Here is a 57,671-nt window from a genome sequence, read left to right on the forward strand (position 1 = left end):
GATAGCATGAACACTAAGCGTGAATCGGATGCGGATCAGAGCAATAGTCTAGATGGCAGCATCTCGGCAAACGTGATGCAAGTGCTAAACAACGGCAGTTTAGTGATCCGTGGTGAAAAATGGATTTCAATTAATAATGGTGATGAGTTTATTCGTGTCACTGGTCTCGTTCGCTCGCAGGACATTAAACCCGATAACACTGTCGATTCAACGCGAATGGCTAATGCCCGTATCCAATACAGTGGCACAGGCACTTTCGCAGATGCTCAAAAAGTGGGCTGGTTAAGCCAGTTCTTTATGAGCGACTGGTGGCCCTTCTAAGGAGTCGTATCATGAAATATAAACTGGTGTTAGCCGTTGCCATGCTAGTGTTTTCTCTACCTAGTCAGGCTGAACGAATTAAAGATATTGCCAATGTGCAAGGTGTGCGTAGTAACCAGTTGATTGGTTATGGCTTAGTGGTCGGTTTGCCGGGAACTGGGGAAAAAACCAGTTATACCGAGCAGACCTTTATGACTATGCTCAAAAACTTTGGGATTAATCTTCCTGACAACGTCAAACCGAAAATTAAAAACGTTGCAGTGGTAGCCGTACACGCGGATATGCCTGCCTTTATCAAACCTGGTCAAGATCTTGACGTGACAGTATCTAGCTTAGGCGAAGCCAAAAGCTTACGCGGTGGCACCTTATTACAGACCTTTTTGAAAGGGGTAGACGGTAATGTGTATGCCATAGCCCAAGGTAGTTTAGTGGTGAGTGGTTTTAGTGCCGATGGTTTAGATGGTTCAAAGGTGATTCAAAATACGCCAACTGTAGGTCGTATACCGAATGGCGCGATTGTTGAGCGTAGTGTAGCAACCCCATTTTCAACTGGCGATTATTTGACGTTTAACCTACGTCGTTCGGATTTCTCTACTGCGCAGAGAATGGCCGATGCGATCAATGATCTATTAGGTCCTGATATGGCGCGTCCTTTAGATGCGACGTCTGTTCAGGTAACTGCTCCACGTGATGTATCACAACGGGTCTCCTTTTTAGCAACGCTTGAAAACCTTGATGTTGTTCCCGCAGAGGAATCTGCCAAAGTGATCGTTAATTCACGTACTGGAACCATAGTGGTTGGGCAAAACGTACGCTTACTCCCTGCGGCGATTACCCATGGCGGCATGACTGTCACGATTGCGGAGGCGACACAGGTTTCGCAGCCAAATGCCTTGGCTAATGGTCAAACAACCGTCACGAGTAATAGTACGATCACAGCGACAGAAAGTGACCGTCGTATGTTTATGTTTAATCCAGGCACTACGCTGGATGAGCTGGTTAGAGCGGTTAACTTAGTCGGTGCAGCCCCTTCAGATGTGTTAGCAATACTTGAAGCATTAAAAGTGGCAGGAGCTTTGCATGGTGAACTTATCATCATCTAATTTCTGTCGGGAAAATCATGGAAAAGCTTTCAAGTTCATCACATTTTCTTGACCTGGGCGGGCTAGATTCACTCCGCGCCCAGGCTCAGAAAGATGAGAAGGGCGCCTTGAAAAAGGTCGCCCAACAATTTGAAGGTATTTTCGTGCAAATGCTGATGAAAAGTATGCGCGATGCCAATGCGGTTTTTCAGTCTGATAGTCCACTCAATAGCCAATACACTCAGTTTTACGAGCAGATGCGCGATCAGCAGTTATCGGTCGATTTATCTGACAAAGGTGTATTGGGCCTTGCCGATATGATGGTGCAGCAACTCTCTCCCGAAACAAGTCATTTCACGCCTGCATCGGTATTGCGTGACGATGGTGGCATGAAAATGCTCCACGACGATAAAGCGCTTAATGTGCCTATGCAGAGTTCAGCCGCTCCTGTGGTTGAACCCACAGTTGTAAATCATGGTGTGCCGGCTGCTATCGCTCGGCCTGTATTTGAACCGGATAGAGCTGAAGATGCCAATTCATCAATGGACATTGATGCGCCTAATCGTTCACTGGCTATCGATACGCCTAAGCCGAGCTGGAGTGAACAATCACTTTCAGTGGTAGAACCTGTGATTAGCGGCCAAGTTTTGCCGACGGCAGCATTTAGGGAAACCCAAAAGATTGTCAGGTTTGGTAGTCGAGAAGAATTTTTAGCGACCTTATATCCACATGCTGAAAAAGCCGCAAAAACATTAGGTACCCAACCAGAAGTATTATTGGCGCAATCAGCACTGGAAACTGGCTGGGGACAAAAAATCGTCCGCGGCAATAACGGTGCGCCGAGTCATAACCTATTCAACATTAAAGCTGATCGTCGTTGGTTAGGCGATAAGGCTAACGTCAGTACCCTAGAATTTGAGCACGGTGTTGCTGTTCAGCAAAAAGCTGACTTCCGAGTTTATAGTGATTTCGAGCATAGCTTTAACGATTTTGTGTCCTTCATTGCCGAAGGTGAACGTTATCAAGATGCGAAAAAAGTGGCCGCTTCCCCTACCCAATTCATCCGAGCTTTGCAGGATGCGGGTTATGCCACTGATCCTCGATACGCTGAAAAAGTGATTAAAGTGATGCAGTCGATCAGTGAAGAACTGAAATCAATTCTGCCAGGAGAAGACAAATGATGAATCTTACAACCCTGTTTGTTCATAGGAGTGTCAACTAATGGCCGTTGATCTACTGAATATAGCGCGAACTGGGGTGCTTGCCTCCCAGTCGCAACTGGGTGTTACCAGTAATAACATAGCTAACGCCAATACCGCTGGTTACCACAGACAAGTGGCAACCCAGTCGACTCTTGAATCGCAGCGTTTTGGTAGTAGTTTTTATGGCACAGGAACTTACGTTAATGACGTTAAGCGTATCTACAATGACTATGCCGCAAGAGAGTTACGCATTGGCCAAACAACGTTAAGTGCCGCCGAAGCCAGCTACGGTAAATTGAGTGAGCTAGATCAGCTGTTTTCACAGGTAGGTAAAGTTGTGCCACAAAGCTTGAATGACCTGTTTTCGGGGCTGAATAGTGTGGCTGATTTGCCTGCAGATTTGGGTATTCGGAGTTCGACCCTAACAAACGCACAGCAAGTTGCCAGCAGTCTTAATCAGATGCAGTCGTATTTGAATGGCCAGCTTAATCAGACCAATGACCAGATCACTGGTATGACTAAGCGTATCAATGAGATCAGTACAGAACTGGCAAATTTAAACCTAGAGTTAATGAAGTCGCCGAATCAGGATGCGCAGTTGCTTGATAAGCAAGATGCACTTGTTCAAGAGTTAAGCCAGTACGCTCAAGTGAATGTTATTCCATTAGAAAATGGTGCTAAGAGCGTAATGCTCGGTGGCTCAGTGATGTTGGTTTCTGGTGAAATTGCTATGACGATGGGAATCCAAGCGGGTGATCCATTTCCGAATGAGCTCCAATTGACTTCAAGTATTGGTTCGCAAAGTGTCACTGTTGATCCGAGTAAACTTGGCGGTCAGTTAGGGGCCATTTTTGATTATCGTGATCAAACGTTAATTCCCGCGGGTCATGAGCTCGATCAATTAGCCTTGGGCGTGGCTGATAACTTCAATAAAATGCAAGCACAAGGTATTGACCTCAATGGGCAAGTTGGTGCCAATATCTTCAAAGATATCAACGATCCTATGATGTCTTTGGGCCGTGCAGCAGGTTTTTCTGGTAATACAGGTAATGCAACGTTAGGCGTCACCATAGATGACACCAGTTTATTAACTGGTGGTGACTACGAACTGTCATTTACCGCGCCTGCAACTTATGAGCTGAGAGATTCGAAAACGGGGGCAATTACGCCACTGACGTTAACTGGCTCGACTTTATCGGGTGGATCTGGATTTTCAATTGATATAAAAGCGGGCGCTATGGCGTCTGGCGATCGTTTTGCCATTCGCCCGACAGCAGGTGCTTCAAATGGCATTGAAGTGGTCATGAAAGACCCTAAAGGCATTGCCGCCGCATCACCAAAGATTACTGCAGATGCCGCTAACTCGGGCAATACCCAAGTGAAGTTGACTCAAATTAGCAATCGTAATGCCGCAAATTTCCCTGTAACGGGCAGTGAGTTGACGATAAAGCTCGATACCACAGTTGTGCCTCCAACCTATGAAGCATTCGACGCCGCGGGAACATCCCTTGGGGCTGCAGCCCCTTATACGCCTCCGAGTATTAGCGCTTTTGGTTTTACCTTTGAAGTTGACAGCAAAGCGGCTGCAGGCAATGACAGATTTACCTTCGATTTATCCTTCGCAGAGGGGGATAACTCTAATGCTGTCGCTATGGCTAAGTTGAGCGAAAGTAAGGTGATGAATGGGGGAAAGTCGACCCTAGCTGATGTGTTCGAGAACACTAAGCTCGAGGTAGGCAGTAAAACGAAAGCGGCTGAAGTGCGTGTTGGTTCGGCAGAGGCCGTGTATCAACAAGCTTATGCGCGAGTTGAGAGTGAGTCGGGCGTGAACTTAGATGAAGAAGCGGCAAATTTAATGCGTTTTCAGCAAGCCTATCAAGCCTCTGCGCGGATCATGACGACTGCACAGCAGATTTTTGACACCTTATTATCCTCAGTGCGTTAGGAGATTTAACTATGCGATTATCATCCGCGCAGATTTTTAATCAAAGCATTACCAGTGTGCTGCAAAAGCAAACGGCGACCAGCAAAATTCTTGACCAATTGAGCAGTGGTAAGAAAGTCAATACTGCTGGTGATGATCCTGTGGCGTCACAGGGTATTGATAATCTGAATCAGAAAAATGCGCTAGTCGATCAGTTTATGAAAAATATTGACTATGCGACAAATCGTCTTGCTGTGGCAGAAAGTAAACTCGGTAGTGCTGAAGATTTAACTGGCTCTATGCGTGAGCAAGTTATGCGAGCGATAAACGGCACACTATCAGGAACTGAGCGGCAAATGATTGCCGAAGAGATGAAAGGCAGCTTAGAAGAATTGCTCTCTATTGCCAATAGTAAGGATGAATCTGGCAATTATATGTTCTCTGGTTTCAGTACCGATAAAGAACCTTTTGCTTTTGATAACTCGACGCCGCCTAAAATAGTGTATAGCGGCGACTCTGGCGTCAAAAATAGTTTAGTACAAACGGGTGTTGCCATGGGGACAAACATCCCTGGCGATAGCGCGTTTATGAAAGCACCCAATGGACTTGGTGATTATAGCGTCAATTATTTGGCCAGCCAGCAGGGGGAGTTTAGCGTTAAAACAGCAAAAATTGCTGATGCTGCAACTTATGTTGCTGATACATATACATTTAACTTCACTGACAATGGTGCCGGCGGTACTAACTTGCAAGTGCTCGATTCTGCAAGTAATCCTGTCGCAAACGTAGCTAACTTCGATGCCACTAATCCCATTAGTTTTAATGGTATAGAAGTTAAAATTGATGGAAAACCCAGCGCTGGCGATAGTTTCACCATGGAGCCGCAGGCCGAAGTCAGTATTTTCGATACGATCAGTAATGCGATTGCATTAATTGAAGACCCTAATTCTGCCAACACTCCCCAAGGTCGAGCTCAGTTGGCACAGATATTGAATAACATCGATAGTGGCGTCAATCAAATTAGTTCTGCCAGAAGTGTGGCGGGGAATAATCTGAAAGTTGTCGAGAGTTACAAAGAGACTCATACCGAGGAGAAAGTGGTGAACTCATCAGCGCTATCACTCTTGGAAGATCTCGATTATGCATCAGCGATTACGGAATTTGAAAAGCAACAGCTTGCATTGAACGCAGTCTCTAGCGTGTTTAGTAAGGTGGGTTCTGTTTCCCTGTTCGACTTTATTTAACAGAAAGCAAGTACCTATCCATCTGTAAGATAAATTGTTAAAAATTTAGCCAAGCTCCAAGCCTTGGCGGTATAACTAGGAAGAGGAACTCAACATGGCTATTACAGTAAATACCAACGTGACTTCAATGAAGGCACAAAAGAATTTAAATACTTCCAGTAGCGGTTTAGCGACCTCAATGGAACGTTTATCCAGTGGTCTACGCATTAACAGTGCGAAAGATGACGCCGCTGGTCTAGCCATTTCTAACCGCTTGAACAGCCAAGTGCGCGGTTTAGATGTGGGTATGCGTAACGCAAATGATGCGATTTCAATTGCTCAAATTGCCGAAGGTGCGATGCAAGAGCAAACCAATATGTTGCAGCGTATGCGTGATTTGACTGTTCAAGCAGAAAACGGTGCGAATAGCACTGATGACTTAACTGCATTGCAAAAAGAGATGGATCAATTAGCAGAAGAAATTACTGCTATAGGTGATAGTACGGCGTTTGGTAATACCAAATTAATGACTGGTGGATTTTCTGCGGGTAAAACCTTCCAAGTAGGGCACCAAGAAGCTGAGGATGTCATTATTTCGGTAGGGACAACCAATGCTGCAAGTTTATCTGTCAATTCGCTATCCGTAGCGACTTCTGCTGGTCGTTCAACTGCACTTGCGAATATTGATGCTGCCATTAAAACAATTGACAATCAACGAGCCAATTTAGGTGCGAAGCAAAACCGTTTGGCCTATAACATTAGTAACAGTGCTAATACTCAAGCCAACGTTGCTGATGCTAAGAGTCGTATCGTGGATGTCGATTTTGCGAAGGAAACTTCAGTTATGACTAAGAACCAAGTGTTACAACAAACGGGTTCTGCAATGCTTGCACAGGCTAACCAGTTACCTCAAGTTGCATTATCTCTTCTTGGTTAATGTTATTTGCGTGATGTTATATGAAGCACTTTTGCCTACTTGTTCTAGAATTATCTAGAAAAGTAGGCAAAGTTTTATAGGAGTTGATATTTATGTTTATGATAATTAGAGTTATTTTTTAAAATCAAGATATTTTAAAAAATAACTCTAAAGTTAAAAAAGATGCTGCCGTTAAATATACTGTAACCACTAAGACCCGCCTGGCTTAAGTAGACAGGCAAGTTCACAAGCCAGGTATAAAGAGGAAACGATCATGGCCATTACAGTAAACACAAACGTCACTTCATTAAAAGCTCAAAAGAATTTAAATACTTCCGCAGGCGGTTTGGCCACATCTATGGAACGTTTATCCAGTGGTCTGCGTATTAACAGTGCCAAAGATGACGCTGCTGGTTTAGCGATATCGAACCGACTAAACAGCCAAGTGCGTGGCCTTGATGTTGGTATGCGCAATGCTAACGATGCCATTTCAATCGCCCAGATTTCTGAAGGTGCGATGCAAGAACAGACTAACATGCTTCAACGTATGCGTGATTTGACAGTACAAGCAGAGAACGGTTCTAACAGTACTGACGATTTGACAGCATTGCAAAGCGAAATTGATGAACTGGCATTAGAAATTACAGCAATCGGTGATACAACTGCATTTGGTAGCACAAAATTACTGAATGGTGATTTCTCCGCAGGTAAGACCTTCCAAGTCGGACACCAAGAAGGCGAAGACATTACGATTTCAGTAAAAGCAACGAATGCTGGTGCGTTATCTGTTAATAGTTTGTCGGTTGCAAGTTCAGCTGGCCGTTCAACTGCACTCGCTGCGATTGATGCTGCCATTAAAACGATTGATAGTCAGCGTGCTAACTTAGGTGCTAAACAAAACCGTCTAGCATACAACATTAGTAACAGTGCTAATACTCAAGCCAACGTTGCTGATGCGAAGAGTCGAATTGTGGATGTGGATTTCGCGAAAGAAACATCACAAATGACCAAGAACCAAGTGTTGCAACAAACGGGTTCTGCAATGTTGGCCCAAGCCAACCAGTTACCTCAAGTGGCCTTGTCACTGCTGTAGTTTTAAGCAGAATAGTGAGAAAGTGATAAGGGAGGTTCGGTAACGGATCTCCCTTTGCCACTTTAAAAGGTTAATGTAGTTTTATAGGGTAATTTTAATGTAACCATTTAAAGTTATTACTAAATTTGCTGAGGTATGGCTATGGATATCAATATAGCAAGTTCACCTTCTATGCTTCACAGTAAGGTTGATTTAGCTCAAACGCCGCTAAAAGCATCTGCTCCAGATGCTGAATTAAAGCGAAATACGGCTATTGAACAAGCTGTGGAACAAGATGTAACGAAAAATGAACAGAATCCAAGTAAGCTGGCTCAAGTTGCCACAGAGTTGTCTGATATGATGTCTATGATGCGTAAAGGTTTAGCATTTAAGGTTGATGAGAACTCTGGACAAGCTGTTGTGACTGTACTTGACCGAGATACTGGTGATGTGATTAGACAAATGCCGAGTGAAGAAGCATTAGCCTTGGCAGAAAAACTATCAGAAGTCACAGGGCTTTTGATGAAAACAGAAGCATAAATATTTGTAAGTACGTTTGATTGAGAGGTCTATATGGCATTAACAGCGACAGGCATGGGATCTGGCCTTAAAATTAGTGAAATTGTGCAAGTTTTAGTTGATGCCGAAAAAACACCGAAAGAAGCGATGTTTAATAAAACGGAAGACAGCATCAAAGCAAAAGTTTCAGCTATGGGAACCTTAAAAAGTGCGTTGTCTACGTTTCAAGATGCCTTAAAAAAACTTCAAACTGGCGATGCCCTCAATCTGCGTAAGGTTTCTGTTAGTAATCAAACTTATTTGTCAGCAACAACAGACAAAACCGCACAAGCGGGTAGCTATGGTATTAAAGTTGAGCAACTTGCGGTAAATCATAAAATTGCTGGAAAAAACGTTGCAGATCCTGGATTACCTGTAGGTGAAGGGAGCCTTGATTTTGGTATCAATGGTAAGAATTTCTCCATTGATGTTTCGGCTACCGATTCACTTGCTGCCATTGCTAAAAAAGTTAATGAATCCCCAGATAATGCGGGCGTAACTGCAACTGTTATTACCAGTGATGCAGGCAGTCGATTGGTTTTTAGTTCAGATAAGTCAGGTGAAGACAATCAAATTAGTATTACAGCTAATGACACTACTGGAACTGGACTCAATGATATGTTCGGTGCTGGAAATATCTCCACGCTTCAAGATGCTAAAAATGCAGTTGTTTATATCGATAATCAGAAAGTTACCTCACAAACTAATGAAGTTAAAAATGCTATTGCAGGGGTGACGTTAAACTTAACTGATGCCGATGTTTCTAAGACGACTACGTTAAAAATTGAACAAGATGATGATGCAGTAAAGGCAAATGTAAAAGCTTTTGTCGATGCCTATAATAGTTTAGCGACTGCAGTTGATAAAATGTCATCCTATGATAAAGAGAAAAAAACAGCAGCTGCATTACAGGGCGACTCTATGATCCGTTCTATAGAATCGCAACTCCGAAGTATATCGAGTGAACGAGTGCCAACTGATAGCGGCAGTTCGATAGCATTATATGATATTGGTATAAAAACAGATAGATATGGTAAGTTGTCTGTCGATGATACTAAACTTAATAAAGTCATCTCTGAAGATATGGCCAGTGTTGAGGCATTATTCTCGACACCAGATAAAGGGCTTGCTAATCGCTTTAATGATCTTGCAGATAGTTATGTCAAGTCTCGAGGATTAATTGCGTCACGTCAAACCGGATATACTAATCAACAAAGCCAGCTTACTGATAGAAGAGAAGCTTTCACGCTTAAGATGGATCAACTAACAGCCCGTTTAACAAAGCAATTTAATGCAATGGATCTAGTCGTTGGAAAACTAAATCAGCAGAGCAGTGGTCTTGTTGATCGTTTGAATTCGCTTCCTGGAGCTGTTAAAAAACGATAGTGAAATTATAAATGAGTAAGGGGAGTATAAGTGAAACAACTCGATGAGCTTAATGTCCTTTTGAGTGAAAATTTAAATAAACTGACTCAGCTTCCTGCTGAAGAGCCTCAATCTGACGAGTTGGTGTCGAACTTGCAAGTACTGGTTGGAGAGCGTCAAATTTTACTCAATGTATTAGTGGCTGATGCTAATATGACAGATGTTGATTATCTTCAACATCAGCTTGAACTTACTCAAGAGTACACAAGTAAAGCAAGTGTTGTTATGGCAGATAGGCAAGCATTATTACATGCAGGTAATAAGAATAAGCGCCAGATTAGTGTTTATGAGACTATAGATTTAAACAGGTAGGTGTTTATGAGAGGATCACTGCAATCGTATCGTAAGGTGTCTTTAGAGAGTGAAATTACTGTTGCGTCACCACATCGTATTATTCAGCTTATGTTTGCGGGGGCACTGCAACGTTTAGCACAAAGTCGTCTTGCGATTGAACAAAATGACTTGTCTAATAAAGGTATGTACATTGGCAAAGCTATTGGGATTATTACTGGTTTAAACAATAGCCTAGATATGGATGCTGGTGGCCAGATAGCCAGAAATTTGAGTGATTTATATGACTTTATGTTGCGTAGAATTTCTGAAGCTAACGTAAATAATGATGTGAAAGCGATTGATGATGTATGTGATATTTTACGTACTATCAAAGAAGGTTGGGATGCAATTCCTGCAGATAAACATAATATTTCTGCGCATTCTGAAGCGGGTTAATATCTTATTTCGTTATTAAAAATAGACGCACTGGTTGCGTCTTTTTTTTGGCTTAAAGTCAAAGTATTGACGTTTTAGACTAGAATCATGATGTAAATGAACTAAAATCAATTCAGTTTGGCATAAACCTCATCTGAGGCTTGCTTCTCGTCTGCTGATAATACAATATTCATCACAAGTAGTGATGGTGGCACAGATTGTTACATTGAATTTGTTAAGCTTTTACAGCAACTAATCATAAATAATTAATGCGAATTAATACATATTAGAGCTTTACGGCCTACTGAATGATGCAAACAGATCAACGAATTTTACTTATCGGCCCTCCATCAGAGCGATTAAATCGCCTGTGTTGTATTTTGGATTTTTTAGGTGAGCAATTTGTACAAATTGACACCGAAAAATTAAGTGCTAGCCTCCAAGATACCCGTTTTCGAGCTTTAGTTATCCTAACTGATGTTATGGATGCTGATGGGCTTAAAAACATCGCAGGTCAACATCCATGGCAACCTATGCTGTTGCTTGGCAATGTTGATGATCTGCAAGTGTCTAACATTCTTGGGCATATTGAAGAACCTTTAACGTATCCTCAGCTCACTGAATTATTACACTTTTGCCAAGTATTCGGTCAAGTTAAACGGCCTCAAGTCCCTACTAGTGCGAATCAAACAAAGTTATTCCGAAGCTTAGTGGGACGCAGTGATGGTATTGCGAATGTGAGGCACTTGATAAATCAAGTAGCAACATCTGAGGCAACCGTGCTTGTTCTGGGTCAATCGGGTACAGGTAAAGAAGTGGTCGCCCGTAATATCCATTATTTGTCTGAGCGCCGTGACGGTCCATTTATCCCTGTTAACTGTGGTGCTATACCGCCTGAGTTATTAGAGAGTGAGCTATTTGGTCACGAGAAAGGGTCATTTACTGGGGCAATCTGTTCTCGTAAAGGCCGTTTTGAATTAGCTGAAGGTGGAACACTATTTCTCGATGAAATAGGAGACATGCCACTACAAATGCAAGTTAAATTACTCCGTGTGCTGCAAGAGCGGGTATTTGAGCGCGTTGGTGGTACTAAGACTATTAATGCTGATGTACGCGTAGTTGCTGCAACACATAGAGATTTAGAAACTATGATCAGCGTTAATGAGTTCCGTGAGGATCTTTATTACCGCCTAAACGTATTCCCGATTGAAATGCCCGCGTTGTGTGATCGCAAGGACGATGTGCCTTTGCTATTACAAGAGTTAGTTAGCCGAGTCTATAACGAAGGCCGTGGTAAGGTGCGTTTTACGCAGCGTGCGATAGAGTCGCTGAAAGAACATGCTTGGTCGGGCAACGTGCGCGAGCTGTCTAATTTAGTCGAACGCCTCACCATTTTATATCCGGGTGGACTGGTTGATGTTAACGATTTACCTGTCAAATATCGCCATATCGATGTGCCCGAATATTGTGTAGAGATGAGTGAAGAGCAACAGGAACGTGATGCTTTAGCTTCTATCTTTAGCGATGAAGAGCCGGTTGAAATCCCTGAAACGCGTTTCCCTAGTGAGCTGCCGCCTGAAGGTGTGAACCTTAAGGATTTGTTAGCAGAACTAGAAATAGACATGATACGTCAGGCGCTAGAGCTACAAGATAATGTCGTAGCTCGCGCTGCTGAAATGCTTGGAATACGCCGTACAACGCTTGTAGAAAAAATGCGTAAGTACGGAATGACAAAAGATTAGTTTTCTATTTTATTGTTATATAAGTTGTTTTAACCTCTAAAGTTCAATTTCCAATTTGGCATAGATACTGCAGTCACCCCGTCATAAGCAATTTTTTGACGGAGTGACTATGTCAGCCAACCCACTAGCGCAAATTGAGTCATTCAAGCACACTAGCAAACAATGGAACCAACTGCGTGAGGCCGCGAATATGTCCAATCGAATGGAGCATATTTTACAGGCTATGCCATCCGGCGTGGTGATTATCAATGGCGACGGTATAGTCACGGATGCCAATCCGGTAGCAGTTGAATTACTTGAGCGCTCCTTATGTGGCGTTCGCTGGATTGATGTGATCCACAGTGCCTTTGCGCCGCAGGACGATGATGGCCACGAAGTGTCGCTGCGTAATGGCCGTCGCGTTAAATTAGCTATTACGCCATTGACGCCAGAGCCTGGTCAATTAATTGTGTTAACTGATCTGACTGAAACTCGGTTATTACAGAAAAATATCTCCCATTTACAACGTTTATCTGCACTGGGCAAGATGGTAGCAACTTTGGCTCATCAGGTGCGCACGCCTTTATCAGCCGCTTTGTTATATGCTTCAAATCTTGCGAGTCCTAAGTTATCCGATGCTGCTAAAGCGAAATTTCAACAAAAACTTGTTGATAGACTCAATGAACTCGAGCGGCAGGTTAACGACATGCTATTGATGGCTAAAGGTCGTCAGGATGAACTTGGAGATCTAATCTCATTGGCTGAGGTTATCGACAATGTTTTGGCAAATTGTGAGCCGATAGCGGCAAAGCAAGGCTGTGACTTGTCATTTGATGATGCATCAAGCAGCTCGATGTTAGCTAATTCCAATGCATTAAGCTCGGCGATTAATAATTTAGTCATGAACAGCATAGAAGCCGGAGCAACTGAAATTCGTATCCAAGCGAAGGAAGAGGGCGAACGGTTATTATTAGATGTAATCGATAATGGCAAAGGCTTAGACGCCACTATGCAGCAGAAGGTATTTGAACCTTTCTTTACGACTAAGTCGCAGGGAACTGGGCTTGGGTTAGCCGTTGTGCAATCTGTGGTGCGCAATCATGGAGGACAACTGCAACTCAGTTGTTTACCGAATAAAGGCTGTACTGTGTCTTTAGTATTCCCTCGGGCTAAATCCGCGGTGATATTACCTTTGGAGATTACCCATGTCTGAAGCAAAGTTATTGCTCGTTGAGGATGATGCTTCATTACGTGAAGCCTTGTTGGATACTTTAATGCTGGCTCAGTATGAGTGTGTTGATGTTGCCTCCGGTGAAGACGCTATTTTAGCCTTGAAACAACATCAGTTTGATTTAGTTATTAGCGATGTGCAGATGCAAGGTATTGGTGGTTTAGGTTTATTGAACTACCTGCAGCAGCATCATCCTAAGTTGCCAGTGCTGTTGATGACGGCCTACGCGACTATTGGTAGCGCGGTGAACGCTATAAAATTAGGCGCTGTTGATTATTTAGCCAAACCTTTTGCACCAGAAGTGTTACTCAATCAAGTCTCACGCTATTTGCCATTAAAACAAAATGTGGATCAGCCCGTCGTCGCTGATGAAAAAAGTTTAGCCTTATTAGCACTTGCTCAACGGGTTGCCGCCTCCGATGCCTCTGTCATGATCTTAGGTCCTAGCGGTTCGGGTAAAGAGGTTTTGGCCCGTTATATTCATCAACACAGTAGCCGTGCTAATCAAGCCTTTGTGGCCATTAACTGTGCCGCTATTCCTGAGAACATGCTCGAAGCCACCCTTTTTGGTTATGAAAAGGGTGCATTTACGGGGGCTTATCAAGCGTGTCCGGGGAAATTTGAGCAGGCTCAAGGTGGCACTTTGCTGCTCGATGAAATCTCTGAGATGGATTTAGGCTTACAAGCTAAGTTGTTGCGGGTTTTGCAAGAGCGTGAAGTTGAGCGTTTAGGTGGCCGTAAAACAATTAAATTGGATGTGCGCGTGCTTGCCACATCCAATCGTGATTTAAAGGCAGTGGTCGCAGCTGGCGGATTTAGGGAAGATCTCTACTATCGAATTAACGTATTTCCTTTAGCTTGGCCTGCGTTAAGTCAACGTCCTGCAGATATTTTACCTCTTGCGCGTCATTTACTGGCTAAACATGCTAAGGCATTGAATGTTGCCGATGTGCCTGAGTTGGATGAGAATGCGCGTCGACGTTTATTGAGTCATCGCTGGCCAGGGAACGTACGTGAACTCGACAATGTGATCCAGCGTGCTTTGATATTAAGAGCCGGTCAATTGATCACTGCCAATGACATTATTATCGATGCGCAGGATGTGATTTTAAGCGGTGAAGATCTAGACCCATTTTCTTCTGAGCCAGACGGTTTAGGTGAAGAGCTCAAAGCTCAAGAACATGTGATTATTTTAGAGACCCTTAATCAATGCCAAGGAAGTCGTAAGTTAGTCGCCGAAAAGCTAGGAATTAGCGCACGAACCCTAAGATACAAGATGGCAAGGATGCGTGATATGGGGATCCAACTGCCAAATTAGTCTATAAATTCAAGTTATCATCTCGCAGCCTCCACATTGAGTGTGAGGCTGTATTTATTAAAATACACAACCGTAAAAGTGGCTCATTTCATCCAAAATCCTTAGATATTGACATCTTCTTATCCCGTCAATTTATTATCAATCACGACCATCTGAAAACTTGGCCGTTATTTTGCATTGTCCCGTTATCGGTATTTTGATCGTCAAGAATTCGACGACTGGGAGCTCAGCATGCAAATAGGCGCAAATTCATTCCTGCAGGAAATGCAGAAACTCCAAGGCGAAATAACGCCGTCGTTTGGCGTTCAGCCAAATATCATGCAGCAAGTGAATAACACCAGTGGTGCAGACTTCGGTCAGTTGCTATCGCAAGCCGTCGGCAATGTCAGCGGCTTACAGTCTGCATCGTCAAACCTCGCGACACGTTTAGAGATGGGTGATACTACCGTTTCTTTATCGGACACTGTGATTGCCCGTGAGAAAGCGAGTGTTGCTTTCGAGGCGACAGTGCAAGTGCGTAATAAGCTTGTCGAAGCCTACAAAGAAATAATGAGCATGCCTGTCTAGGCCAGTGAATAACCCAATTAGCAGGTACGAATCGTGAGTACAGAAATGATTGTCGGATCCAATTCCGGTTTAGCTGACCAAGGTGTCCAGCAAGAACATAAGTCAGGAATGATGGGAAATCTTGGTGGTGTCGATATGATGCGCCAAGTGACTATGATTTTAGCCTTAGCGATTTGTTTAGCCTTGGCGGTATTTGTCATGCTGTGGGCGCAGGAGCCAGAGTATCGTCCATTGGGTAAAATGGAAACTCAGGAAATGGTTCAAGTGCTAGATGTACTTGATAAAAATAAAGTTAAGTACCAAATCGACGTGGACGTTATTAAAGTTCCTGAAGATAAATATCAAGAAGTCAAAATGATGTTGAGCCGTGCTGGTATCGACAGTCCTGCAGCCAACCAAGATTTTTTGAATAAAGACAGTGGCTTTGGTGTCAGCCAACGCATGGAACAAGCTCGTCTTAAGCATAGCCAAGAAGAAAACCTCGCCCGTGCGATTGAGCAACTACAAAGTGTCAGCCGTGCCAAAGTCATTCTTGCGTTACCTAAAGAAAACGTCTTCGCCCGCAATGCCTCTAAACCGAGTGCAACTGTGGTGATCAATACCCGTCGCGGTGGCTTAGGTCAAGGTGAAGTCGATGCTATCGTCGATATTGTTGCTTCTGCAGTACAAGGTTTAGAACCATCAAGGGTGACGGTAACTGACTCTAACGGCCGTTTATTGAACTCTGGCAGCCAAGATGGCGCGTCTGCGACGGCTCGCCGTGAACTTGAATTAGTACAGCAAAAAGAAGCTGAATATCGCACTAAGATTGAATCGATTCTGGTGCCAATTCTAGGTCCTGATAATTTTACCTCTCAAGTCGACGTCAGTATGGATTTTACTGCTGTTGAGCAAACATCAAAGCGTTTTAACCCTGATTTACCAGCACTGCGCAGTGAAATGACCGTTGAAAATAACACCACTGGCGGCTCTTCTGGTGGGATCCCTGGCGCGTTATCCAATCAACCGCCAATGGAGTCTAATATTCCAGAAGATGCAACAAAAGCAGCAGAGTCAGCAACGGCTGCAGCAGGTAATTCGCACCGCGAAGCGACCCGTAACTTTGAATTAGATACCACCATTAGCCATACCCGCCAGCAAGTTGGTGCAGTGCGCCGCATTAGTGTGTCAGTCGCGGTGGACTTTAAACCTGGTGCCGCTGGAGAAAATGGTCAAGTAGCCCGTGTTGCCCGTACCGAACAAGAACTGACCAATATCCGTCGTTTGCTTGAAGGCGCGGTTGGTTTTAGCTCACAACGGGGTGATGTGCTGGAAGTGGTAACTGTTCCCTTTATGGATCAATTGGTTGAAGATTTACCCGCACCTGAACTTTGGGAGCAACCTTGGTTTTGGCGTGCGATTAAGCTTGGGATTGGTGCGCTAGTGATTTTGGTGCTGATTCTAGCTGTGGTACGTCCTATGCTGAAACGCTTGATCTATCCTGACAGTGTGAATATGCCTGAGGATGGCAGATTAGGTAATGAATTAGCCGAAATTGAGGACCAATATGCGGCTGATACGCTAGGGATGCTCAATACTCAAGAGGCGGAATACAGTTATGCTGACGATGGCTCAATTCATATCCCTAATCTTCACAAAGATGATGATATGATTAAAGCTATCCGTGCGCTCGTGGCGAATGAGCCTGAGCTCTCTACTCAAGTCGTGAAAAACTGGTTACAAGACAATGGCTGAGAATAAAACGAAAGAAGTGGCTCCTGCGGCCGCACCTGCCTTTAATATCAAAGATATTAGTGGCGTTGAAAAGACCGCTATTTTACTCCTCAGTTTGAGTGAGGCTGATGCTGCATCCATTTTAAAACACTTAGAGCCGAAGCAAGTGCAAAAAGTGGGTATGGCCATGGCGGCAATGGATGAGTTTGGTCAGGAAAAAGTTATCGGGGTACATAAGCTGTTTCTTGATGATATTCAAAAGTATTCTTCAATTGGTTTCAACAGTGAAGAGTTCGTCCGTAAAGCCTTAACCGCCGCGCTGGGTGAAGATAAAGCGGGTAATCTGATTGAACAGATTATCATGGGCAGTGGCGCTAAAGGTTTGGACTCGTTGAAGTGGATGGATGCACGCCAAGTGGCGACCATTATTCAAAACGAACATCCCCAGATCCAAACGATTGTGTTGTCTTATCTAGAACCCGATCAAGCGGCGGAAATTTTTGGTCAATTCCCTGAGAATACCCGCTTAGACTTGATGATGCGTATTGCAAATCTTGAAGAAGTGCAGCCCGCTGCACTGCAAGAGCTGAATGACATCATGGAGAAACAGTTCGCCGGTCAAGGTGGCGCACAGGCCGCAAAAATGGGTGGCTTAAAAGCGGCTGCCAACATAATGAACTACTTAGACACGGGTATCGAAAGCCAGTTGATGGAAACCATGCGCGAGTCTGATGAAGAAATGGCGCAGCAAATCCAAGATTTGATGTTTGTATTTGAAAACTTAATCGATGTCGATGACCGCGGTATTCAAGCCCTGTTGCGTGAAGTGCAGCAAGATGTACTGATGAAGGCGCTCAAAGGCACAGATGATCAGCTGAAAGAAAAAATATTGGGTAACATGTCAAAACGTGCCGCTGAATTATTGCGTGATGATCTTGAAGCTATGGGCCCAATCCGTATCAGTGAAGTGGAAGTCGCACAAAAAGAAATCCTGTCTATTGCTCGTCGCTTAAGTGACAGCGGCGAAATCATGTTAGGCGGCGGTGGTGGCGATGAGTTCCTCTAATCCGAGCGACAATAAATTGTTGAATAAGGTCTTGAGCGAAGGAGATGTCGAATTTAGTCACTGGGCGCTGCCAGATGTGACTGAAGCCGATGATGATTCTATCTCAAATCTGTTCGGCCATTCGAATCATCAAGCCGCTAAGTCGACTACAGTGGAAAGTGTTTCTCCACCGACTATGGCTGAGATTGAAGACATTCGTGCCCAAGCCGAAGAAGAAGGCTTTAGCGAAGGTAAGCAGCAAGGGTATGAGCAAGGGCTAGAAAAAGGGCGTTTAGAAGGGTTAGAGCAGGGCCATACTGAAGGGCTCGCCCAAGGGCATGAGCAAGGATTAGAAACCGGTTTAGCCCAAGCAAAAATATTGCTCTCGCGTTTTGAAACCTTATTAGCCCAATTTGAAAAACCATTGCAATTGCTCGATGGCGATATTGAACTCTCTCTAATGAACCTGAGTATGACATTAGCGAAATCTGTCATTGGCCACGAATTAAAAACTCATCCAGAACAAGTGCTTTCGGCATTGCGTTTAGGTATTGAATCGCTGCCGATAAAAGAACAAACGATCACAATCCGCTTGCATCCTGACGATGTTATTTTAGTCGAACAACTTTATTCCACCGCCCAACTGACCCGCAGTAAGTGGGAACTTGAAGTTGACCCTTCCTTAAGCCCTGGTGACTGTATTCTCAGTAGTCATCGTTCTTTAGTCGATTTGACCCTCGCATCGCGCATCGATGCTGTGTTTGAGTCCTTACGGAACCAACATACTCACTTAAGTGATAAGCAGCGTCAACTGCAAGAGGCGATAGAGGTTGAAGATACCGCTAAACACGTTGCGGCTTCTGAGGCCGTGGGATCAGAGCTTGATGCTCAGGTTGTCGATACGGTTTCTCAACATGCTGAGGATATACAATTTGCCTCAAACACAGGTGAGCAATTAGAGGCAAAATCAGATGCAAAATCGCCAACATCAACTGCTGAATAGACTTAATCATCATCAGGGTAAGGTGCCACCATTTCGCGCAGTGGCCAGTGGTCAACTGGTGCGTGTTGTTGGCTTAACGTTAGAAGCAAGCGGTTGCCGTGCGCCTGTGGGCAGCTTATGTTCGATTGAAACCATGGCGGGCGAGTTAATCGCCGAAGTTGTAGGCTTTGATGGCGAACTCCTTTATTTAATGCCTATCGAAGAATTACGTGGGGTATTACCCGGTGCGCGGGTTGTGCCTTTAGGGGAACAAACTGGACTCAATGTTGGTTTATCCCTGCTAGGACGCGTACTCGATGGTAACGGTGTGCCTTTAGATGGTTTAGGCGCTTTGCAGACCGACCAACAAGCGCCAAGACATAGCGCTGCCATTAATCCTCTATCTCGCCGTGCCATTACTGAACCGCTGGACGTTGGTGTTCGCGCTATCAACGCTATGCTGACTGTGGGCAAAGGCCAACGTATGGGCTTGTTTGCGGGCTCAGGTGTAGGTAAGAGTGTGCTCTTAGGTATGATGACTCGCGGTACTACCGCCGACATTATTGTGGTTGGGCTAGTGGGTGAGCGTGGCCGGGAAGTGAAAGAGTTTATTGAGGAAATTCTTGGTGAGAAAGGTCGAGCGCGTTCAGTCGTTGTTGCTGCGCCTGCGGATACATCGCCTCTGATGCGTCTTCGCGCCTGTGAAACCTCGACTCGTATTGCCGAATATTTCCGCGATTTAGGCTATAACGTTTTATTGCTTATGGACAGTTTAACGCGCTACGCCCAAGCGCAGCGGGAAATTGCTTTGGCTGTGGGTGAACCGCCTGCGACTAAAGGTTATCCGCCTTCTGTGTTTGCAAAATTGCCACGTTTAGTTGAGCGCGCCGGAAACGGTGGCCCTGGACAAGGTTCAATTACGGCATTTTATACTGTGCTGACGGAAGGGGATGATCAACAGGATCCGATTGCCGATGCTTCGCGGGCGATCCTCGATGGCCACATAGTCTTGTCACGTTCGCTTGCGGATTCGGGGCACTATCCTGCGATTGATATTGAAGCTTCTATTAGCCGAGTCGCGCCTATGGTGATCTCCAATGAACATTTGGAAGCCATGCGCCGCGTGAAACAAACCTATTCCTTGTATCAGCAAAATCGAGATTTGATTTCTATTGGGGCCTATGCCCAAGGAAGCGATCCTCGCATTGATAATGCGATACGACTGCAGCCAGCAATGAATGCTTTTTTGCGCCAAACCATGCGTGATGCATTTAGCTTTGCCGATAGCCAAGTCATGCTTGGGCAACTTGCTGCACAGTGCAAATAATGGCGTCATCGAATTAATCGAGGTCTAGTATGGCTAACGCCGATCCCTTGCTGTTAGTGTTAAAGCTTGCCAATGATGCCGAAGAACAAGCGGCGTTATTGTTAAAATCTGCGCAGTTAGAGTGTCAAAAACGGTTGAATCAACTCAGTGCTCTGAATAACTATCGCTTAGAATACATGAAGCAAATGCAATCCCAGCAAGGTCAAGCCATCAGTGCTAGTCACTATCACCAGTTTCACCGTTTTATTCGTCAGATCGATGACGCTATTATCCAGCAAAATCACGTCGTAGCCGACGGTGAAAAGCAAAAAGAATATCGACAACAACATTGGTTGGAAAAGCAAAAAAAACGTAAGGCAGTAGAATTACTCTTAGCCAGTAAAGAGAAGAAGCGTCAAGTGGTTGAACAAAAAAGGGAGCAAAAAATGACCGATGAATTTGCTTCCCAGCAATTTTATCGCCGTCATCAACGTTAGTGAAATGATAGGCATCTTTACTGCTTGCTAGCCGGATAGGCTCTTTAGTTTTTTTGTATTGATGGCATAAGCATCAATTCGGCACCTCTCAGTGTTAATTCTTTTCGATATGCTGTCGTAAAATCTGATGTTTTGGCATCTTATTTGCTTTGATTTAGTCCATGACCCTGCAACCGCAGTGTTTAATTGACGTTTCTACCTAGCCATTTCTTTTTTTGCTGGGTGATGTTTGGGAGCACTTATGCAACAAATGACCAATATCCTGTTAAGTAAAACAGGCAACTCTGCGGCCAATTCCGCTAAGACATCTTCCCAAGAGTCTAATAATGAAGACTTTTCATCTACACTTGCGTCAGTCACCGCTAGCTCATTTTCTATTTCTGCGTCTAAAAAAACCATTGCTAACACTGATGATGCTGTGCAGGTTACCTCTGCTGATAAAGTAAAAGATGACGATATATCAACTGATGACGCCGACGTGAATCTCATTTTTGCCCAAATTAGCATGGCAAATGATATGAAGAAAACGGCATCAGATGGAGATAGTTTGCCGCTAGCATTTTTAAATGCTGAAGAAGATATAACTGGTGAAGAAAATATTGATACTTCATCAGCTTTATTAACCGGCTCAGCATTGGCATCTACTGTTTCTGCTGAGATTGAACTGGCATCAGATATAGATGCCGATGAAGCGGGTTTTTCTGCTGAATTACAAAAGTTAGTTTCTACTAGCCCAGATATGGCAGCAATTTCAATCGCAGATGACGTGAAACCATCTTCTTTGACTGATAAGTCACTCGTACATATTCTTCCCATAGACCCAAATATACTTGAAGCGTCAGCGGATAGTGATGCTGTGATTGATCCAAATTTGACCGATGACGCTTCAGAATTACCTTTAGAAGACACTGAGCTTGTCTCTGCCACTGAAGTCGGGGTGAGCATAGATGAGTCTTTAGTTGAGAATGATGTCACACTTAATGCTGTGATTAATCAAGCGGGCTTAGCGAACAGTGCAACGATAAAGTCGGCAACCAACACTGCGGCAAAAGCAACGACTAGCAGCTCGACAGTGAATAGTCCCAATACGGGTAATATCGCTACCTCGGGAAATACTTTCGACCTGAATACCTTAGGCTCTTCAATTTCATCTGAACCATTAGATACAACATCTGTAACAGAAAGTGATCTTGATGGGAGTCCCAATTCCGATTTGGCTGCTAACCTATTACTGAAAGATGCTAAATTGACGGTTGCAATGGATATTCCCAGAGACGAAAGTTTTATGGATGATAGTAATACTTTCTCAGAACTTAAGTCGACATCATCCATACAGACACTCTCGATGTCACAATTAAATCGCCAAGAAACCATGCAAGTTCAGCTGTCATTGCGTCAAGGAGTAGAACAGCAAAACCAAATGCAGGAGATGATCCAACGATTTTCACCTGTGATGAAGCAGCAATTGATTACTATGGTGAGTCAAGGCATCCAACATGCGGAAATCCGGCTCGATCCCCCTGAGCTTGGGCATATGTTGGTAAAGATCCAAGTGCATGGCGACCAAACCCAAGTACAGTTCCATGTTACTCAGCCGCAAACGCGTGATCTGGTTGAACAAGCTATGCCAAGATTACGTGAGTTATTGCAAGAGCAAGGGATGCAGTTGGCTGACAGCCATGTTTCTCAAGGCGATCAAGGTGAGCGTCGGGAAGGTAGTTTCGGTGATGGCAGCAGTTCAAATGCGGCTGATATGAATGAAATCTCGGCAGAAGAGTTACATTTAGGTTTAAATCAAGCGATTAGTGTAACTTCAGGTATAGATTATTACGCTTAAGCAGGTAACCTATAGCAATGACTGACATAATTACGTTTCAAATAAAACTGTAATGAGTTTCCGCCTAAATTAAAGAGAATAGTGATGGCTAAGGAAGAATCGTTAGAACTTGAAAGTACTGAAGAGCCTAAGAGTAAGAAGAAACTATTTATTTTTGCTGGTGTAGGCGTTTTAGTCGCGCTGTTAATCGGTGGCGGTGTCTGGTTCTTTATGGGAAGCAGTACCGAAGAGGTTCCCGCCGTAGCAGCAGATAGTGCTGTTCAGGCTGAAGTCCCAGCATCAGGAGAAGTGGCTACCGCATCATACGTACCTATGCCGCGTCCTTTCTTATTCAACTTACCTGGGCCTGATAGGGCTCGTTTAGTTGAGATTAAAGTGCAGCTTATGGTGCGTGGTACCGATGATGATGTGCTAACACAAAAACATATTCCGCTGATTGAAGATGCGCTTTTAACGACCTTTAGTGGTGCAGATGTGCAAAAGCTCAGCACGCAAGCGGGGAAAGATGAGTTACGGCAGTTAGCACTTCTGAGTGTGCAAAATACTCTACAGTCAGTAACTGGGCGTAAAGTTGTCGAGAAAGTACTATTTACCGGTTTTGTAATGCAATAACCCTTTAACTTCAGCACCAAAAGAGGCGAAGGCAATATAGTGAGTGATTTATTAAGCCAAGACGAAATTGATGCGCTATTGCACGGGGTTGATGACGTCGATGATGACGAAATTGACGCTGTTGGAGAAGATGCCCGTTCCTACGATTTCTCTTCCCAAGATCGAATAGTTCGTGGGCGTATGCCGACGCTGGAAATCGTGAATGAGCGTTTTGCGCGCCATTTGCGCATCAGCATGTTTAATATGATGCGCCGAGCGGCCGAAGTGTCGATCAACGGTGTACAGATGCTCAAGTTTGGTGAGTACGTACATACGCTTTTTGTTCCTACTAGCTTGAATATGGTGCGTTTTAGCCCACTCAAAGGCACAGCATTGATCACCATGGAAGCGCGACTGGTATTTATCCTAGTGGATAACTTCTTTGGTGGCGATGGGCGTTTCCATGCCAAGATTGAAGGGCGAGAATTTACGCCGACAGAAAGACGAATAGTACAGTTACTGCTTAAGATTATATTTGAAGATTATAAAGATGCTTGGGCGCCCGTAATGGATGTTGAGTTTGATTATTTGGACTCTGAAGTCAATCCCGCCATGGCGAACATTGTTAGTCCTACCGAAGTTGTGGTGATTAATTCATTCCATATTGAAGTCGATGGAGGCGGTGGTGATTTTCATATCACTATGCCTTACTCCATGATTGAACCTATCCGAGAGTTACTCGATGCGGGTGTGCAAAGTGACAAGCAAGATACTGATATGCGTTGGTCACAGGCATTGCATGATGAAATCATGGATGTGAAGGTCGGGTTCGATGCCAATATTGTTGAACATGAATTAACGCTCAAAGAGGTTATGAATTTTAAAGCGGGCGATATTATTCCTATTGAGTTACCCGAGTTTATCATGATGAAAATCGAGGATTTACCGACATATCGTTGTAAAATGGGCCGTTCTAGAGATAACCTAGCGCTTAAAATATGTGAGAAAATCCCTCGGCCAGAGACAGTTAAATCTGAGCTGCAATTGGTGACGCGTAAGGGTAAATCTCGTGATATATCAGAATTATAAGGTGAAGTAAGATGAGCACAGACGATACGGATGATTGGGCTGCAGCAATGGCAGAACAAGCGTTAGAAGAAGCCAACGCAATTGAACTCGATGAGCTGGTTGATGATTCAAGACCTATTTCTAAGGCAGAAGCGGCTAAGTTAGATACAATTTTAGATATTCCTGTCACCATTTCGATGGAAGTGGGCCGTAGCTATATTAGTATTCGAAACTTATTACAACTTAACCAAGGTTCTGTGGTTGAGTTAGATAGAGTTGCAGGTGAACCGTTAGATGTGATGGTCAATGGCACGCTTATCGCTCACGGTGAAGTGGTGGTGGTAAACGATAAATTCGGTATTCGCTTAACGGATGTGATCAGTCAAACTGAGCGAATTAAAAAGCTTAAATAATTCGAGATGTAAAAGTCGTTGGAACTTTAAATGAGCACATCGGTAATACAGAGTTTAGTGGTAGCGGTTCAAGCGAGTGCCGATAGCCTCGGTGGGGAAGGCGCAGCGAATATTGCTTCAATAGCGCCTGCTGCAAACATGGCAGAACCTTCTCAAGTTGCGACCTTAGCAAGTATGTTAGGCGGCTTGATTCTGGTTTTATTATTAATTTTCGCGTTAGCTTATTTACTGAGAAGGTTTAATTTAGTCCCCACGACCAATGGCGTACTAAAGACCATTGCTGTGACTTCCCTCGGTCAAAAAGAGCGTTTAGTCTTGGTTCAGGTGGGGGAACAGCAATATTTGCTTGGGGTTAGCTCGCAGCAGGTGAGTTTGATTGATAAGTTAGCTGAACCTATCCATCTAGAAGCTGATTCGTTTGCGAGTCGATTACGCCAGGCGAAATTAAAACAATGACAACACGTATCCTCGCGTTAGTTGGGTTAGTTATGCTGCTATTGATGCCGTCAGCATGGGCCGCAGATGGCGTCTTACCTGCTGTAACAGTAACAACGGCGCCAGACGGCTCAACGGAATATTCGGTCACAATGCAGATTTTACTGCTGATGACATCGCTGAGTTTTTTACCTGCGATGCTCATCATGTTGACCTCTTTCACGCGGATTATCATTGTCCTTTCGATATTACGCCAAGCCATTGGATTACAACAGACTCCATCTAATCAAGTCTTAATTGGCATGAGTTTGTTCATGACTTTTTTTATCATGGCACCGGTATTCGACCGGATTTATGATGAAGGGGTGAAGCCTTATATCGATGAGCAATTAACCTTGCAGCAAGCGTTTGATAAAGGGAAAGAGCCGCTGAGAGGCTTTATGTTGGGCCAAGTAAGAACGACGGATTTAAAGACCTTTATTGAGATTTCTGGCTATAAGGACATTAAGTCTCCCGAAGAAGCACCCATGAGTGTGTTAGTGCCCGCTTTCATTACCAGTGAGTTAAAAACCGCATTTCAGATTGGCTTTATGCTATTTGTGCCTTTTTTAGTACTCGATTTAGTGGTGGCGAGTATCTTGATGGCTATGGGGATGATGATGTTATCCCCCATGATAGTGTCGCTGCCGTTTAAGATCATGTTGTTTGTGCTCGTCGATGGTTGGAGCTTAGTCCTCGGGACATTAGCGAATAGTTTCGGATAGCCAAGGGAGAGTAAACACATGAGTCCTGAGGCGCTAATTGATATTTTTCGTGAAGCTCTCGCTGTTATCGTCATGATGGTGTCTGCTATTGTGTTGCCTGGGCTGGGAATTGGGTTAATTGTTGCTGTGTTTCAAGCGGCGACTTCTATTAACGAGCAGACCTTAAGTTTCCTTCCGCGTTTGTTAGTGACACTTTTTGGCCTAATGTTTATGGGACATTGGTTAGTTGAAACCCTGATGGACTTTTTCATCGAGATGGTGAATCGCATTCCTCAAGTGATAGGCTAACGCGATGGAGCTGCTGCTCGATACCTTAATGCAAACCATTGCTGCTTATATTTGGCCATTGTTTCGCGTCGCGAGCATGTTGATGGTCATGGTGGTATTTGGGGCGGCAACGACACCAACACGAGTTCGCTTATTATTGGCGATGGCAATTACCTTTGCGATAGCACCCGTTCTTCCTCCAACTCAAAATGTGGATTTATTTTCGTTAAGCGCAGTATTCATCACGGCGCAGCAAATTATTATCGGTGTTGCCATGGGGTTTGTGACTCAAATGGTGATGCAAGTCTTTGTGCTCACTGGACAGATCATTGGTATGCAGACCAGTTTAGGCTTTGCCTCTATGGTTGACCCTGGTTCTGGCCAACAAACACCCGTTATTAGTAACTTTTTTCTTTTATTGGCGACATTGATTTTCTTAGCTGTAGACGGCCATCTTTTGATGATCCGTATGCTAGTGGCAAGCTTTGAAACTTTGCCGATTTCTAATCAAGGCTTAACACTGACAAGTTATCGATCGTTGGCTGATTGGGGATCGTATATGTTTGGTGCGGCACTCACTATGTCGATATCTGCGATTATCGCCTTATTATTAGTCAACTTGTCCTTCGGGGTCATGACCCGCGCCGCGCCGCAATTAAATATTTTCTCTATTGGTTTTCCGATCACTATGATTGGTGGGCTGTTTATTCTGTGGTTAACCCTAACACCGGTAATGGCACACTTCGATGAAGTATGGTCGACGGCTCAATTGCTGCTTTGCGATATGTTAGCGCTCCAATGTAACGCTGATGGCTTGATATGATGGGATTAGGAGAAGCCCATGGCTGAAGAATCAAGTGGCGAACGTACAGAGGAACCCACGGGGAGGCGTCTAGAACAGGCGCGGGAAAAAGGACAGATTGCACGTTCGAAAGAACTCGGGACTGCAGCGGTATTGATTTCGGCGGCATGTGGGTTTTATATGCTAGGCCCGAGTTTGGCCATTAGCTTAACTCGGGTGTTTGAAATTGTATTTACCATGGATAGGGCGCAAATTTTTGATACTAATGAAATGTTCAACGTGTGGGGTGTTGTTGCGAGTGAAATAGCCTGGCCCATGGCTAAAATTATGCTACTGATTGTGGTTGTTGCGTTTATCGGTAACGTCTCTCTTGGAGGGATCAATTTTTCGACCCAAGCTATGATGCCAAAAGCCAGTAAAATGAGTCCCCTTGCTGGTTTTAAACGCATGTTTGGCGTACAGGCTCTGGTTGAACTCACCAAAGGCATTGCAAAATTTTCGGTAGTAGCGTTTTCTGCTTATTTTTTATTAAGCTTCTACTTCAATGACATCATGTTGCTGTCTAGCGACCATCTTCCTGGTAATGTTTACCATGCATTAGATTTGTTGGTTTGGATGTTTATCCTGTTATGTTCCTCGATTTTGTTTATTGTCGTCATCGATGTGCCATTTCAACTTTGGAATCACAACAAACAACTTAAGATGACCAAACAAGAAGTAAAAGATGAATATAAAGACACTGAGGGTAAACCTGAGGTGAAAGGGCATATACGGCAGATGCAACGTGAACTAGCACAAAGGCGTATGATGGCTGAAGTGCCAAATGCCGATGTGATTGTCGTTAACCCTGAGCATTTTGCCGTTGCGATTAAATACGATGTGCAGCGCTCTGCGGCTCCCTTTGTGATAGCGAAAGGTGTTGATGATGTGGCCTTTAAAATACGTGAGATTGCCCGCGCGCACAATATTGCGATTGTCTCGGCCCCACCACTTGCAAGGGCGATTTACCATACGACTAAGTTAGACCAGCAGATCCCTGAAGGTTTGTTTACTGCTGTCGCACAGATTTTGGCTTATGTATTCCAGCTGCGCCAATATCAAAAAGGACGCGGCCGTAAACCTATTCCTGTCCCACTTAATCAACCTATACCAGATGAATTGAAATATTGAACCACTAGTCTCAGATGGTAGTCATTGGTAAAGCTGATGATGTCGAGTTCATTTGTTTTTTATAGCTAATTTTATGTATATCAATCAGTCACAGTACATATCTTTCCTTCATTAATGGCTTTAATCTTGTTGGCGCGTTTTTTGCTTTACGCTATTACACGTCAAAGTTTAGGTTATAGCGAATGGATGTTAAAGCGACTCTTGGTCAAGTAAAACAAATTAGGCTCAGCACTTTTAAAGGCATTGGCACGCCGGTGGTTGTGCTTGCTGCATTGGCCATGATTGTTTTACCTATCCCTCCATTTCTATTAGACATACTCTTTTCATTCAACATTGCGTTAGCTCTCATCGTATTGCTGGTGGCTATTTATACCGATAGACCCTTAGATTTTGCTGCCTTCCCAACTGTGTTACTGGTGGCGACGTTATTACGTCTTGCGCTCAACGTTGCCTCTACTCGTGTGGTTTTACTTGAGGGTCATAATGGCGGTGATGCCGCGGGTAAGGTGATTGAAGCCTTCGGTTCTGTGGTGATCGGTGGTAACTATGCCGTTGGTCTAGTGGTATTTATCATTTTGATTATCATCAACTTTGCGGTGGTGACTAAAGGTGCAGGTCGTATCGCAGAAGTCAGTGCCCGCTTTACCTTGGATGCTATGCCTGGTAAGCAAATGGCAATCGATGCTGACTTAAATGCTGGAACCTTAAATCAAGACCAAGCGAGAATACGCCGTGCCGAAGTGACCCGTGAAGCCGATTTCTATGGTGCGATGGACGGTGCGTCCAAATTCGTTAAAGGGGATGCGATTGCCGGTATCATGATCTTAGTGATCAACATCGTAGGTGGTTTCATCATAGGGATTGTGCAGCATGGCTTAAGTTTCTCTGAAGCGGTTGAAATTTATACCTTACTGACTATCGGTGATGGTTTAGTGGCGCAGATCCCTGGTCTATTATTGTCAATCGCCGCAGCCTTGATGGTGACTCGTCAAAACGAGTCAGGTGATATGGGCCAAATGATGATGAGTCAGATGTTTGACAGTCATAAGTCATTGGGTATCGCCGCCGGAGTCCTGTTTGTAATGGGTATTGTTCCTGGTATGCCGCACATGGCGTTTTTAAGCTTTGCCTTTATGACTGCTGGTGCAGCTTATTTTGTTTATAAACGAAATGAAAACAAACGTCTTAAAGCGCTAGAACAAGTGAAATCGGGTCCAATAGAAAGACAAGATAAAGAGCCTAAAGAGCTAGGTTGGGACGATGTACATCATGTTGATACTATTGGTCTTGAGGTTGGATATCGTTTGATCCCTCTGGTAGACAAGGGCCAAGGTGGCGAGTTACTAAGCCGCATTAAAGGCGTGCGTAAAAAGTTGTCTCAGGAACTAGGCTTCTTAGTGCCCGCGGTGCATATTCGCGATAACTTAGATTTATCGCCTAATGCGTATCGCATTTCATTAATGGGCGTCGTCGTCGGAGAGGCAGATATTCGTCATGATTGCGAATTGGCGATCAACCCTGGTCAAGTCTATGGCAAACTCGATGGTATCGAAACGCGCGATCCCGCCTTTGGCCTTGAAGCCGTATGGATCGCCCCTGAGTTACGTGAGCACGCACAAACATTAGGTTATACCGTCGTCGATGCCGCCACTGTTGTTGCAACTCATATTAGTCAATTACTCACAAATAATGCCGCTAAGTTGTTAGGCTACGAAGAAGTGCAACAACTGATGGATATGCTTGCGAAACACTCACCTAAGCTGGTTGATGGCTTTATTCCAGATATTATGCCACTAGGACATGTCGTAAAAGTGATGCAGAACCTATTAAATGAAGGGGTTTCAGTTAGAGACTTGCGTACTATAGTGCAAACTTTGTTAGAATATGGCACTAAGAGCAATGACACTGAAGTCTTGACTGCCGCTGTACGTATCGCTTTGAAACGTATGATAGTTCAGGAAATCTCTGGCCCAGAGCTCGAAATCCCCGTCATTACTTTGGCGCCAGAGTTGGAACAGATGTTGCATCAGTCAATGCAAGCAACCGGTGGTGATGGTCCTAATATTGAACCCGGTCTTGCAGAACGCATGCAGCAGTCCCTTGCCGATGCGGCTCAAAAGCAAGAAATGGTCGGACAACCCGCCATATTGTTGACGTCAGGTATGTTACGCGCGACGCTGTCACGCTTTGTTAAACATACTATTCCTAATCTCAGAGTCATTTCATATCAAGAAATACCTGATGAGAAGCAAATACGTATCGTATCTGCAGTCGGCCAGTAGAGGACGCATAAGTGAAGATTAAACGATTTTTTGCCAAAGACATGCGCGCCGCACTGGCCCAAGTGAAAGAAACACTCGGCTCAGATGCCGTCATTATGTCAAATAAAAAAGTGAACGGTGGCATCGAAATTGTCGCTGCCGTTGACTATGACGAACCTAAAGCAAAAACTGCAGCCACTGCGCCAGCACCGACCTTTATGGACGTGAGCGACGATCTCGTGTCCCTCGGTGCTAAGCAGCCAGTCCGTGTAGAAACTCGCGCTAAGCCAGCCGCACCTGCAGACTCATTACAAGCCTTACTTGAGAAGCAGCAAAGCCGTTTGAATCAACAAATGTCACATCAGCAAGTTGATGCTGAGTTACCTGCATGGGCTAAGGGCCTACAAGCCCCTACTGCTGTGAAACCAGAACGTCGTGAAGCGCCTTCCTCGTTTGATAAAAAGCCACAAACATCACAGAAACAAAGTGCTGATATTGAAGCTATGCGTGATGAATTAGCATCACTGCGTAATTTACTGACACATCAAGTATCCTCCTTGATGACGGAACATAAAAAACGCATCGATCCCGTCGGTGCTATGCTCGAAGCCAAATTACTTGAGGCTGAATTCTCCCCTGCCGTTGCAAATAAATTAGCCGCGCTGAGTCAGCATTATACGCCGGCTGAATTAGTCAGAGCATTACCACAAAGTCTCGCTAATATGCTTGATAATCAGGGCGATGACATTGTTAAGCAGGGCGGAGTGGTTGCATTAGTTGGTCCTACTGGGGTTGGTAAAACAACGTCATTAGCTAAACTTGCTGCCCGTTTTGCGGCACATCATGGTGCTGAACATGTTGCTTTAATTACCACAGATCATTATCGCATCGGAGCCTATGAGCAATTAGCAACTTATGGCAAAATAATGGGCTGCCCAGTAAAGCAAGCTCATGATCTAAATGAATTAGAGCAAATTCTCTATCAGTTTAGGAATCGCAAGCTAGTATTGATAGATACGGCTGGCATGGGACAGCGAGATATGCGCCTTTACCAGCAACTTGATAATTTAACTGCAAATAGCAGGATACCTATCCGCAGTTATCTGGTACTGTCTGCGACAGGGCAGCGCCGTGTGCTGCAAGATGCAGTCAATCATTTTAAACGCATTCCCCTATCTGGTGTCGTTCTCACAAAACTCGATGAATCTGTGTCGTTAGCAGGGGCATTAAGTGTGTTGATCCAAAACGGATTACCATTAAGTTATATTACTGATGGACAAAGAGTTCCTGAAGATATGAAAGTTGCGGATACCCTAGATTTAGCCCAGCAGGCACTCGCAGCGTTAGATAGTACAGAACAACAATCATTACAAGACACAGCGTGGTCAGATAATATGGCCTGTGCATTTGAGTAGATTTATGACCCTGGATCAAGCAAGTGGTTTACGTATGATGAATCAACCCTATAACGAAAAAGTGAAAGTAATCGCGGTCACTGGTGGCAAAGGAGGCGTGGGTAAAACCAGCGTTTCTATTAATACTGCTGTGGCATTAGCCGAAAAAGGCAAGCGTGTTTTGGTACTTGACGCTGACCTTGGCTTAGCAAACGTCGACGTCATGCTGGGTATTCGTGCCGAGCGTAACCTCTCTCACGTGCTCTCTGGTGATGCAGAGCTTGACGATATTATCGTGCGTGGTCCAAAGGGGATAGGCATAGTTCCAGCCACCTCAGGAACACAGGGGATGGTGGAATTAAGCCCTGCACAACATGCTGGATTAATCCGAGCATTTAGCGAGATGCGGACTCAGTTTGATATTCTAGTCGTAGATACCGCGGCTGGGATCTCAGATATGGTGCTCAGTTTCTCACGTGCTTCGCAGGATGTGTTAGTCGTTGTTTGTGATGAACCCACTTCGATTACCGATGCCTACGCCCTGATTAAAATTCTCAGCCGTGAGCATGGCGTGTTCCGTTTTAAAATAGTTGCCAATATGGTGCGTAGTTTACGCGAAGGTATGGAATTATTTGCTAAACTCAGTAAAGTGACCGACAGATTTTTAGATGTTGCACTTGAATTAGTCGCCACGATTCCATTTGACGAAAACTTACGTAAATCTGTTCGTAAACAAAAATTGGTGGTTGAAGCTTATCCTAAATCACCAGCGGCAATTGCTTATCAAGGATTGGCAAATAAAATTTTGAGCTGGCCTGTGCCGCAGCAACCTGGTGGGCATTTGGAGTTTTTCGTTGAGCGTTTAGTACAACGACCAGATTTTCAAGAGGAAAAAACGAGTGAATAAAGCCGCTGCGTATACTTGTTTAGACAATAAATCGTCGATCGTTGAACAGTATGCTCCGTTGGTTAAAAGAATTGCGCATCATTTACTCGCCAGACTACCTGCATCTGTGCAGTTAGATGATTTACTCCAAGCTGGGATGATGGGGTTACTAGAAGCATCATCCAAGTTTGATGGTGGCAAGGGTGCGAAATTTGAAACCTTCGCCGGCATACGCATACGTGGAGCCATGTTAGATGAAATTCGTCGTGGCGACTGGGTCCCTCGTTCCGTTCATCGTAACAATCGTAAGGTTGCACACGCTATTGATGAGTTAGAGCAAGAACTGGGCCGTGATGCACGCGACACAGAAATTGCAGAAAAACTTGATATGACGCTCGATGAGTACCATCATATTCTTAACGATGTTTCTGTCGGAAAAATCATAGGGATAGAAGATTTAGGCGTATCTCAGGATATACTTACAGTGAGTGATCGGTCCGATGATGATTCATTTGAAGCATTAGCTGAGAACCAATTTCATTCTGCTCTGGTTGAGGCAATTAAATTATTGCCTGAAAGAGATGCATTAGTGTTATCCCTGTACTACGATGAAGCATTGAATTTAAAAGAGATTGGCGCCATTCTTGAAGTCAGTGAATCGCGGGTTAGCCAGATATTAAGTCAGGCAATGTTGCGATTGAAAGCTAAACTCAAGCACTGGACATAAGTATAATTATTAATCGAGCACAGAATGTCAGCTCACCGGAGGAAACCTTGGACAAGAATATGAAGATTCTCATTGTTGACGATTTTTCGACAATGAGGCGTATCATCAAGAACTTGTTGCGAGACTTGGGGTTTAATAACACCCAAGAAGCAGACGATGGCTCAACAGCCCTGCCGATGTTGCAAAAGGGGGATTTTGATTTTGTTGTTACAGATTGGAATATGCCTGGTATGCAAGGAATCGATCTGTTAAAAGCAATTCGCGCTGATGATTCGCTAAAGCATTTACCCGTATTAATGGTAACTGCTGAAGCAAAACGTGAACAGATTATTGCTGCCGCTCAAGCGGGAGTGAATGGTTATGTGGTTAAGCCTTTTACCGCTGCAACGCTGAAAGAGAAGTTAGATAAAATATTCGAACGACTCGCTTGAGCAAGGATGAGCTATGAAGTCACAAACATCAGGGCTCATCACGCTCGAGCAAGCTCAGCATTTAGTTGAATTATTAAGTGCAGGTGAGCAAAGTCAGGCAGATGATTTATTTCGGGAGCTTGCTGCTCCACTGCAACGAGAATTATTCGAAGAAGTAGGTAAATTAACTCGGCAACTTCATAGTGCGCTGATGGATTTTCAAGTTGATAATCGTCTTGCTGAATTAGCCAATACAGAGATCCCCGATGCCAAGCAACGTTTAAATTACGTTATTGACATGACCGAACAAGCTGCAAATAAAACCATGGATGCGGTTGAAGAATGTTTACCTTTGGCTAATGCCGTGACCGTAAATATTCAAAATGTCATGCCATCTTGGGACAGATTAATGCGACGCGAGATAGCGCTGACTGAATTTAAGGGCCTTTGTCACGATGTACAAGACCTTATGTCTCGTAGTGCAAATGACTCGACTCGATTACGTGAATTGCTTAATCAAATTTTGATGGCGCAAGATTTTCAAGACTTAACAGGACAAATAATACGTCGTGTTATTGATCTAGTAATGGAAGTAGAAAGTAATCTGGTTTCTATGCTGACGGTATTTGGTGAGCAACCTATGATTGAAAGTCAGATTGCTCAGAAAAATAATATTGAAGCAGAAGGCCCGATAATGAATGCCGAGCTTCGTCAAGATGTGGTAACGGGTCAAGACGAAGTGGATGATCTTCTATCGAGTCTGGGTTTCTAACTGGGAGTCAATTTGATGGCCTTTGATGTAGATGAAGAGATACTCCAGGACTTTTTAATCGAAGCCGGTGAAATTTTAGAGCTTCTGCAAGAGCAACTCGTTGCGCTTGAAAATAATCCTGATGATACTAACTTGCTGAACGCCATTTTTCGAGGTTTTCATACCGTTAAAGGTGGTGCTGGCTTTCTTAGCTTAACTCCCATGGTGGATGTTTGTCATGAGGCTGAGAATACCTTCGATTTATTGCGGACAGGCAAGCGTAGCGTTAACGCAGAGTTGATGGATATTATTTTGCAGGCTGTTGATGCAATTAATACCATGTTTGCGCAAACCCAGCAGGGCGAGCAACAAGACCCCGCTGATTCAGGTTTGCTAGCGAGACTTAAAATGCTCAGTTCAGGTGCGCCTTTGCCATCTGAAGTCGCTTCTGCCAAGGTTGTAGAGCCAGAACCTGTTGTTGAAGTCATTATTGATACTCCTACCCTTCAAGAAATCCCTGCTGATATAAGTGATAACTCATCTTCCATTGAAAATACGTCTTCAAGTATCGATGATATCAATGATGCTGAATTTGAAGCTTTATTGGATGCGCTTCATGGTTCAGGAAAGGGACCTGCGGTCGCTGCTACCACATTTGTATCTGAGCCAGTTGCTGCAAAGCCTGCTGCATCAACTAAAACACCTTCAACATCAGGTGATGACATCACTGATGATGAGTTCGAGGCGTTACTGGATGAACTTCATGGTTCAGGTAAATTTAAAGCTGAGGCTGAAGTGCCTGTTAAGCCTAAGGTTGTGGCAACACCTGCGCCTCAACCGATTGTAGATGCTGATGAAATTACCGATGATGAGTTTGAACGATTACTTGATGAACTCCATGGGAAAGGCGGAGCACCTGCGAAAGCTGAAGTAAAAGCGCCTACGCCCCCTGTTGCGACTGTAGCACCTACTGCTGCACTACATGCTCCTGCGCCAGTTAAAGCCGCAGTACCAGCTCCAGTCGTTGCTGCAAAACCTAAGGTGGAAATTGCGGTTGTCGATAAAGCACCTGCTAAGGCTAGCTCTGCGAATGTGCCTCAGGGTGAAACAACAGTACGTGTAGATACCGCACGACTCGACCAGATCATGAATATGGTGGGTGAGTTAGTGTTAGTGCGTAATCGATTGGTGAGCTTAGGCATCAGCCGTGATGATGAGGAGATGTCGAAAGCTCTTGCGAACTTAGATCTCGTTACTGCCGATTTGCAAGGCGCTGTGATGAAAACCCGTATGCAACCGATCAAGAAAGTGTTTGGTCGTTTCCCTCGGGTGGTACGTGATCTTGCTCGTACACTAAACAAAGAAATTGATTTGATCATGGTCGGTGAAGAAACTGACTTAGATAAAAACCTTGTTGAAGCGCTTGCCGATCCACTCGTCCACTTAGTGCGTAACTCTGTGGACCATGGTATCGAGATGCCAAACGAGCGTGAAGCCAGTGGTAAGCCAAGAACGGGAACGATTACCTTATCTGCAAGTCAGGAAGGCGACCATATACTGCTGAAAATCGAAGACGATGGCGCAGGAATGGATCCTGAGAAACTTAAAAAAATCGCGATAACACGTGGTGTACTCGATGAAGATTCTGCTTCGCGGATGACAGACAGCGAAGCCTATAATTTGATTTTTGCACCAGGTTTTTCAACTAAAGTTGAGATTTCAGATATTTCAGGCCGTGGTGTTGGGATGGACGTGGTAAAAACTCGTATCACCCAGCTTAATGGCACTGTACATATTGATTCTATGAAAGGTAAGGGAACGATACTTGAGATTAAAGTACCGTTAACATTAGCGATTATGCCTACCTTAATGGTCGATGTCGCTAAACAAGTGTTTGCATTACCTCTATCTAGCGTGAATGAGATTTTCCATCTCGATCTCACAAAAACCAATATTGTTGATGGGCAACTGACTGTCATAGTGCGTAATAAGGCAGTACCTTTGTTCTATTTGGAACACTGGCTACATAGAAACAAAACGACCTTTAAACATGGCGATAAAAAGCATGGTCATGTGGTTATCGTGCAATTAGGCATGATGCAAATTGGTTTTGTAGTGGATGCCTTAATAGGACAAGAAGAGGTCGTTATTAAACCTCTTGGCGCTATGTTACATGGCACACCTGGGATGGCTGGTGCGACAATTACATCGGATGGTGGTATTGCACTGATCTTAGATGTTCCTGGATTGCTAAAGCATTATGCGAAAAGTAAGAATTAGTTTCCAAGCTAAGGAATGGAATGGCCATTAAAGTATTAGTCGTTGATGACTCAAGTTTTTTCAGACGACGTGTTAGTGAAATAGTCAATCAAGATCCTGAACTGGAAGTTATCGCGACGGCCTCAAATGGGGCCGAAGCGGTGAAGTTGGCTGCTGAGCTTAATCCCCAAGTTATCACAATGGATATTGAGATGCCTGTCATGGATGGTATTACTGCTGTTCGTGAAATCATGGCTAAGTGTCCGACTCCGATCTTGATGTTTTCTTCTTTAACCCATGATGGCGCTAAAGCAACGTTAGACGCTTTAGATGCTGGTGCATTAGATTTTCTACCTAAACGTTTTGAAGATATTGCGACCAACAAAGATGATGCCATTTTATTGTTGCAACAAAGAGTTAAGGCATTGGGACGACGCAGAATGTTTCGTCCTATTGCACGTCCGGTGGTCTCGCCAACAACTAGCGCGCGTCCAAGTCCAACAGGTAGCGTTTTAGGTACAACCAGTATATCGGCTCATACGCCTGTCGCAGCTCCTGTTAGAACCTCAACGGCAACGACGATTCGTGCAAGTGGTAAGCAGTATAAATTATTGCTGATCGGTACATCTACTGGTGGTCCGGTTGCGCTGCAAAAAATACTCACGCAGTTTCCAGCAAACTATCCGCATCCTATTTTATTAATCCAGCATATGCCTGCTGCCTTTACCCCTGCATTTGCGAGTCGTTTAAATGGCTTATGTAAGATTGAAGTAAAAGAGGCCGCTAATGGCGATCTGCTTAAACCGGGTTGTGCATATTTAGCGCCGGGTGGTATGCAAATGATGGTTGAACGTACTGGAACAAGTGGCCGATTAAAAGTTATCGCTGGCAGTGCTGATATGAATTATAAGCCCTGTGTGGATATCACCTTTGCTTCTGCTTCTAAAGCCTTTAGTGGTGATGTGCTTGCTGTTGTATTAACTGGCATGGGGGCGGATGGCAGAGAAGGCGCACGGATGTTGAAAGCTGTAGGCGCTACCATTTGGGCGCAAGATGAAGCCAGTTGTGTGGTTTATGGTATGCCACAAGCCGTTGCGAGTGCAGGGATTGCCACCCAGTCAATAGCCTTAGACAACATGGCCGAATGTATTTTAAAAGAGTCTGTTCGTGTCTAAAAATCAATATCCGATGAGCACAAATAGTGTGCTCATCATCTTGTTGATGGGCATAGCCATTTTGGTTCTTGGTGCCTTAAGCCTTGATTACAAGCGTAAGAATAGTTTGCTGCAGGCGGATATAAAACGTTTGGAATCGACTCAGGTGCTGTTAATGGTACCTGACGAACAGGCTGAAGCCATTGCAACTTGGTTAGCGTCTCATCCCGATCAGACTAAAGCAATGTTGCAATTAGCGGCTCCTGGTGAGCAGAAGGCTGTAGCGATTGGTCCTGAGCCGGTACAAAATAGCATTCCGCCTTTGCTGGGCAAACCAGATACTGAAATAGATACGGCGAAGGAAAAAACTAATCTGGAATCCTCTATTCCTAAACAGCTTCAAGCGCCAGAAAAAGAGGTTAAAGCTGTTTCTCAGACAATTGCCCCCCAAAATGCAGAGATGCTGCCCGTGGTGATATCTGAGAATGCCGATGGTGTCAAAGTGATTAGTTTGCCCAATGGCGGCATTCGAGTCACGACCAGAAAAGAGCAGTAATTTTTAGAATTTGTGAACTCACAATTTTCTAGTTCATTAGCATATTAACCAGTATAGGTAGGGGTCACTTCTTGAAAGTCTGGACCATAGCGAATCAAAAAGGTGGCGTAGGTAAAACCACGACGGTAGCGAGTTTAGCGGGAACATTAGCTAAGCGTGGTAAGCGTGTTCTTATGATAGATACCGATCCACATGCTTCGTTAGGTTATTACTTAGGTATTGATTCTGAAGAGGTTCCAGGCTCGTTGTTTGATGTTTTTCTTGCCCATAAAAACCTTTCTAAGGAACTCGTTTTATCCCATGTAGTGCCAACCTTAGTCGATGGTTTGGATTTATTACCTGCAACTATGGCATTGGCTACCTTGGACAGAGCCTTAGGTCATCAAGAGGGAATGGGATTAGTACTACGTAATTTATTAGCACTGGTTGCTGATGATTATGATGTTGCTATCGTTGATTGCCCACCCGTACTCGGGGTATTAATGGTCAATGCGCTTGCGGCAAGTCAGCATATCATTATTCCTGTGCAGACGGAGTTTCTTGCCATTAAAGGGCTAGAGCGGATGATTAAAACGATGGAGTTAATGGGCCGATCTAAGAAGACGCGCTACAGTTACACTGTTGTGCCTACCATGTACGATAAACGCACCAAAGCATCACCTGCGGCTTTGCAAGTTCTTGGTGCCGAATACAGTGATACTTTGTGGAAAGACGTTATTCCAGTAGACACTAAGTTTAGAGATGCCAGTTTGGCACATTTACCAGCATCGCATTATGCGAGTGGTTGCCGCGGCGTTAAAGCCTATGAAAGATTATTAGATTTCTTATTAGTTGGGGAGTTTGGCCATGTCAAAATCGGTTGATGAAACTGTTTTTGATTTTTTCGCATTATTGCTGCAGGAAGACGACAGTCCAAACCAGATTGTTTCCCCTCAAAGCATTGTAAAAGCAGACTCAAATCAAAATGTTGCCGTTAATCAAACGGAGGCAGCATTGCTCGATGCGGCAATTTTGGCTGAAAATGGTCGCACTGCCGCACCGCAGAATGTAGAGAAGGCCATAACGCCTATTGCGCAGTTGCAGCCAAAAGCGGCGCCAAGACAACATGAGTTTGTTGCTCCGGTAAGCCAGGTTGTAGCTCAAGTGAATAAGCAAGCGTTAGAGAAATTATTAGCGCCAGTACTAAAGACTGCAAGGTTAGAACCGATACCACCTTCAGTAGAGATAGCGCCACCTATTGATGTTCAACCCGTTGTGGTGGAAGTACCAAAAGCTCAGCCTGTTGTTAATGAAACCGTTGCTGATGAAATCGTTGAGCCAGTGGTTGTGCCAGAAACACAAGTCGGCATTACGCCTCCTAGTGTGACAAAAGATTTGCAAGAAGTGCTCGATGATGAGTTTCAGGTACTATTCTTTAAAGTAGCAGGGCTGACATTGGCTGTGCCTTTGGTGAGTTTAGGCGGAATAGTAAAAGTTGAGCGGATAAACCACATCTTTGGTCGACCCGCATGGTTTCTTGGTGTACAGACGCATAGGGAGGAGCAATTGAACATTGTTGATACTTGTGCGTGGGTTATGCCAGAAAAATACACAGATAAACTGGCGCAATCAGTAAATTATCAATATCTTGTATTATTAGAAGGCAGTAACTGGGGATTGACTTGTGAGTCCTTGGTCAATGCGGTAAAAATTAATAAGTCGCAAGTCAACTGGCGTAGTCAAGCGGGTAAACGCCCTTGGTTAGCGGGTGTAGTGAAAGAACAGATGTGTGGCATTTTGCACGTACAAGCCTTAGTTGAAATGCTTAATGCGGGTTTAGGTTGTCAGGACTCAATTGGTTGAGGTAAACATGAAAGATACAAGAAATGTAGCAGCAGTCGCTGCAAGTAAAGATGATGCAGTATTACAATGGGTTACCTTTAAGTTGGACCATGAAACTTACGGTATCAACGTAATGCAAGTGCAGGAAGTGCTGCGTTATACTGAAATAGCTCCTGTACCCGGTGCCCCCTATTATGTACTAGGCATCATTAACTTACGTGGTAATGTCGTTACTGTAATTGATACCCGCTCACGTTTTGGATTGCAGTCTGCTGAAGTTGATGATTCAACTCGAATCGTTATCATCGAAGCTGAAAAGCAGGTCATTGGTATCTTAGTTGATAGTGTTGCAGAAGTGGTTTATTTGCGCCGCTCTGAAATTGACAATGCGCCTAATGTTGGAACGGAAGAGAGTGCTAAGTTTATTCAAGGCGTGAGTAATCGCGACAATGAATTACTTATCTTAGTTGATCTCGACAAATTATTGTCCGATGAAGAATGGGCTGAGTTGACTCAGATCTAATCAATGAGTGTGATAAGGCTGAATGATTAGAATTCATTCAGCCATTTTGTTTGTTTGCGAAGAAATCGATGATGTTGAGTATTTACGATTTATGGATAGACGAAGTCTTTTTTTATCATAGTTTGAACAATGGCCAATGATATTGGTGACGTCAAGTGAAGCACTTTGGAATAGATAACTTAATTGTAAGCCAGCTCCTAATCTATGGCTTTGAGTGAGTATAAGGATTTTTGATGGGCGATGAATTTTTGATCGCAGCGTTAGTCTATGTCATCGCATGCTTAGGGTTAGTACTCTTTTTACAAAAGCAATTGAGTAAATTAAGAAGCAAAGTTGATGCATTGACTGTGTTAGTTAAAGAGGGCGATCGGCAGCGAGAGTCTTTTAAACGTGAATTGCAAGAATTACGCAGTGGCACAATCGGTGTAGGCCGTCGTGTTATTGAATTAGAAAAACGCATACTGCAACAGTCTGAACGGATTGAAGAGACGACTCAACAGGATCCACAGGCAAAACTTTATACTCGAGCCATGAAGATGGTCGCGCTTGGTGCTGGCGTTGACGAGTTGATTAAGGAATGCGAATTACCTAAAGCTGAAGCCGAGCTGTTGATCCGTCTGCATCGTAAGTAATCGGTAGCCAATTGAACACTAAAAGCTAATTTTTCTGAATTAGCTTTTTTATTTTATGCCTTCTCGACAATTTTTTTATGCATATTATTCCATTGCTCAGGAAATTTACCGTCGAGCATATACACAAATGCAATCAGTTCGGCGATAAGCAGGTAAAGCTCTTTGGGAATTTCTTCTCCTAACTCTAGCAATTGCAAAAAATGGCTCAGATGAGGATCTTGATGGATATAAACGCCGTTAGCCTTAGCTAAGGCAATAATTTCTTCTGCGATAAGCCCTTCACCAGTCGCGACTATTTTAGGAGCGTTACGGCCATCGTAGCTCAGTGCGACAGCTTGTTTAGGTTCACTCTCTTCGCTCATATCGTTATTCCCAATGTTTTGTATAATGAACTCAATATTAGTGTTGGAACATTGTCACTCATTAAGCTTTTGTCTTTACGAGGAAATGATCACCAGGTAATAAGGTTGCTGGTACTTGCGCTATTTGAGTTGATAATTCACCAGGCGTAAAACCCAGTTGTGATAGTTTTTGGCTTAAGGGCGTTAAAAAGTTATTAACCTTATTAAGTAGTATCTGACTATTGCCTTTGAACTGGATATCTAATTGTTGATTGTGGTTTTGGGCTGAAATCAGCAGAGGTCCTTGTGCTAGATTAAACTTCAGTTGTAAACGCCATCCCATTTTTTTATCTGGGTCATCAGGATCGGCTTCTTGCTCAAATTTCCCTTCCAGTTGCTCCTGTCGTTGGTTAATGCCATAGGGAAGGGCAAAGAACCACACCAAATTGCCAGCGCTCTCATTACTTGCCTGTTGGTATAAATGCAGGTTAGAGGCTAATAGTCCCATGCTATCAAGGCCTCCTGCTTTGCTCAGTTGCCCAAGAAGTTTAGTGGAGAAGCCCACTTTAGCTTGTAACTGTTCAAGGTAGTCGGCAAGCTTTTTGCTCACGGAATTCGAATTGTTATTGGCTTTAAAGCCAAGTAGCAGCTGAAAAAGTGAGGTAATTGCACTCCCATTCATGAGCATTGAGGCTTGATTTGATTGAGGCGTAGCAAGATTTAGACTCGCTAGACCGAGAATATTGGCTTTGAGCTCATCGATATCATTTAATTGGCTCAGTGGTGGTAGCCCTAAATGCGGTAGGAGTTTCAATAACTCAGATGCTAAATTCGAGTTGCTATTAGAACGAGATAGCTCAATAGGAAGTGCCCCCGCTTTATTGAACGCTTTTTGTAAGACATCAGCTACTTTTATCGAAGTATCAGTCTTAGCATCATTGCCTTGTTGTTCACTCTTTTGGCTACTGGACCCTAAAATATTATTAAGTTTGTTTATGTCTGTAGGACTCACACTTAGGATTTCTTGTGACGTTTTTGAGCCTTGAGGTAACCCGTTTTTGCTATTTACGTTTTTACCCATTTGTGATGCCGGTGATTGACCCACAAGCCGATTTTCAAGGGCTGAGTGTTGAGTGCTGATCTGACCTAAGTCTTTAGTTGTTGGCGTTATGACTTGCGCGTTAGAGATATTCTGTGAGCCAGTCGCAGTAAGCGCTGATGGAATATCTACTTTACTTTGAAGCTGCATTATATCGACTTTGGCCGTGACCATTTGTTTTGTGGGCTCAGGCAGAAAGTTGATATTTTCGAGTTTTTTTAGAAAGGAGGCAATGATCTGTGCTGGTTCAATTTTCGCGATCACAAGATCAGAAGATGGTTTATTTGTGGGAACCTGAGTTTCATTTACTGGCGCCCCAATTATGATTTCGAGTTTGCTCTGTATTGGGGTGAGTAATAAAATAGGGCGCCCTTGTTGAAAGGCTATTTTAGCGATGAATTCACCTTGATTCAGCTGGGGTCCAGGATCTTGTGCTACAACGGTACCATTAGCAAATTGAAGCTCCTTGTTAACTATAGTGACGTTGGGTAATGGATAGCCCTGTGTGCGAGCCGCGAGTGCAGAAAGCTGCGTCTGAGATATGCCATTTTGTTGCGCCAGATTGATCACTGCCTCAGGGATTTTCAGTACGAGAGGTGTAGCTAACGCAAGTAGTTGGCTAGTGGAGTTTTGCACTATCGTAGTTGGAGTTGAGCTGTTTTGCGCATTGGGCGCGACTAAAAAGCTATTAGCAGTCAACAATATTTGCCGCTGTTGAGCATTAACTAGCTTTAAATTATATTCTGTACCGTTTAGAATAATACTATCTCCCTCAGGTGATGTTTGCACCTGAGCTGGAATGGGGCGTGGAGTAGTATTGAGGGCATCAGTGTGGGCCATCGCAGTATGTAACTGCGAATTTTGACTGCTGACAAGTGGAATCGACTCCATTTAATGACCTTATATAGTTTATCCTGCGATACATTCGTTTAGTAAAATTAACAATTGACCAATTTTTTTTGCCAAGTATGCTTATGCGCCTTGTGACAAAGGAACTGTCATACTGGATAGTATGCCACTAAGACGAATTATCTTTATATCGTCATTTTTGTATTGTCACTTTAGCGAAAATTTGATGTCTAAACTGTACATTTATATTAAGAGAGCGATATGAAGTTAAAATGGATGGGATTATCTTTGGGGTTAATGCTGTTGCCTAAAGTGCAATCGGCTGAAGTATCCCTACCAGATACCATTCAGCAGGAAACACCTGCTAAGGTACAAATTACTTATGATGATCCCCGCGATCCGTTCGAAGGCTTTAACCGAGCTATGTGGGACTTCAACTATCTCTACCTAGATAGATATTTATATCGTCCTGTAGCCCATGGTTATAACGATTATATTCCTACGCCTGCTAAAACAGGTATCAATAACTTTGTGCAGAATTTAGAGGAACCTAGCAGCTTAGTAAATAATGTGCTGCAGGGTAAGTGGGGCTGGGCAGCTAATGCCGGTGGACGCTTTACAATCAATTCTACTGTCGGCTTATTAGGTGTCATTGATGTCGCTGACATGATGGGTATGAGCCGCAAGCAAGATGAGTTTAATGAAGTGCTGGGTTATTATGGGGTGCCTAATGGACCTTACTTCATGGCGCCATTTGCGGGTCCTTATGTTGTGCGAGAACTCGCGTCTGATTGGGTTGATGGTCTATACTTCCCATTGTCTGAGTTAACAATGTGGCAATCCATTGTTAAATGGGGACTTAAAAACCTTCATTCTAGAGCATCAGCAATCGATCAAGAGCGACTTGTTGATAATGCACTCGATCCCTATGCCTTTGTCAAAGATGCATATTTACAGCACATGGACTATAAAGTCTATGATGGTCATGTCCCTCAAAAGCAAGATGATGATGAGTTGCTCGATCAGTATATGCAGGAGCTTGAGTAACCCTATTGGCCGTACTTGACAGCATTTGTCTTTAGTCATCAAATGCTAGCCTTGTTAAATTTTGTTATTGGCATATTCACTTGAGTAATGGCTATGCGATGAACTTTATTCGGGAACCTTTATGGCGTTAAATGGTGTTGCGGTTCTTTTAGTTGAAGATGACCCCGTGTTTAGGCAGATTGTTGCAAGCTTTCTCGATAGCAGAGGTGCGCAAGTCACACAAGCCTGTGATGGTGAACAAGGATTGTCAGTTTTTAAATCGCAGCGCTTCGATATTGTTCTTGCAGACTTGAGTATGCCTAAGCTCGGTGGACTCGATATGCTTAAGGAAATGACAAGGTTAGCACCTTTAGTGCCTTCTATCGTGATCTCGGGTAATAATGTCATGGCTGACGTCGTTGAAGCCTTACGCATTGGCGCAAGTGATTATCTCGTTAAGCCAGTATCTGATTTATTTATTATTGAACAAGCCATTAAACAAAGCCTTCATAGTTCCTACATTGATGATACTCAAGCCTCAGATTTTGACGCGCTATCCCACCAAGAATTAAGTGATAATCTAGCATTGCTTGAGCAAAGTGTTGCTGCAGCAAAACAAGTTCAGCAACAACTCTTTCCCGCTTCAAATATTAGTTATCCGGCAGCCAAGGTTGACTATAGCCTTTATAAAAATAGCGATATAAGCAGTTATTTCATTGATTCAACTATGGTTGGTAGCGATCACCTGATCATGTACATGGCCCATTTGTACCCAGAGGATAATCGAGCCGCGTTTGCTTGCGTTCTGCTTAGAAGTTTTGTTAATCAGAAGCTTAAAGATTTTAGGAATGGCCAGAGTCAGAGCATTATTGAACCCTTTAACATGATGAGCTATTTGAACGAGCGTTTAGTGAAATCTGGTCTCGATATCAAAGCCGATATGATTTACGTTGCTATTGAGCTAACTAAGTACCGTGCTGCTATTGCACAGGCGGGTAAGGGGCTGCGTTGTTATCTGCGTAATGACGAGGGATTAAGCCCGTTAGCACTGTCTGAGAGTCTTCAGCTTGGCGTGTTAGACTGGGGTAAACCGAGCATTCAGTTCCGCAGTATTTTACCGCAAGAACAGTTGTGTATTGCGACAAGTGAGCCTGAGCATAAACAAGCTTTACTTGATAACAAGTTTAAGGGCTTAGTCTATGATGCAACGCTACCTGCTGGTGGTTTTCTACAGTTAAGCCTTTAGTTTTTAGACGCTTTGACGAAATTGAGTATATAGCTGACTTAACAAAAACGCCTTACTCTTGCGAGTAAGGCGTTTTTGTTTTAACAATTAAAAACAGTCGAACAGGATTATTAACGTTTTATCGCTTCATGTTCAGCCGTCACTGCAATTTCGCTTTCTAAGGCTTCAGCTTCAGTGTGATGCTTGGTTTCTGCGCCATGCATCCAATCGACTAATTTGTCAGCCATAAAATACAGGATCACGCCAGACAGAGCCGCTGTAATCGCGATACCAGCAAAAATTGACATAGCATTAGCAAGTTGTTCCTCTTTGCCACCACCGTGACCAATCAAAGAGCCTACGACCCCAGCAACCTTGTTCGCCATCGCAATAAACAGGAACCAAGCGCCCATCATCAAAGAGGCAATACGCAGTGGAGCAAGCTTAGTCACCATAGACAAGCCAATAGGTGACAAACATAATTCACCCATAGTATGGAAGAAATAAGCACCCACTAACCACCACATGCTTGATTTAGCTGTAGGATCGCTACCCATCTCAACCACAGCGCCAATCATGAACAAGAAGCCAATCGCCAATAAGAACAAACCTAAGGCAAATTTCACTGGCGAGTTAGGTTCATTTTTACCTAAACGGATCCAGATAGAAGCAATTACAGGGGCAAATAACACAATAAAAATAGCGTTTAGCGATTGGAAATAAGTCGTGGGCACTTCCCAAGTACCTATGTAACGGTCTGTAAACTCATTGGTAAATAAGTTCATTAACCCGCCCGCTTGTTCAAAGCCCGCCCAGAAAATAATCGTGAACAAACCCAGCACCATAATTACTTTGAGACGATCACGCTCAATTTTAGTAAGTGGTTCTTTACGGGTATTGCCTAGCTTAGCCTGGCGTTCACGTTCAAGCTTGGCCGCAGGCACGGTGCCAATATTACCTAACAGTTTTTGAGCAAATAAAAATTGAATCACCAGCGACAGCAGCATACCAATACCAGCACAGAAGAAACCTGCCTGCCAGTTATTAACAAAAACCTCTTGGCCATTAACCATTTCAGTGTGGCCAAAGCTAGTATAAGCCCAAGCAACAATAAAGCCGGATAATGCCGCACCTAAATTGATTCCCATATAGAAAATAGTAAATGCACCATCGCGACGGTGATCACCTTCCTCGTAGAGATCGCCCACCATAGTGGAAATGTTCGGCTTAAACAAACCATTACCCAGAATGAGGGTACCTAAACCGATATAGAAAATGGTCGTTTCAATACCAGGAAACCAAGCATGAGGCGCAGCTAGCGTAAATTGGCCTGCCGCCATTAACGCGCCACCAAAATAAATGGCTTTGCGCTGTCCCAGAAAATTATCAGCTAACCAACCACCAATCAGCGGCGTTAAATACACTAACGCAGTAAAAGTACCATATAAGGATAAAGCGTCAGCTTGGCTAAATCCTAAGCCGCCACCGCCTTGTTTACCCACCTGATCAACTAAATAAAGCACCAAAATGGCACGCATTGCATAATAACTAAATCGTTCCCAAAGTTCTGTTGTAAACAGCAGGAACAATCCCTTGGGATGCCCAAGCATCGTTCCTTGTGGTTTTGCTACGCTCATGAAGTCTTCCACCTTAAGCTCGTGATTGCCTGTGGGCCCCTGAAACAGGATGATGTCACCACAGAAAAATGGTTGTTGCTCGTCCCAATATCGCCTGCAGATTTAATCAACCATTAATTCCCGCTATAGCATTCATTAATTGTTGAATAACCGCTAGTTACGTATGGGTTATTGTTACGTTCTTATAATAAAAGTAATGTGTTTAGCAGTAAAATGAGTATTTTCGCTAAAATCCCACCTTATATACCCCTTAAAAGCAACCAAAGTCAATTTTGGTAAGCTAAGTGGTGACATTATCAGCAGTATAGTGTTGTGATTTTAATTATGAATTAGTCAATGTGAGCGTCATTGTATGCATACCGAGCGAGAGACAGGAATAGTCGAAAAATTACTTCCACCGACTTGAGCATCTTTGCTATGATTGCGACCCGTGAATGGACGTCACTTATTTATAGGGTAGTGAGATTAGCTTATGAAGGCATGGTACCTTTTGTATTGTAAACCTCGTAGTGAAGCGAGAGCACAACAGAACTTAGCACTTCAAAATTTAGAGACGTATTTGCCTATGGTCTCTGAAGAGAAATCTCAGCGCGGGCGCAAACAAGTCTGTCGTGTACCACTCTTTCCTAATTATTTATTCATCAATTTTGACCCAAGTCAGACAAGTGTCAGGCAGGTCCATTCTACTCGTGGTGTGAATCGAATCGTTAATTGTCAAGAGAAAATGACGCCCATTGACGACAGAATTATCCATGCCATTCGCATGAAAGAACTAACGCCTTCCCAAACAGTATTAGCCGAAGAATTAGAGCTAAAAACGGGGGAGAAAATTCGTTTTACAGATGGCCCCTTTGTTGATCTTGAAGGCATTTTTCAAGAAAAATGCCCAAACAAACGTTGCCATGTACTATTTAACATTATGGGGCAGATAAAGACAGTGACTGTTCCACAGCAAAGTGTAGAACGAATTTGTGTTTAAGTGCATAAGTACAAAACCTGTTGTAAGAGTAATGCTCAGTATTTTGTAAGATATTAGCTATCCTTGAAGTTGATAAAGTATTTACCAAAGCGACAAGGTGTTTAATATTTACTTAAAAATCAATTTGTTGATTTTGTTTAGGGTTTGTAGTTACATTTTTAAAATGCAACCTGTTAAGGTGTGATCTTAAAAATGGCCGTTTGAACATTAAATGTTCTATCGGTAGTGAATCTTTGAAGTAAGATTCTGTAATCATAAAGTTAGAATATAAGCTCTTATCTTAAGTGTTTGCATCCTATGGTTAAGGTATTTTACTAACGTAACTAGATTTAGTTACGTCCTGTAACTGAACGAGTGTAGAGCTTAACTATTCTTGTAACACTGTTTTATGTTAATGAAAAATATGAATTTTCGCATCGCGAAGGGCAATATAGAAGCCGCAATCTATGGGCGGTAGCGTGCCTGAAAGACATCGAATGAATAGTTTCATTCGTTAAGCGGACGCCGAAGGCCTCGGGCCGCCACGCGGATCGGTAGCGTGTCTGAAAGCAAAGAAAGGACGGCCTTCGGCCTGCTAGAACGCCACTGCGTGGCTCTAGGTCGCTTCGCTCTAGAACGCTCGCAGGCTTGCTTTAGAATCTAGAAGGAGCGCAGCGATGCTCTGCTTTTTCTAGCAGGGCGTAGCCCGCTCTAGCCGCATAGCGTCCTAGACTCTAGAAGGAGCGAGCGACGCTCTTTTTTTTCTAGCAACTCTGCTTTTTATCATTTTAAATCCAATCGGAGATATCTGGTGTTACAACAAATCAAAAAATTCATCATAGTAGGCCTTGGCGCCACAATATTGATGGGCGCTCAGGTTCATGCCGTTACGCCATCTCCACAAATGATTGAGCAGTTCAAGCAATTACCGAAATCTGAACAGGCAAGGCTTGCTAAGCAATACGGTATTGATCCTAATATGCTTTCAGGTTCTCAGGCCCAAACTCAGGTTACAAATCCTGAAGTCGTAGGGGAAAGAGACACCAATCCTCGTGTGTCTGATGCCGATAAAAAAGCGGCTAAAGCGGAGTTAGATTTTTCTGAAGATCCCAGCAAAATAAAATTGCGTCGTTTCGGTTATGAGATGTTTGCTGGTGAACCAAGCACATTTGCACCTGTGTCAGACGTCCCTGTTCCAGGAGAGTATCTCGTCGGTCCAGGCGATAACATTAAAGTTCAGCTTTATGGTAAAGAAAATAAAGAGTATGACCTCGTCATTAACCGTGAGGGGGTTATCCAGTTCCCTGAGCTAGGTCCAATACCAGTCATGGGGCTTAGTTTCTCTGAGCTCAGAGACTCTTTATCCCAGCGTATTAGTGAGCAAATGATCGGTATTGAGTCCAACATCACTATGGGTGAGTTGCGCTCGATACGCATTTTTGTGGCCGGTGATGCCTATAAACCTGGTTCGTATACGGTTTCAAGTTTATCAACTATCACTCAGGCTCTGTTTGTCGCTGGTGGTGTTAACGAGATCGGTTCATTACGTAATGTACAGCTGAAACGTAATGGCAAACTAGTTGGTACTTTAGATCTTTATGACCTGTTAATGCGAGGTGATGCCTCGGGGGATTTAAGACTCCATTCTGGTGATGTGGTGTTTATTCCTTCTATCGGTGGCCTTGTAAGCGTAACTGGCGAAGTAAGACGCCCAGCCATTTACGAGCTAAAACACAATGAGAGCATGGCTGACGTTATCGCAATGGCCGCAGGGTTAAATACAGGAGCATATCCTAAAAGCAGTTCAATAGAGCGTTATAATAGTAAATCTTTGAAAAGCATAGTGAATGTAGACTTAACTTCTGAGCAAGGTCGAAATACACCAGCCAAAGCTGGTGACATTGTTCGTGTAAAAAGTGCGTCGGAGCAATACGAGAGTGCCATCACTATAGCCGGGGCTGTTGTTCGTCCGGGTAAATATCAATGGTTTGCCGGTCAAAAAGTGAGTGACGTATTACCTTCTCTATGGGGAGATTTAGCGGCTTCTGCTGATCTCGATTACGCAATCGTGATCCGGGAAGTGAATCAATACGGCGATATTGAAGTGCATCAATTCTCACCAGGGAAAGCAATTAGTGCTAAAGAAAGTGGCCAAGACCTTAGTTTAAATGCGCGTGATAAAATCATCCTGTTTAATTTTTCAGATGATATACAGAACCGCTATGAGCTAAATAAATTAGTAAAAGAGCGTGTTGAAAAAGTCACTTCTTTAAATACAAGTAATCTTTTAGGTTCAGATTTATTTAAAGCGGGCTTTGTGCAACTCGATAAAACTAAGTTATCGCAACGTACCGATCTTGCTGGTGTAGTACTAACAGATAAGAAGGAGTCTGAAGAAGCTGAGGTTGTTAAAGGCGTAGTCAATAAAATGTTGGCTAATTTATTTGACGATACAGAACTACTTAAACTCAGTAATCAGATGGGCCGTCAAGAGTTACTCTACCCAGTAATGGTTAAATTAAATAGCCAAGGGCGAGCAGGCTCTGGTATTCAAATTGTTGCTATTGATGGACAGGTAAGAGAACCAGGAGTATATCCACTGACTGTGGGTGCTCGGGTGAATGATTTAGTGATCGCTGCAGGTGGTTTAAAAGAAGGTGCTTATACCGCTAGAGCTGAATTAACCACTACCTCAACCGATATCAATGGCTCTAGAATTAAGCATAATAATCTTGATTTAACACAAGCTTTGCAAGGAATCGAAAGTGCCAATATCCGTTTAACTGGGCGTGACATGTTAACAGTGATGACGACTCCTGATTGGCAAGAATCTAAAGTTGTTGAAATCCGAGGCGAAGTAAAATTCCCTGGGCGCTACAATATCCGCCGCGGTGAAACACTTAACGATTTAATCGCTCGTGTGGGTGGGTTTACTGAATATGCTTATTTGCCATCAGCTGTATTTGTGCGCGAGTCTGTTCGTAAGCAAGAGCAAATTGAGATTAAAAAGTTAGCCGATCAATTGCGTCGAGATATAGCCACACGAGGTGTATCGCAGGATGGCACTATGGTCAATTATGCAGATGCGCAATTGATGTTGGCTGATTTAGAAAATATCAAAGCGGTAGGACGTCTTGTTGTCGATTTAGCGGCAATTTCATTAGGGATTGAACAGGCGAATATACAGCTTGAAGATGCCGATATTCTCTATGTTCCATCGACTAAGCAAACCATTGCAGTGATGGGAGAGGTTCAGCACCCAGCAACTCACAGATTTAAAGATGGCTTAACTTTAGACCAATATTTAGCTATGTCCGGTGGTGCGCGTAAACGCGCTGATGAAGACCGCACTTACGTTATCCAAGCAAATGGCTCAGTGCTAATGCCTGGTCGTTCGAGCTGGTTTAGTAGTGAAGACCAATTACAACCGGGTGATACCATTATTGTGCCATTAGATACGGAATATAAAGATAACCTAAGTCTCTGGACACAGATCACGGGCATTATCTATAACACCGCCGTCGCTGTATCAGTTATCGCAGGGCTTTAAAACGAAGATGCTAGGACGCTTGCAAGCTCGCTCTAGGACCTAGGACCTAGGACCTAGAATCTAGGACCTAGAATCTAGAACGGCCTTCGGCCTCTAGGACCTTCTCTAATTAAGGAACATCATGCGATTCGAACAACTGGATGTTTGGAAACGCGCTTGTCGCCTTTCATGTGATGTTTATAAGGAACTTAAAAATTGCCGAGATTATGGGCTCAGAGATCAAATGACCAGAGCGGCAGTTTCTATTCCCTCAAACATTGCAGAGGGGGAAGAACGTGAATCAACCGCTGAATCTGCAAGGTTTCTTTATTTTGCAAAAGGCTCATCAGGCGAACTGATAACGCAAATATATATTGCGATAGAAATTGGTGTGATAGACAAGCAAAACGGAATGACTCTTATCAAAGAGGCTAAAGAAATTTCAGCAATGATTGCTTCTTTGATAAAAATACGAAAAGGCAGTGTCCGAGAAGAGTCCGCAGATTATAAAAGTACATAGAATCTAGGACGCTCGCAAGCTCGCTCTAGGCCCTAGAATCTAGGACCTTCTTTAAATATCTTTAAGCTTTCCTAGGGTCTAGCACCTAGGATCTAGGACCTATAACCTAAAAAAATGAACACACAAATTACTCAAAATCCAAATACATATAAAACAGACGCGCAATTCCCTCAAACCACAAGCGATGACGAAATCGATCTTCGTGAATTGTTCTCTGTCATCTGGCAAGGCAAATGGTTAATCATTGCCATTACAGCTGTATTCGCTATTGGTGCAGTTATTTTTGCCATAAAACAGCCAAATATCTATAAATCTGAAGCCCTGCTTGCGCCTGCATCTGAAGAGCAAGGTGGCGGTTTAAGTGCGTTAGCGTCTCAGTTTGGCGGTTTAGCTAGCCTTGCAGGTGTAAATCTCGGTGGTAAAGGTGGTACTGATAAAACTGAATTGGCAATTCAAGTATTAAAGTCTCGCCAATTTACCAGCGAGTTTATTCAAAAGCACAATATCCTCGCTGATTTAATGGCCGCTGAAAAATGGGATCGGGATGCTGATAAATTAATTTATGATCCTAAGCTTTATAATGAGCAAACCAATACTTGGGTACGTGAAGCTAAAGTGCCATTTAAACCAGAACCATCAATGCAGGAGGCCTATAAAGTCTTTAGCAAAATGATTGCTGTTAATAAAGCGAAAGAAACTGGAATGGTCACTATTTCAGTTGAGCATTTATCACCAGCTGTTGCGCAGCAGTGGGTTGCTTGGTTAATCCAAGATATTAATAAAGTAATGAAAGACCGCGATGTAGCTGAGGCGAATCGTAGCAGTGAGTTTTTAAATAAACAAATTGCTTTAACTAATGTGGCAGATATTCGAACCATTTTGTATAAACTAGTAGAAGAACAAGCTAAAACCATCATGTTTGCTGAAGTGCGTGATGAATACGTTTTTAAAACGATTGACCCTGCTCTAGTGCCTGAAGAAAAAGCAAAGCCTAAACGCGCTCTAATTTGCGTATTAGGTACACTGCTTGGCGGTATGTTAGGCGTGATGTTTGTGTTGGTTAGGTATTTTATGAGGAAAGATGCTTAGGACGCAGTAAAAAGCGCTGCACTAGACTCTAGAAGAAGCGAACGACTGCATGGTCAATTTTGTTCCATACAAAATCTGACATTTCCACCATTCATCGTGGTCAGATGCAGGAGGTAGCACGCTTTTTAATAAGAGCGCAGGAGCAGTTATCGAGCGACGCTCTAGCCGCGAAGCGTTCCGTCAACCTCTTTTTAACTTTCGCAAGCGTTACATTTTATATTTTATCGAGGTATTTTTTAGTGAAAATTCTGGTTACAGGTGGCGCTGGCTTTATCGGCTCTGCAGTTGTTCGACATATTATCAACAATACTCAAGATAGTGTGATTAATGTTGATAAGTTAACTTATGCTGGCAATCTTGAATCACTACTTAGTGTTGAAAAAAATCAACGATACGCATTCGAACAAGTGGATATTTGTGATCGAGTAGAGCTAGATAGAGTTTTTAATAAGTACCAACCTGATGCGGTAATGCATTTAGCGGCAGAGTCCCACGTTGACCGCTCAATCACTGGCCCATCAGATTTCATTCAGACCAATATCGTTGGTACATATACGCTCCTTGAAGCAACGCGTTCATATTGGAGCGAGTTATCGACAGAAGCAAAGAAAGCTTTTCGTTTTCATCATATTTCTACTGACGAAGTTTATGGCGATTTACCTCATCCAGATGAAGTTGAGACTCCAGAAGAGTTAACTCTTTTCACCGAAACAACACCTTATGCTCCTAGCAGTCCGTATTCAGCTTCTAAAGCATCAAGTGATCACTTAGTTCGTGCATGGTTACGTACCTATGGCTTACCTACCATAGTGACTAATTGCTCCAATAACTATGGTCCTTATCACTTCCCTGAAAAACTGATCCCGCTAGTGATCCTTAATGCACTAGAAGGAAAGCCATTACCTATTTATGGCAAAGGTGATCAGATCCGTGATTGGCTATATGTAGAAGACCATGCTCGTGCACTCTATAAAGTTGTTACAAGTGGCAAAGTCGGTGAAACCTATAATATTGGCGGTCATAACGAAAAGCAGAATTTTGAAGTGGTACAGGCCATCTGCAGTATTTTAGATGTTCTAATGCCTAAAGATACTTCTTACGCCGAGCAAATAACTTATGTCACAGACAGACCCGGCCATGATCGACGCTATGCCATAGATGCTACGAAAATGAGTAATGAGCTTAACTGGCAACCAGAAGAGACCTTCGAAACAGGCCTTCGTAAAACCATTGAATGGTATTTAGCGAATCAAGAGTGGTGTCAGCATGTCCAAGATGGTAGCTATCAGCGAGAGCGTTTAGGCATTTAATCTCTTTTATTATTTTGTTTTATGTCCTAGTTTTTCTTTAAACCTAGGATCTCTTTATCTAGGAACTGATTTTACTATGAAAGGAATTATTCTCGCTGGCGGTTCTGGTACTCGTTTGTACCCGATTACTAAAGGGGTTTCGAAACAGCTATTACCTGTCTACGATAAACCCATGATTTATTATCCCATTTCTGTACTAATGCTGGCAGGGATACGGGAAATTTTAATTATCACTACGCCTGAGGACCAATCTTCATTTCAACGTCTCCTTGGTGATGGCAGTGACTTTGGCATAAATCTGCAATATGCCGTGCAGCAAAGCCCTGATGGTTTAGCGCAAGCATTTATTATTGGTGAAGAGTTTATTGGCAGCGATAGTGTGTGTTTAGCCCTTGGGGATAATATTTTTTGGGGACAAGGTTTTTCACCCATACTTAAAAAAGCTGCTGCTAGATCAACGGGAGCAACAGTATTTGGCTATCAAGTTAAAGATCCTGAGCGTTTTGGTGTGGTTGAATTCGATCAAAATCAAAAGGCCATCAGTATTGAAGAAAAACCCATAAAACCCAAATCTAATTATGCAGTGACAGGCTTATATTTTTACGATAATCAAGTTGTGAATATTGCAAGGAATGTTAAGCCATCATCACGCGGCGAATTAGAAATTACTAGTATTAATCAAGCTTATCTGGATATGGGTGAATTAAACGTAGAGCTTTTAGGACGTGGTTTTGCTTGGTTAGATACAGGCACTTATGAAAGTCTATTAGAGGCCGCTTCATTTGTTGAAACTATTGAAAAGAGGCAAGGTTATAAAATTGCTTGTTTGGAAGAGATAGCTTGGCGGATTGGCTGGCTAACAGACAAAAATATAACTGAAACTGCTATTCAGATGTCTAAAAATAGTTATGGAACGTACCTTAAATCCTTAATTAGATAGGTAAAAAATGAAAATTGTTTCTAAGAAAAAGTTAGTAATTTTTGGATGTTCTTCATTTACGAATAGCATAATCTCTCTTTGCAATAAAATTGATGAAATAGAGGTTGTAGCCATATGTGTTGATGAGGAATATCTTTCTAGTTTGCCAAAGACATTTTGCGAGCTAAAAGTTGTTGGTTTCAACGATGCCATACAAATGTATCCAGATGCATCTTACGTGTTGGCTATTGGTTACAAATGCATGCGAAAAAGAGAGGCTGCATATGAAAAGTTGCGAGCATGCAATAGAGAAGTCGCAACAATAATTTCTCCTAATGCAAGCGTGTCTAGTGATATTATTGGACATGGAACTATTGTATTTGATGGTGTTGTTATTGAGCAGGGCGCAATTATTCATGATAATGTGACAATATGGTCTAATGTAACTATATGTCATGATGTAGAAGTGGATAGTCATTGTTTCATTGCTGCCAATGCTACTTTGGGTGGATTTGCAAAAATTGGTAGGCTTACTTTTATAGGCTTTAGTGCTACGTTGGTTGATTCTATTACCGTTGGTAGTGAATGTTTAGTGGGGGCAAGTAGTTTGATTAATTCAAATATTGTAGACTTCTCAAAATGCTATGGTGTACCTGCAAGGCTTATTGATAGTATAGATCCCAAACTTGGAGTCTACGTAGCATGAAAAAAATTGCAATTATTGGTTCTGGTGAGTTCCAACTCCCATTGATTAGATTAGCCAAAATGCAGGGTATTGAAACTCATGTTTTTTCTTGGGGAGGCAACGAGTTAATTGGTGATTATTTCTATAAAATAAGTATTACTGAAAAAAAAACTATATTAGATAAATGCAAAATAATTGGGATTGATGGTATTTGTTCGATAGGCTCAGATCTAGCTAATATAACTGTTAACTATATTGCTGATCATCTCGGGTTAGTAGGTAACAGTTTAGAATGTACCGAGTACACAACAAATAAATATAGCATGCGTCAGCGCCTTGTAAAGAATAAAATACCTGTTCCTCATTTTACTTTTTTGAATAATATTCAGAGTGTGAGCATACCTGTTTATCCTGTCATAGTTAAGCCTGTAGATCGTTCTGGCAGTAGAGGGATCTCGTTAGTTGATTCAGTAAACGATCTTAGTACAGCTATAAAGCTAGCTTTCGAAGAATCCTTTTCAAAGGAAATTCTGATTGAAGAGTTTGTCACAGGAAGAGAATTCAGTGTTGAATCCATTAGCTTCAATGGGGTTCACGAAATACTTCAAATTACGGAAAAGTTCACAACGGGCTCTCCTGATTTTATAGAAAGAGGACATACTTGCCCTGCTAGAATTACTGCTGGAGAGCGAAGTTTAATAAATGACTTGGTTTATAGAACGCTTGTTGCTGTAAATATGGCTAATGGTGCTGCGCATACTGAATTGAAAATCAATGAAAATGGTGATGCATATATCATTGAAATTGGCTCTCGGATGGGAGGAGATTATATAGGTTCTGATTTGGTTTTACACAGCACTGGATTTGATTTTACTAAAGCAGTTTTGGCAATCTCTATGGGAGAATTTTTTAATTTAAATGATTATTATTTAGAAAAGTTAAACTCTAAGGT

The 57,671-nt window shown here is 43.3% G+C and carries 55 protein-coding genes (2 of these 55 cut by a window edge); 52 read left to right on the forward strand and 3 right to left on the reverse strand.

What is annotated here, in order from left to right; translation table 11 throughout:
- From flgH to HUB64_RS19585, 42 genes are all read left to right on the forward strand, one after another.
- A protein-coding gene (gene flgH, locus HUB64_RS19380; protein ID WP_028761204.1) for a flagellar basal body L-ring protein FlgH crosses the window boundary here: on the forward strand, positions 1–321 show its end. The gene continues 354 nt to the left of window position 1, outside the view; the window shows 321 of its 675 coding nt (coding positions 355–675); its start codon lies beyond the left edge, outside the window; its stop codon occupies positions 319–321.
- A gap of 11 nt (positions 322–332) precedes the next feature.
- Positions 333–1,424, forward strand: a complete 1,092-nt coding sequence (locus HUB64_RS19385; protein WP_028761203.1) for a flagellar basal body P-ring protein FlgI — start codon at positions 333–335, stop codon at positions 1,422–1,424.
- 17 nt (positions 1,425–1,441) lie between these two features.
- Complete coding sequence (flgJ, locus tag HUB64_RS19390) at positions 1,442–2,584, forward strand: flagellar assembly peptidoglycan hydrolase FlgJ (protein WP_028761202.1); 1,143 nt, start codon at positions 1,442–1,444, stop codon at positions 2,582–2,584.
- 40 nt (positions 2,585–2,624) lie between these two features.
- Positions 2,625–4,550 carry a flagellar hook-associated protein FlgK gene (flgK, locus tag HUB64_RS19395; protein ID WP_173497642.1) on the forward strand — a complete coding sequence of 642 codons (1,926 nt, stop codon included), beginning with the start codon at positions 2,625–2,627 and terminating at the stop codon, positions 4,548–4,550.
- 11 nt (positions 4,551–4,561) lie between these two features.
- A complete protein-coding gene (gene flgL / locus HUB64_RS19400; protein WP_173497643.1) occupies positions 4,562–5,773 on the forward strand; it encodes a flagellar hook-associated protein FlgL in 1,212 nt (403 codons plus the stop codon).
- Positions 5,774–5,867: 94 nt separating this feature from the next.
- A complete protein-coding gene (locus tag HUB64_RS19405; protein ID WP_173497644.1) occupies positions 5,868–6,689 on the forward strand; it encodes a flagellin in 822 nt (273 codons plus the stop codon).
- A gap of 253 nt (positions 6,690–6,942) precedes the next feature.
- On the forward strand, positions 6,943–7,761 hold the full coding sequence (locus tag HUB64_RS19410; RefSeq protein WP_028761198.1) for a flagellin: 819 nt from the start codon (positions 6,943–6,945) through the stop codon (positions 7,759–7,761).
- Positions 7,762–7,902: 141 nt separating this feature from the next.
- The gene (locus HUB64_RS19415; RefSeq protein WP_028761197.1) at positions 7,903–8,280 is read left to right on the forward strand and encodes a flagellar protein FlaG; all 378 of its coding nucleotides are present in this window, start codon (positions 7,903–7,905) and stop codon (positions 8,278–8,280) included.
- A 33-nt stretch (positions 8,281–8,313) separates the two neighbouring features.
- Positions 8,314–9,684, forward strand: a complete 1,371-nt coding sequence (fliD, locus tag HUB64_RS19420) for a flagellar filament capping protein FliD (RefSeq protein WP_173497645.1) — start codon at positions 8,314–8,316, stop codon at positions 9,682–9,684.
- 30 nt (positions 9,685–9,714) lie between these two features.
- Positions 9,715–10,035 (forward strand): hypothetical protein, encoded by a 321-nt coding sequence (locus HUB64_RS19425; RefSeq protein ID WP_028761196.1) that lies wholly within the window; start codon positions 9,715–9,717, stop codon positions 10,033–10,035.
- Positions 10,036–10,041: 6 nt separating this feature from the next.
- Positions 10,042–10,452, forward strand: coding sequence for a flagellar export chaperone FliS (gene fliS, locus HUB64_RS19430; RefSeq protein WP_028761195.1), 411 nt, complete (start codon positions 10,042–10,044; stop codon positions 10,450–10,452).
- A 287-nt stretch (positions 10,453–10,739) separates the two neighbouring features.
- A complete protein-coding gene (locus HUB64_RS19435) occupies positions 10,740–12,173 on the forward strand; it encodes a sigma-54 dependent transcriptional regulator (RefSeq protein ID WP_105251936.1) in 1,434 nt (477 codons plus the stop codon).
- Between the two features lie 109 nt (positions 12,174–12,282).
- Positions 12,283–13,365 carry a PAS domain-containing sensor histidine kinase gene (locus HUB64_RS19440; RefSeq protein WP_173497646.1) on the forward strand — a complete coding sequence of 361 codons (1,083 nt, stop codon included), beginning with the start codon at positions 12,283–12,285 and terminating at the stop codon, positions 13,363–13,365.
- Entirely contained in the window at positions 13,358–14,701 is a 1,344-nt protein-coding gene (locus tag HUB64_RS19445; RefSeq protein ID WP_028761192.1) for a sigma-54 dependent transcriptional regulator, read from the forward strand. Before HUB64_RS19440 ends, HUB64_RS19445 begins: the two co-directional genes overlap by 8 nt.
- Positions 14,702–14,932: 231 nt before the next feature.
- Positions 14,933–15,268 (forward strand): flagellar hook-basal body complex protein FliE, encoded by a 336-nt coding sequence (gene fliE, locus HUB64_RS19450; RefSeq protein WP_028761191.1) that lies wholly within the window; start codon positions 14,933–14,935, stop codon positions 15,266–15,268.
- 45 nt (positions 15,269–15,313) lie between these two features.
- Positions 15,314–17,002: a flagellar basal-body MS-ring/collar protein FliF gene (gene fliF / locus HUB64_RS19455; RefSeq protein ID WP_028761190.1), complete on the forward strand. Its 1,689-nt coding sequence runs from the start codon at positions 15,314–15,316 to the stop codon at positions 17,000–17,002.
- Complete coding sequence (gene fliG, locus HUB64_RS19460; protein WP_028761189.1) at positions 16,995–18,047, forward strand: flagellar motor switch protein FliG; 1,053 nt, start codon at positions 16,995–16,997, stop codon at positions 18,045–18,047. The genes fliF and fliG overlap by 8 nt, the downstream gene beginning before the upstream one ends.
- A complete protein-coding gene (gene fliH / locus HUB64_RS19465; protein ID WP_173243798.1) occupies positions 18,034–19,029 on the forward strand; it encodes a flagellar assembly protein FliH in 996 nt (331 codons plus the stop codon). Before fliG ends, fliH begins: the two co-directional genes overlap by 14 nt.
- A complete protein-coding gene (gene fliI, locus HUB64_RS19470) occupies positions 18,998–20,335 on the forward strand; it encodes a flagellar protein export ATPase FliI (RefSeq protein ID WP_028761187.1) in 1,338 nt (445 codons plus the stop codon). The genes fliH and fliI overlap by 32 nt, the downstream gene beginning before the upstream one ends.
- A 29-nt stretch (positions 20,336–20,364) precedes the next feature.
- Positions 20,365–20,811: a flagellar export protein FliJ gene (gene fliJ, locus HUB64_RS19475; RefSeq protein ID WP_173243801.1), complete on the forward strand. Its 447-nt coding sequence runs from the start codon at positions 20,365–20,367 to the stop codon at positions 20,809–20,811.
- A 241-nt stretch (positions 20,812–21,052) separates the two neighbouring features.
- Positions 21,053–22,648 (forward strand): flagellar hook-length control protein FliK, encoded by a 1,596-nt coding sequence (locus HUB64_RS19480; RefSeq protein WP_173243804.1) that lies wholly within the window; start codon positions 21,053–21,055, stop codon positions 22,646–22,648.
- An 84-nt stretch (positions 22,649–22,732) separates the two neighbouring features.
- Positions 22,733–23,260: a flagellar basal body-associated protein FliL gene (gene fliL / locus HUB64_RS19485; protein ID WP_028761184.1), complete on the forward strand. Its 528-nt coding sequence runs from the start codon at positions 22,733–22,735 to the stop codon at positions 23,258–23,260.
- Between the two features lie 39 nt (positions 23,261–23,299).
- Positions 23,300–24,328: a flagellar motor switch protein FliM gene (gene fliM, locus HUB64_RS19490; RefSeq protein WP_105251943.1), complete on the forward strand. Its 1,029-nt coding sequence runs from the start codon at positions 23,300–23,302 to the stop codon at positions 24,326–24,328.
- Between the two features lie 11 nt (positions 24,329–24,339).
- Positions 24,340–24,720, forward strand: a complete 381-nt coding sequence (gene fliN, locus HUB64_RS19495) for a flagellar motor switch protein FliN (RefSeq protein WP_028761182.1) — start codon at positions 24,340–24,342, stop codon at positions 24,718–24,720.
- Between the two features lie 30 nt (positions 24,721–24,750).
- Positions 24,751–25,176 carry a flagellar biosynthetic protein FliO gene (gene fliO / locus HUB64_RS19500; protein ID WP_173497647.1) on the forward strand — a complete coding sequence of 142 codons (426 nt, stop codon included), beginning with the start codon at positions 24,751–24,753 and terminating at the stop codon, positions 25,174–25,176.
- Complete coding sequence (fliP, locus tag HUB64_RS19505) at positions 25,173–25,919, forward strand: flagellar type III secretion system pore protein FliP (RefSeq protein WP_028761180.1); 747 nt, start codon at positions 25,173–25,175, stop codon at positions 25,917–25,919. The genes fliO and fliP overlap by 4 nt, the downstream gene beginning before the upstream one ends.
- Positions 25,920–25,937: 18 nt before the next feature.
- Positions 25,938–26,207, forward strand: a complete 270-nt coding sequence (fliQ, locus tag HUB64_RS19510; RefSeq protein ID WP_012587225.1) for a flagellar biosynthesis protein FliQ — start codon at positions 25,938–25,940, stop codon at positions 26,205–26,207.
- Between the two features lie 4 nt (positions 26,208–26,211).
- Positions 26,212–27,009 carry a flagellar biosynthetic protein FliR gene (gene fliR / locus HUB64_RS19515; protein ID WP_173497648.1) on the forward strand — a complete coding sequence of 266 codons (798 nt, stop codon included), beginning with the start codon at positions 26,212–26,214 and terminating at the stop codon, positions 27,007–27,009.
- 18 nt (positions 27,010–27,027) lie between these two features.
- On the forward strand, positions 27,028–28,158 hold the full coding sequence (gene flhB, locus HUB64_RS19520) for a flagellar biosynthesis protein FlhB (RefSeq protein WP_173497649.1): 1,131 nt from the start codon (positions 27,028–27,030) through the stop codon (positions 28,156–28,158).
- Positions 28,159–28,340: 182 nt separating this feature from the next.
- On the forward strand, positions 28,341–30,440 hold the full coding sequence (flhA, locus tag HUB64_RS19525; protein WP_028761177.1) for a flagellar biosynthesis protein FlhA: 2,100 nt from the start codon (positions 28,341–28,343) through the stop codon (positions 30,438–30,440).
- A gap of 11 nt (positions 30,441–30,451) precedes the next feature.
- Positions 30,452–31,834, forward strand: a complete 1,383-nt coding sequence (gene flhF, locus HUB64_RS19530; protein WP_131523092.1) for a flagellar biosynthesis protein FlhF — start codon at positions 30,452–30,454, stop codon at positions 31,832–31,834.
- 4 nt (positions 31,835–31,838) lie between these two features.
- Positions 31,839–32,720: a MinD/ParA family protein gene (locus HUB64_RS19535; protein WP_006082389.1), complete on the forward strand. Its 882-nt coding sequence runs from the start codon at positions 31,839–31,841 to the stop codon at positions 32,718–32,720.
- Complete coding sequence (locus HUB64_RS19540) at positions 32,713–33,426, forward strand: RNA polymerase sigma factor FliA (RefSeq protein WP_028761175.1); 714 nt, start codon at positions 32,713–32,715, stop codon at positions 33,424–33,426. The genes HUB64_RS19535 and HUB64_RS19540 overlap by 8 nt, the downstream gene beginning before the upstream one ends.
- A 47-nt stretch (positions 33,427–33,473) precedes the next feature.
- Positions 33,474–33,857, forward strand: coding sequence for a chemotaxis response regulator CheY (gene cheY, locus HUB64_RS19545; RefSeq protein WP_007649667.1), 384 nt, complete (start codon positions 33,474–33,476; stop codon positions 33,855–33,857).
- Between the two features lie 13 nt (positions 33,858–33,870).
- A complete protein-coding gene (locus HUB64_RS19550; protein ID WP_028761174.1) occupies positions 33,871–34,608 on the forward strand; it encodes a protein phosphatase CheZ in 738 nt (245 codons plus the stop codon).
- Positions 34,609–34,623: 15 nt separating this feature from the next.
- Positions 34,624–36,867 carry a chemotaxis protein CheA gene (locus tag HUB64_RS19555; RefSeq protein ID WP_028761173.1) on the forward strand — a complete coding sequence of 748 codons (2,244 nt, stop codon included), beginning with the start codon at positions 34,624–34,626 and terminating at the stop codon, positions 36,865–36,867.
- 20 nt (positions 36,868–36,887) lie between these two features.
- The gene (locus HUB64_RS19560) at positions 36,888–38,021 is read left to right on the forward strand and encodes a chemotaxis response regulator protein-glutamate methylesterase (RefSeq protein WP_028761172.1); all 1,134 of its coding nucleotides are present in this window, start codon (positions 36,888–36,890) and stop codon (positions 38,019–38,021) included.
- 13 nt (positions 38,022–38,034) lie between these two features.
- Positions 38,035–38,556: a membrane anchored protein in chemotaxis locus gene (locus tag HUB64_RS19565; protein WP_173248599.1), complete on the forward strand. Its 522-nt coding sequence runs from the start codon at positions 38,035–38,037 to the stop codon at positions 38,554–38,556.
- Between the two features lie 71 nt (positions 38,557–38,627).
- A complete protein-coding gene (locus HUB64_RS19570; protein ID WP_028761170.1) occupies positions 38,628–39,419 on the forward strand; it encodes a ParA family protein in 792 nt (263 codons plus the stop codon).
- The gene (locus HUB64_RS19575) at positions 39,403–40,398 is read left to right on the forward strand and encodes a chemotaxis protein CheW (protein WP_105251948.1); all 996 of its coding nucleotides are present in this window, start codon (positions 39,403–39,405) and stop codon (positions 40,396–40,398) included. The genes HUB64_RS19570 and HUB64_RS19575 overlap by 17 nt, the downstream gene beginning before the upstream one ends.
- Before the next feature lie 7 nt (positions 40,399–40,405).
- On the forward strand, positions 40,406–40,900 hold the full coding sequence (locus HUB64_RS19580; protein ID WP_006082380.1) for a chemotaxis protein CheW: 495 nt from the start codon (positions 40,406–40,408) through the stop codon (positions 40,898–40,900).
- 233 nt (positions 40,901–41,133) lie between these two features.
- A complete protein-coding gene (locus tag HUB64_RS19585) occupies positions 41,134–41,532 on the forward strand; it encodes a DUF2802 domain-containing protein (protein ID WP_173243810.1) in 399 nt (132 codons plus the stop codon).
- Between the two features lie 53 nt (positions 41,533–41,585).
- On the opposite strand, the gene HUB64_RS19590 is transcribed toward HUB64_RS19585, so the two are convergent.
- Together HUB64_RS19590 and HUB64_RS19595 are read right to left on the reverse strand one after the other, a co-directional pair.
- Positions 41,586–41,894 carry an EscU/YscU/HrcU family type III secretion system export apparatus switch protein gene (locus tag HUB64_RS19590; protein WP_028761167.1) on the reverse strand — a complete coding sequence of 103 codons (309 nt, stop codon included), beginning with the start codon at positions 41,892–41,894 and terminating at the stop codon, positions 41,586–41,588.
- Positions 41,895–41,955: 61 nt separating this feature from the next.
- The gene (locus HUB64_RS19595) at positions 41,956–43,863 is read right to left on the reverse strand and encodes a hypothetical protein (RefSeq protein ID WP_173497650.1); all 1,908 of its coding nucleotides are present in this window, start codon (positions 43,861–43,863) and stop codon (positions 41,956–41,958) included.
- A 219-nt stretch (positions 43,864–44,082) separates the two neighbouring features.
- Here HUB64_RS19595 and HUB64_RS19600 point away from each other — a divergent pair, with 219 nt between their 5' ends.
- Positions 44,083–44,868, forward strand: coding sequence for a VacJ family lipoprotein (locus HUB64_RS19600; RefSeq protein ID WP_173497651.1), 786 nt, complete (start codon positions 44,083–44,085; stop codon positions 44,866–44,868).
- 121 nt (positions 44,869–44,989) lie between these two features.
- Positions 44,990–46,093 (forward strand): response regulator, encoded by a 1,104-nt coding sequence (locus tag HUB64_RS19605; protein WP_173497652.1) that lies wholly within the window; start codon positions 44,990–44,992, stop codon positions 46,091–46,093.
- A gap of 110 nt (positions 46,094–46,203) precedes the next feature.
- Here HUB64_RS19605 and HUB64_RS19610 read toward each other — a convergent pair whose 3' ends face one another.
- Entirely contained in the window at positions 46,204–47,709 is a 1,506-nt protein-coding gene (locus HUB64_RS19610; RefSeq protein WP_173497653.1) for a peptide MFS transporter, read from the reverse strand.
- A gap of 472 nt (positions 47,710–48,181) precedes the next feature.
- Between HUB64_RS19610 and rfaH the strand changes: the two genes are divergently transcribed.
- From rfaH to HUB64_RS19650, 8 genes are all read left to right on the forward strand, one after another.
- Positions 48,182–48,688, forward strand: a complete 507-nt coding sequence (rfaH, locus tag HUB64_RS19615; RefSeq protein WP_173497654.1) for a transcription/translation regulatory transformer protein RfaH — start codon at positions 48,182–48,184, stop codon at positions 48,686–48,688.
- Between the two features lie 790 nt (positions 48,689–49,478).
- On the forward strand, positions 49,479–52,217 hold the full coding sequence (locus HUB64_RS19620) for an SLBB domain-containing protein (RefSeq protein WP_173497655.1): 2,739 nt from the start codon (positions 49,479–49,481) through the stop codon (positions 52,215–52,217).
- 121 nt (positions 52,218–52,338) lie between these two features.
- Positions 52,339–52,716 carry a four helix bundle protein gene (locus tag HUB64_RS19625; protein ID WP_086904803.1) on the forward strand — a complete coding sequence of 126 codons (378 nt, stop codon included), beginning with the start codon at positions 52,339–52,341 and terminating at the stop codon, positions 52,714–52,716.
- Between the two features lie 114 nt (positions 52,717–52,830).
- Positions 52,831–53,805 (forward strand): Wzz/FepE/Etk N-terminal domain-containing protein, encoded by a 975-nt coding sequence (locus HUB64_RS19630; protein WP_173497656.1) that lies wholly within the window; start codon positions 52,831–52,833, stop codon positions 53,803–53,805.
- 239 nt (positions 53,806–54,044) lie between these two features.
- Positions 54,045–55,115, forward strand: coding sequence for a dTDP-glucose 4,6-dehydratase (rfbB, locus tag HUB64_RS19635; protein WP_173497657.1), 1,071 nt, complete (start codon positions 54,045–54,047; stop codon positions 55,113–55,115).
- A gap of 76 nt (positions 55,116–55,191) precedes the next feature.
- Positions 55,192–56,055, forward strand: coding sequence for a glucose-1-phosphate thymidylyltransferase RfbA (gene rfbA / locus HUB64_RS19640; protein ID WP_173497658.1), 864 nt, complete (start codon positions 55,192–55,194; stop codon positions 56,053–56,055).
- Positions 56,056–56,062: 7 nt separating this feature from the next.
- Positions 56,063–56,740 (forward strand): hypothetical protein, encoded by a 678-nt coding sequence (locus HUB64_RS19645; protein WP_173497659.1) that lies wholly within the window; start codon positions 56,063–56,065, stop codon positions 56,738–56,740.
- Positions 56,737–57,671, forward strand: partial view of an acetyl-CoA carboxylase biotin carboxylase subunit family protein gene (locus tag HUB64_RS19650; protein ID WP_173497660.1) — the 5' portion only. 214 nt of this gene lie beyond the right edge of the window; 935 of the gene's 1,149 nt are visible here — the first part of the coding sequence; the start codon lies at positions 56,737–56,739; its stop codon lies off the right edge, out of view. The genes HUB64_RS19645 and HUB64_RS19650 overlap by 4 nt, the downstream gene beginning before the upstream one ends.

This window comes from Shewanella sp. ISTPL2, assembly GCF_013283205.1.
Classification (GTDB): Bacteria; Pseudomonadota; Gammaproteobacteria; order Enterobacterales; family Shewanellaceae; genus Shewanella; species Shewanella oncorhynchi.

Excerpts from the sequence above, each read along its gene's own strand:
- HUB64_RS19385 (WP_028761203.1), top strand. The coding sequence starts at position 333 with ATGAAATATAAACTGGTGTTAGCCGTTGCCATGCTAGTGTTTTCTCTA.
- flgJ (WP_028761202.1), top strand. The coding sequence starts at position 1,442 with ATGGAAAAGCTTTCAAGTTCATCACATTTTCTTGACCTGGGCGGGCTA.
- flgK (WP_173497642.1), top strand. The coding sequence starts at position 2,625 with ATGGCCGTTGATCTACTGAATATAGCGCGAACTGGGGTGCTTGCCTCC.
- flgL (WP_173497643.1), top strand. The coding sequence starts at position 4,562 with ATGCGATTATCATCCGCGCAGATTTTTAATCAAAGCATTACCAGTGTG.
- HUB64_RS19405 (WP_173497644.1), top strand. The coding sequence starts at position 5,868 with ATGGCTATTACAGTAAATACCAACGTGACTTCAATGAAGGCACAAAAG.
- HUB64_RS19410 (WP_028761198.1), top strand. The coding sequence starts at position 6,943 with ATGGCCATTACAGTAAACACAAACGTCACTTCATTAAAAGCTCAAAAG.
- HUB64_RS19415 (WP_028761197.1), top strand. The coding sequence starts at position 7,903 with ATGGATATCAATATAGCAAGTTCACCTTCTATGCTTCACAGTAAGGTT.
- fliD (WP_173497645.1), top strand. The coding sequence starts at position 8,314 with ATGGCATTAACAGCGACAGGCATGGGATCTGGCCTTAAAATTAGTGAA.
- fliS (WP_028761195.1), top strand. The coding sequence starts at position 10,042 with ATGAGAGGATCACTGCAATCGTATCGTAAGGTGTCTTTAGAGAGTGAA.
- HUB64_RS19435 (WP_105251936.1), top strand. The coding sequence starts at position 10,740 with ATGATGCAAACAGATCAACGAATTTTACTTATCGGCCCTCCATCAGAG.
- HUB64_RS19440 (WP_173497646.1), top strand. The coding sequence starts at position 12,283 with ATGTCAGCCAACCCACTAGCGCAAATTGAGTCATTCAAGCACACTAGC.
- HUB64_RS19445 (WP_028761192.1), top strand. The coding sequence starts at position 13,358 with ATGTCTGAAGCAAAGTTATTGCTCGTTGAGGATGATGCTTCATTACGT.
- fliE (WP_028761191.1), top strand. The coding sequence starts at position 14,933 with ATGCAAATAGGCGCAAATTCATTCCTGCAGGAAATGCAGAAACTCCAA.
- fliF (WP_028761190.1), top strand. The coding sequence starts at position 15,314 with ATGATTGTCGGATCCAATTCCGGTTTAGCTGACCAAGGTGTCCAGCAA.
- fliG (WP_028761189.1), top strand. The coding sequence starts at position 16,995 with ATGGCTGAGAATAAAACGAAAGAAGTGGCTCCTGCGGCCGCACCTGCC.
- fliH (WP_173243798.1), top strand. The coding sequence starts at position 18,034 with ATGAGTTCCTCTAATCCGAGCGACAATAAATTGTTGAATAAGGTCTTG.
- fliI (WP_028761187.1), top strand. The coding sequence starts at position 18,998 with ATGCAAAATCGCCAACATCAACTGCTGAATAGACTTAATCATCATCAG.
- fliJ (WP_173243801.1), top strand. The coding sequence starts at position 20,365 with ATGGCTAACGCCGATCCCTTGCTGTTAGTGTTAAAGCTTGCCAATGAT.
- HUB64_RS19480 (WP_173243804.1), top strand. The coding sequence starts at position 21,053 with ATGCAACAAATGACCAATATCCTGTTAAGTAAAACAGGCAACTCTGCG.
- fliL (WP_028761184.1), top strand. The coding sequence starts at position 22,733 with ATGGCTAAGGAAGAATCGTTAGAACTTGAAAGTACTGAAGAGCCTAAG.
- fliN (WP_028761182.1), top strand. The coding sequence starts at position 24,340 with ATGAGCACAGACGATACGGATGATTGGGCTGCAGCAATGGCAGAACAA.
- fliO (WP_173497647.1), top strand. The coding sequence starts at position 24,751 with ATGAGCACATCGGTAATACAGAGTTTAGTGGTAGCGGTTCAAGCGAGT.
- fliP (WP_028761180.1), top strand. The coding sequence starts at position 25,173 with ATGACAACACGTATCCTCGCGTTAGTTGGGTTAGTTATGCTGCTATTG.
- fliQ (WP_012587225.1), top strand. The coding sequence starts at position 25,938 with ATGAGTCCTGAGGCGCTAATTGATATTTTTCGTGAAGCTCTCGCTGTT.
- fliR (WP_173497648.1), top strand. The coding sequence starts at position 26,212 with ATGGAGCTGCTGCTCGATACCTTAATGCAAACCATTGCTGCTTATATT.
- flhB (WP_173497649.1), top strand. The coding sequence starts at position 27,028 with ATGGCTGAAGAATCAAGTGGCGAACGTACAGAGGAACCCACGGGGAGG.
- flhA (WP_028761177.1), top strand. The coding sequence starts at position 28,341 with ATGGATGTTAAAGCGACTCTTGGTCAAGTAAAACAAATTAGGCTCAGC.
- HUB64_RS19535 (WP_006082389.1), top strand. The coding sequence starts at position 31,839 with ATGACCCTGGATCAAGCAAGTGGTTTACGTATGATGAATCAACCCTAT.
- HUB64_RS19550 (WP_028761174.1), top strand. The coding sequence starts at position 33,871 with ATGAAGTCACAAACATCAGGGCTCATCACGCTCGAGCAAGCTCAGCAT.
- HUB64_RS19555 (WP_028761173.1), top strand. The coding sequence starts at position 34,624 with ATGGCCTTTGATGTAGATGAAGAGATACTCCAGGACTTTTTAATCGAA.
- HUB64_RS19560 (WP_028761172.1), top strand. The coding sequence starts at position 36,888 with ATGGCCATTAAAGTATTAGTCGTTGATGACTCAAGTTTTTTCAGACGA.
- HUB64_RS19565 (WP_173248599.1), top strand. The coding sequence starts at position 38,035 with ATGAGCACAAATAGTGTGCTCATCATCTTGTTGATGGGCATAGCCATT.
- HUB64_RS19575 (WP_105251948.1), top strand. The coding sequence starts at position 39,403 with ATGTCAAAATCGGTTGATGAAACTGTTTTTGATTTTTTCGCATTATTG.
- HUB64_RS19580 (WP_006082380.1), top strand. The coding sequence starts at position 40,406 with ATGAAAGATACAAGAAATGTAGCAGCAGTCGCTGCAAGTAAAGATGAT.
- HUB64_RS19585 (WP_173243810.1), top strand. The coding sequence starts at position 41,134 with ATGGGCGATGAATTTTTGATCGCAGCGTTAGTCTATGTCATCGCATGC.
- HUB64_RS19590 (WP_028761167.1), bottom strand. The coding sequence starts at position 41,894 with ATGAGCGAAGAGAGTGAACCTAAACAAGCTGTCGCACTGAGCTACGAT.
- HUB64_RS19595 (WP_173497650.1), bottom strand. The coding sequence starts at position 43,863 with ATGGAGTCGATTCCACTTGTCAGCAGTCAAAATTCGCAGTTACATACT.
- HUB64_RS19600 (WP_173497651.1), top strand. The coding sequence starts at position 44,083 with ATGAAGTTAAAATGGATGGGATTATCTTTGGGGTTAATGCTGTTGCCT.
- HUB64_RS19605 (WP_173497652.1), top strand. The coding sequence starts at position 44,990 with ATGGCGTTAAATGGTGTTGCGGTTCTTTTAGTTGAAGATGACCCCGTG.
- HUB64_RS19610 (WP_173497653.1), bottom strand. The coding sequence starts at position 47,709 with ATGAGCGTAGCAAAACCACAAGGAACGATGCTTGGGCATCCCAAGGGA.
- rfaH (WP_173497654.1), top strand. The coding sequence starts at position 48,182 with ATGAAGGCATGGTACCTTTTGTATTGTAAACCTCGTAGTGAAGCGAGA.
- HUB64_RS19625 (WP_086904803.1), top strand. The coding sequence starts at position 52,339 with ATGCGATTCGAACAACTGGATGTTTGGAAACGCGCTTGTCGCCTTTCA.
- HUB64_RS19630 (WP_173497656.1), top strand. The coding sequence starts at position 52,831 with ATGAACACACAAATTACTCAAAATCCAAATACATATAAAACAGACGCG.
- rfbA (WP_173497658.1), top strand. The coding sequence starts at position 55,192 with ATGAAAGGAATTATTCTCGCTGGCGGTTCTGGTACTCGTTTGTACCCG.
- HUB64_RS19645 (WP_173497659.1), top strand. The coding sequence starts at position 56,063 with ATGAAAATTGTTTCTAAGAAAAAGTTAGTAATTTTTGGATGTTCTTCA.